Genomic DNA, 56,167 nt, shown 5'->3' on the forward strand with positions numbered 1-56,167 from the left:
CAGCGTTATACTTATTAAGCGACTTAAGTAGTGGCACTACTGGAGAAATTTTGCACGTTGATTCAGGATATAACGTTGTGGGAATGAAGGTAGTTGACTAACAAAGCACTAGTTCCTTCGGGTTCATACACAACTCTATCAGGAGTTTTGTGACTGTGATTGCAGAAAACATCGAACATAAAATTCCTATTGATAGAGTGACAGAAAAGCCTCTTATTGCTCCACTGCCAATAATGAACATTATTCCTGCAGCAATTAATGTAGTGATATTTGAATCCAGTATTGTCTTTATAGCGTTTTTAAACCCTTCTTCAATAGCACGTTCCACTCTCTTGCCAGATTTGATTTCCTCACGAATTCGCTCAAATATTAAAACATTTGCATCCACCGCCATACCAACAGTAAGTGCAATACCGGCAATTCCAGGTAAAGTTAGAGTTGCTTCAAGCAGAGTGAGAATTGATAATATAAGAACTACATTAGAAAAAAGTGCAACAGAGGCCAATACACCTAATTTGCCGTAAGTGATGATTATAAATAAAGCCACGGCTATAATAGAGATTGTTGCTGCCATTTCCCCTGCCTTTATTGATTCTTCTCCAAGACTTGGGCCAATGTTTTTTTCTTCAATTATTTTAAGTGGTGCTGGCAGTGCTCCAGATTTTAAAAGTATTGCAAGTTCGCTTGCTTGTTTTTCAGTGAAATTACCGCTAATTTCTCCCTCTCCATTTAAAATTGGCTCACGTATTGTAGGTACTGTTAAGACTGTGTTATCCAGAACAATTGCAAAAGGTTTTCCCACATTTTCTTTAGTGATTTTTGCGAATCTTTTACTCGCTATGCTGTCAAATTTAAAATGCACTGTTGGTTTACCTAAGTGACCAAATCTAACTGATGCGTTAACCAGCGAATCACCACCTATTTCAGTTTTGCGGAATATTGGATAAGAATTACCTAAAGAATCCTTGAGCATGACAGTGGTTTCATGGTCTATATCCTGCACCTTGGCTATGTTAGTGTTTGCCAAATGAAAAGCTAGCTTAGCAGTTTTGCCAAGCAGAAATTTTATCTGCTTGGTATCTTCTACTCCAGGCACCTGCACTAATATTTTATTCTGCCCTTGTTTTTGAACGCTGACTTCCTTTGTGCCAAGTTTGTCCAAACGGCGCTGGACATTGTTTATTGATTCTGCAGCTACTTCACTGATCAAAGAATTTTTATAATGGGGTTTATACGAAATGAGAATCGAAGAATCTTTTCTATTTAGCTCTAAATTTGGATTTATCGCATTAATCAACACAGATGCTTTTTTATAATCATCAATATTATTTAAAGTTATAACGCTATTTTGTACGTTAGATTCAATATTTTTTGTTAGCAATGTCTCTTTTATTTCGTTAGCTAGCATGCTTAGCTTTTCCTTAAAATAGAAGTCTAAGTCTATGTTTAAAAGCAAAGATGCCCCTCCTTTCAGGTCAAGGCCTAAGTTTATTCTTTTTTTCGAAATAAAAAGCTTATTATCAAAGAAATTTGGCAGTGTTATGTATAAAGCAAATAAACAGATGCATAATACTGAAAAAGATTTGACTATAAGTCTGTTGTACATAAATTGTAGGTTTAAAATTGTAATAATTGATTGTAAGTTAAAAATAGATTTTTGTAAAATTCTCTATTTGACCTTACCCAGAAAAAGCAGAGAGAAAGTTAAGACGTTTTTATCATGAGAATAAATTGTGCAGGAATGCAATAGTTATAGCATTTCTCATAATAGTCCGAACAGGTCATAGGAAGGCAGAATCAACAGCACGACGAAAGGATTCGAATAGAGGAATGTTTTTCCTGGCTCTGTTTTTTATAGCAAACCAATGATGCTCAATTTTGTTGAAATCTGGAGAATAAGGCGGCAGATACAAAATTTCTGCACCAACCCCTTTAGCAAGCTCGATAATCTTATCAGACTTATGAAAAGTAGCATTGTCAAGAATGACAGTCTGTCCAGGTTCCAAGATCGGTGTCAAAAATTGCTCAAACCATCCATTAAAAACATCCATATTACAGTGGCCTTCAAAGGTTAACGGAACAACTATCTTTCTTCCACTTAAGGCTGCAACCATACTGATTCGTTGAGTTTTCTTTCCAGATTTTAAGGCATAAAACCGCTGTCCTTTCTGGCAATATCCGTAGGGGTAGTCTTCGGTGTTATCAATGCCAGACTCATCTATATACACTAAGTTTTTAGGTTCTTTTGTCGCTATAATTTTCAAAAATTCAGCACGTTTTTCTTCGTTTCTTTCCTTGTATCCATATGTCTTTTTTTGCGCGTAAATCCAATTTTTTTAAGGGCTCGATAGATCGTTTGGATACTAACGTTGTTCCAAAGTTTAGCCATTTCCGATAGAGTCTTTCCTCCGTGTTCTCTGGCAAATTTGGCAAAGGTATCCCAGTCGGTAATTTTGTGATTGTAACCCCCATTTCCAAGTTTTTTTGATTGAAAGTCTCCTGTTTCTTTTCTTCTTTGCTGCCACTCCCATAAAGTAGTTCGTCCAATCTTAAATCTTGCTGCCACTGTTTCTCTGCTTTCTCCTTCGTCTAGCGCTTCCATTCCTTTTTTTCTTAAATCATAACTATATGCTGCTGGCATTCAACCTCCTTATCATCATCTATCCTTATCCTATCACATCCGGACTTTTATGGAAAGAGCTATACATAGCGATCAAGGGTCACAGTATACCTCTCAAAATTACCAATTTCTATTGAATACAAAAAACATCATTTCCAGCATAAGCCATAAGGGCTGTTGTTACGATAACTCTGTTGCAGAAAAGTTCACTTAAAAGGGAGCTGCTTATTGATACTTTTCGCTCAACAAACCAGAACTGCCATATTTGAATACATAGAAATCTTTTATAACAAATAACGTAGACATTCTACTATTAACTATTGCATTCCTGCACAATTTATTCTCATGATAAAAACGTCTTAACTTTCTCTCTACTTTTTCTGGGTAAGGTCAATTTGGGTCTGCACCATTTTTGAGTAATAGTTTTACTTCTTGTGCATTACCATCTTCTACAGCTAGGAATAATTGTTCTTCCTGTGTTTTTACGCGTGTTTCCACATTAGATATAAAAAATAACAATACTAAACATGCAATACCAATAATGCTAATATATTTTATAACTTTTCTCATAAGATATTTTACAATGCTTCTAATAATATTAGATATCATCTATAAAATTAAAAAATCCATGAAAGGGGATGAAAATATGTAAAAAAGTATTATTGATTAATTAAAAACAGATTTTGATTTGATAATACTAATAAAATCGATTTATCTTAAATTTACGTTGATTTTTACCTGTTATTTTTTGTAGTTTATCCAACGTAAATTCCAGGTAAAACAAAGTCGTTATCTCCAACCGTTACAACCAACTCTCCTTCTTTAATTTTTATTTGATTAGGTGTATGGTCCCATACCATCACACTCTGGGATCATACACCTAAAGTACTCCGACACTGGGATGACACCCCGGGGTTTCTGGGATGACAAAAAAGAGCCCCCTGAGCAAAAATCTTATAGCCACTTGAATGATAATTGACTTTTTGCCTAAAATAACTAAGAAAGAAACTTCTCATCAAGATAACTTAAATATATACTAATTCTCTTATTTTTAAACGATTTCTCATCATGAATTGCACGATCAAAAACCTGAATTTGACTTGTTATAATGCTACAATTATTACTTGCAACTTCTAATACGCCACTATCAATTACAACCTTCTTTTCTGTTTGGTTACTCATTTTAACAGTAATCATACCAGGCAATAAACAAATTAAGTAAGGAGCATGGTGAGCTAAAATCATAAGCTCCCCTTCGAGCCCAGTTACTGAAAGAGAAACCACTCCACTGAATGAAATTTGATCATCAGGAGAGAAAAATTGCACTTTAAAAGTATTCATAATCTTTAACTTTTATTTAGCTTCAGCTTGTATTAATTCAGCCTTTTTTATTGCTTCATCTATATTCCCCACCATATAAAAAGCAGCCTCTGGTAAGTGATCATATTTGCCTTCAACAATCCCTTTAAAACTGGAAACAGTATCAGAAAGTGAAACAAATTTACCAGGCATGCCAGTAAATATTTCTGCAACGTGAAAAGGTTGAGAAAGAAATTTCTGAATCTTACGAGCCCTATCAACAATAATTTTATCTTCATCAGATAGCTCATCCATACCAAGTATTGCGATAATATCTTGCAGTGATTTATAAGTTTGCAATATACGTTTCACCTCAGAAGCTACCTTATAATGTTCTTCACCAATGATTTCAGCAGATAAAGACTGAGAAGTTGAATCAAGTGGATCAACAGCAGGGTATATTCCCATTTCAGCTATTTGCCTTGACAACACTGTGGTGGCATCAAGGTGAGAGAACGTAGTTGCTGGGGCTGGATCAGTTAAATCGTCCGCAGGAACATATATAGCTTGCACAGAAGTAATAGAGCCAGAAGTTGTTGAAGCTATTCTTTCTTGCATTGCACCCATATCAGTTGCAAGGGTTGGCTGATAACCAACAGCTGACGGTATTCTTCCAAGTAAAGCAGAAATTTCAGAACCAGCTTGTGTAAATCTAAAGATATTATCCACAAAAAATAGAACATCTTGGTTTTCACGGTCACGAAAATACTCTGCCATAGTAAGTGCTGTTAAAGCAACTCTAGCCCTTGCTCCAGGAGGCTCATTCATCTGACCATAAACCAAAACAGCTTGAGATTTTTCATGCTCATTTATATTTATTACATTTGAAGTGATCATCTCGTGATAAAGATCGTTACCTTCACGCGTTCTCTCCCCTACCCCGGCAAACACAGAAAATCCTTTATGAGCTTTTGCTATATTATTAATTAATTCCATTATTAGGACTGTTTTACCAACACCGGCTCCACCAAATAAGCCAATTTTTCCTCCTTTAAGATAAGGTGCAAGAAGATCTATAACTTTTATTCCTGTAACTAAAACTTCTTCCTGTATTCTCTGTTCAGTAAAACTTGGAGGTGCTCTGTGTATAGGCTCTAAGTTATATTTTCCCTTCAGTGGACCACACTCATCTATAAGCTCTCCAACAACATTAAAAATCCTTCCTAAAGTTGAACGCCCAATTGGCACCGATATTGGTGCACCTGTATCAACAAATTCATCCCCCCTTGACATGCCATCTGTGCTATCCATAGCAATACAACGAACTATATTGTCACCTATATGCTGCGAAACTTCTAAAACCAGCTCCTTATCCTTATATTTTAGTTTGCTTTTTAAAGCATTAAATATTTTAGGCAATTCACCTTCAAATTTTATATCAACAACTGCTTGAGTTACCTTAATCGCTCTACCTATATTCATCTCTTTATTTTTATCACCTAACACTATAATTCCATAAAAGAACTTCTAAAGAAAATAAATTTTATATTATTAATAGAAATTTTGCAACATTAAAACGCTTACTAGTTACGCTTCATTACAAACAATGCAAATGCATTTAATAGCCAAGTAATAATAAACAATACTAAACTAAGCGCATAAGCAGCAAGAGTTTGTACACTATTGAAATCCTGATCTCCGGTAAGTAATGTAGCGATCTGCACGGTAATGGTAGTAACTGAATTAAGAGGGTTAAAAGTCAAATTTGCGTTGATTCCCACAGCCATTAGCACAATCATTGTTTCACCTATCACTCTTGAAATTGACAATAAAATTGCACTTAAAATTGTAGGCATTGCATAAGGTATTGTTATATGCCATATAGTTTCCGCTGGAGTTGCACCAAGTGCCATGAAGCCATAACGCAAGCTTTTTGGAACAGATCTTATGGCATCTTCGAGTAAAGAAATAATAAAAGGAAGAATCATTATCCCAATCGATAAACCGGCAACTAAGGCACTTTCTGAGTGTATACTTAAACCAAAAAAATTTGCTACCTGCTTTATAAAGAAAGACAAAAACACAACCGCGAAATATCCATATACAACCGTAGGAATAGCAGACAAAACTTGCAAAGTTGTATTAACAATATAACGCACTTTCTCACTCGCATATTCACTAATATATATTGCAGAAAATAAACCAAGCGGAACGACAACTAACATTGCTATAATAGTTATAAGTAATGTACCAACTAAAAGCGGCGCTATACCAAAACATCCTATCTTCTCTTCATTGATAGTGACTACATTGTGGCCCCATTTCAAGCAAAACAAGAATTCTGAAATAGCTACTTTATTAAAAAAACTAATGGATTGAATAAAAATAGACAGCATTATAAATAAAGTGATAAAAAATGATATGGCCAAAGCCACAAATAACGAAAGTTTTATTATCTTATTTCTTTTATTTTTAAAGATAAAAGCGAGCATGAAAAAAAGTAACGCTATAGAAATAAAAGTTACAAAACAATTATTATAGAATACTAACAACCAAGTTAGCATCCATACACAACTAAGATATAGATAAGATTTAACCTTATTTACTTCTTGAAACCTACTAAAACAAAATAAAAGGATTAGTAAGACAGGTATGACTATCACCGAATTCATTCTTCCATGCATCAAATTTTATTCTACGAAAATGTCATACAAGTTCACCATTATTTGACAATAAAGTAAAACAATTTAAAATAAATAATTATATTAATATAAAAACAATGAAGAGAACATTTCAACCAAAAAATTTGATAAGAAAGCGCAGACACGGATTTCGTTCACGTATGGCAACAAGAGCTGGAAGAAAAATCCTTAATAGGCGCCGTTCATTAGGGTGTAACAAATTATGCGCATAGTAAGTATAAAAAAAAAGATTTTTCTTCTGCTTTCAAAAATAAGTTAGCACTCAACAGTCTTTTTTATCGTGGGCTTTATATATCACTGTACGCTATAAAAGAAAGAGAACCTGAAAAGTACATTCATACTATTAGAGTAGGTCTGGCTATCAGTAAAAAAACCGGAAAAGCAGCAAAAAGAAATAAAATAAAAAGGCAACTACGAATGCTTGCTAAAATTAGCATTTTAAATATAAGTAATATAGGGCACTACTACATAATACTAACTCATAGAAACATTATGCAAGCAAGTTATAAAAACTTACAAAAAGATCTAACTATTTGCTTAAAAAAGATAAAATAAAAAAAAATCTCAATTAAGGTATTTACAACTATATTTTTTATGATAATATAGGTAAAATTTTTAAAAATAGTTAATGGGTGTGGTGAATGGTAGAGCATATAAAAGAGGTAAATAACACAGGCTTTGGTCAGATGTATCAATTCTTATTTCTTCCTAAAGGAACAGGAACAGATTGGAGGTCAGCATTTCGCCAACAAGAAGAATTATTTAAAAAAGTGGGAGGTAATGTAATATTACCAGAAATCAGTAATTCTCCTTCAAAAGGGAATCAATTAGGGGAAGTAGGAACAATGCTAAATAATGTAGAAAATGACCAAGAACATATAAGAAAAAAAAGATATCGTGGTTAAAGTAAAAACTTAAAGAATAGTAACAAAACAAGAAAGTTAAAATATAAGTATACCTACTGTCTAATTAACAAAGAAATTTTTATAAACTTGGCGGCGACCTACTCTCCCTTTTCAAGTACCATCAGCGCTAAAAAGTTTCACTTCCGAGTTCGAGATGAGATCGGGTGGTTCATTTTTGCTATAGCCACCAAGTCAATAAAAATTTCTAACTTAACAATTTTAACTTAATATTTAACACTGCATACACACATATAGAAAACAAATAAATCAATCAGGCTATTAGTACTAGTTAGCTTCACATGTTACCATGCTTCCACACCTAGCCTATCAACGTGGTAGTCTTCCACGGCCTTAATTGGGAAATCTTTTTGAAGAGGGTTTCTTGCTTATATGCTTTCAGCAATTATCCCATCTATACATAGCCACCCAGCGATGCTATTGGCATAACAGCTGGTACACCAGAGGTATATCCATCTCGGTCCTCTCGTACTAGAGTCAGACCTTCTCAAATTTCCTTCACCCACGGCAGATAGAAACCGAACTGTCTCACGACGTTCTAAACCCAACTCACGTATCACTTTAATCGGCGAACAGCCGAACCCTTGGGACCTTCTTCAGCCCCAGGATGTGATGAGTCGACATCGAGGTGCCAAACGGTGTCGTCGCTATGAACGCTCGAACACCATCAGCCTGTTATCCCCGGCGTACCTTTTATCCGTTGAGCGATGACCCTTCCATACAGAATCACCGGATCACTATGACCGACTTTCGTCTCTGCTTGGCTTGTCAGCCTCGCAGTCAGGCAAGCTTATGCCATTATACTATCAAGCTGATTTCCGACCAGCTCTAGCTTACCTTCGCACGCCTCCGTTACTTTTTAGGAGGCGACCGCCCCAGTCAAACTACCCACCATACAATGTCCTAGTTCCAGATAATGAAACATAGTTAGATATCAAAAGTGTAAAGGGTGGTATCTCAAGGTTGACTCCATTATAGCTAGCGCCATAACTTCAAAGTCTCCCACCTATCCTGCACATCACACTTTTAATAGCAATGTAAAGCTATAGTAAAGGTGCACGGGGTCTCTTCGTCTAACCGCGGGTACCCCGCATCTGCACGGGGAATTCAATTTCGCTGAAGTGATGTTGGAGACAGTGGAGAAATCGTTACGCCATTCGTGCGGGTCGGAACTTACCCGACAAGGAATTTCGCTACCTTAGGACCGTCAGTGTTACGGCCGCCGTTTACTGGGGCTTCAATTCGGAGCTTGCACCCTTCCTATTAACCTTCCAGCACCGGGCAGGCGTCAGACCCTATACTTCCACTTACGTGTTTGCAGAGTCCTGTGTTTTTAGTAAACAGTCGCTACTCCCTATTTTGTGCCACCTACTCATAGTTGCCTAAAAGCAGGTTACCCTTCTTCCGAAGTTACAGGTATAATTTGCCGAGTTCCTTCAACATCATTCTTTCAACACCTTAGTATACTCTACTCATCCACCAGTGTCGGTTTGCGGTACGGCCTCATAAATATAAGTGCTATTTCCTGGAGCTTCTTTTAAGCATAGATCAATCCAATAAGATCTATACAAATACGAAACCCGTCACACTTAAGAGGTTTAGGAATATTAACCTAATTGCCATCGACTACTCCTTTACGGACTCGCCTTAGGAACCGACTAACCCTACGCAGATTAACTTAACGTAGGAACCCTTAGATTTTTGGTGAGAGTGTTTTTCACACTCTTTTACGCTACTTATGTCAGCATTCTCACTTCCGATATCTCCAGCAGTTTTCACAAACCACCTTCACAGACTTACGGAACGCTCCGCTACCGCGCCTATTGATCGAAATCAATAAGCACTCACATCTTCGGTATACAGCTTTAGCCCCGGTACATTTTCGGCGCAGAAAAACTTATTTAGACAAGTGAGCTGTTACGCTTTCTTTAAAGGATGGCTGCTTCCAAGCCAACCTCCTAGCTGTAATGGTTTTTCTACTTCCTTCCCCACTTAGCTGTAATTTTGGGACCTTAGATAGTGATCTGGGTTGTTTCCCTCTTCACCACGGACTTAGCACCCGTAGTGTGCCTGCTGTATAATTAATTGTTGGTATTCGGAGTTTAGTTAGATTTGGTAAGACGGTGAATCCCCCTAGTCTATCCAGTGCTCTACCCCCAACAACATACATACAACGCTCTACCTAAATAGATTTCGCGGAGAACCAGCTATTTCCAAGTTTGATTGGCCTTTCACCCCTAATCACAACTCATCCAATAATGTTGCAACATTAACTGGTTCGATCCTCCAGTGTGTTTTACCACACCTTCAATCTGGTCATGACTAGATCACTTGGTTTCGGGTCTAATCCATAAAACTAAAACGCCCTATTCAGACTTGCTTTCGCTACGCCTACACCTAACGGCTTAAGCTTGCTTCATAGATTAACTCGCTGACCCATTATGCAAAAGGTACGCTGTCACTCTAAATATCAATAAATTGATATAGAGCTCCAACTGTTTGTAAGCACTTGATTTCAGATTCTATTTCACTCCCCTCCCGGGGTTCTTTTCACCTTTCCCTCACGGTACTTGTTCACTATCGGTCGTTAAGGAGTATTTAGGCTTGGAGGATGGTCCCCCCATATTCAAACAGGATTTCACGTGCCCCGCTCTACTCAAGGATTTAAAAACTTTCTACTTATACAGGACTATCACCTTCTATGGTTACTATTTCCAGAGTATTCTAATTCTTATTCTTAAATCACTAGCCTTTTCCGCTTTCGCTCGTCACTACTAACAGAATCTCGGTTGATTTCTTTTCCTTTGGCTACTTAGATATTTCAGTTCACCAAGTTTGCTTTACATACTTAGTACGTAATAACTAGCTAAACTAGTTGGGTTTCCCCATTCGGAAATCTGCGGATCAAAATTTGTTGACAATTCCCCACAGCTTATCGCAGCCTGCCACGTCCTTCATCGCCTCTTAACGCCAAGGCATCCATCAAGTGCTCTTAATAATTTATTTATCCGACTATATGCAGAATATGCAGAGTTAAATATTATTAAAATTGAATTGAGATTAAATTAATCTCTACCATAAAACTTGTCAAACATCTAAAAACTAAATTAATCTTTTATATATTATAACCTAATAAATAATATGTCAACGCTTTTTTGCACAAAACATTTACTTATATTATCAACAACAATATACTAGCAATCCTAAATAGTATAATCTGAGAAATATGTGGTAAACTTATATATACAGTAAAAATTAATAAAAAAGATATTTTGTAAGATAAAATGTGTTAAAATCAATTGCCTAAAAATGATAATAAACATTCGGAGTATTTCTAACGTATGAAAAGTAATCTCTCTTTTATAAAAAACGTTGCTTTAAATTGTATGTCTAAGCTCATTGGCGTATTAAATATTAAGAAAGTAAAACACTTCATTGTGAATAAATATAATACTCTTCATAAAGAAATGACAGTGCTTCTTAAAAAATCTAAGAACCTGTTAAACACCAACATTGAAATCTGTTTATATCACTTTTATAAAGGTAGCATATCAGATGCAAAGTTACGATTTTGGTTAATTAGCATATTTTACCCCCATTTACCTATAGTCTGGTATAACATCGGAAGGTGTCATTTTGCGGTAGGGAATACTAACAAAGCTTATAATTATTTAACAAGGGCACTAAAATTAGATAATGACCACGAGGAGGCGTCTTACTATATAAAAAAAATGACAAACTCAGCGCCTATTACAGAATTGCCAAAAAACCTCATAAGACAATATTTTGATTACACAGGTGAATATTTTGTTGAGCATTGGTTGATTGCCAAACAATATAGAGGGCATGAACTTGTACACATGATAATTACAAAAATCTTCAACAACTCCACTTCTGAGCTCAATATACTCGACCTTGGTTGTGGAACTGGAATATGTGGTCATTTCTTGAAAATAAATAGTATTGGAAACCATATAACAGGAATTGACATTTCAAGTAGAATGCTAAATATCGCAAGAGGATGCTTTATAAAAGGTAAGCCTGTTTACAATGAATTAATACATATGGAAATGAAAGAGTTTCTTAAACAAGAGAAAAACCAGCAGTATGATGTAATTATCTTTGCTGAAGTGCTACATTATCTACATGACTTTCAAGAAGAATTGGAATTAGCAAAAAGATCTACGAGCAAAAAAGGAGTTATTGTATGTTTAATAAGAAGAAAGGAAGGTGAAGGTATTGACTTTGTAAACAAAGGAGACTATTTTCGTCACTCAGAAAGTTATGTTCAACATGTTGCAAAAGAAATAAATATGCAAATAAGTTATATGAGTTACTGTAAAATATATGGCAGTCAGGTTGACGGTATCTTGTTTGCATTACAGCATCAACAAGAAAATCCGAAAAACCTAACTTAAAAATTACTCAAAGTGGCTTTTAAGTATCTATATATAATAAAAGAATAAAAGGATAAAAGGAATTTTATGAATAACATTACTATTGATTACGCAAAGGACAGCAAATTAACCGACTTTGGAAAAGCAGTTCTATCAGACAGGTATTTAATAGAAAATGAAAGTTATCAAGACCTCTTTGCACGTATTGCTAATTACTATTCTGATAATAAAGAACATGCGCAGCGTCTTTATGACTACATGAGCAACTTGTGGTTCATGCCTTCAACACCAATACTCAGCAATGGTGGCACTAAGAGAGGGTTACCTATCTCTTGCTTTCTTAATGAAACCGAAGACAGCTTGCAGGGAATAGTTGATCTATGGAACGAAAATGTTTGGCTTGCTGCACGTGGAGGAGGCATAGGTAGTTATTGGGGAAATTTACGCTCAATAGGCGAAAGCGTAAAGGGTAGCGGCAAAACATCAGGAATTGTTCCATTTATTGTAGTGCAAAATGCTCTAACGCTTGCAATTAGTCAGGGATCCCTAAGGCGAGGAAGTTCAGCAGTCTACCTTCCTGTATCTCATCCGGAGATAGAAGAGTTTCTAGATTTACGCAAGCCAACAGGCGGTGACCCAAATCGCAAAGCGTTAAATATACATCATGCTGTAATAGTAACAGATAAATTTATGCAGGCTGTTGAGAATGATCAAGAATGGAATTTAATAAGCCCTCACAACAATAAGGTTATTTCAACTGTAAAAGCGCGGGATATATGGATCAAAATATTAACAGCAAGAGTTGAAACTGGAGAACCTTACATTATTTTCCTTGATGCAACAAATAACAATAAGCCAGAATCTTACAAAAAGCTCAACTTAGACATCAAGATGTCAAATCTATGCAGTGAAATAACTTTAACCACAGGTTATGATCACCTGAATAAGTCACGCACTGCTGTGTGTTGTCTATCATCCGTAAACCTTGAGTACTACGAAGAATGGAAAGACAATAAACTCTTCATAGAAGATATAATGCGCTTTCTTGATAATGTATTGGAAGATTTCATAAATAAAGCACCGAATGAAATGCAGCGAGCAAAATATTCTGCAATAAGAGAACGCAGTATTGGTCTTGGTGTGATGGGCTTTCATTCATTTTTACAAAGCAAAATGGTTCCTTTTGAATCAGTAACAGCACAACAATGGAATAAAAAAATATTTAAGTATTTACGCGAGCAAGCAGATATAGTTTCTAAAAAATTAGCAGAAGAAAAGGGAGCATGTCCTGATGCCAAAGAAGTTGATCTAATGGAAAGGTTTACACACAAGCTCGCTATTGCTCCTACTGCTTCGATCTCCATTATTGCAGGTAATACCTCTCCTGGAATAGAACCATATGCAGCAAACGTATTCATACAAAAGACACTTACAGGTTCATTTGTAGTGCGAAATAAATTCTTGCAAAAACTATTAGCAGAAAAAAATCAAGACAATGATAAAATATGGTCTTCAATTTCAACAAACGAGGGTTCCGTTCAGCATTTAGATTTTCTTAGTGAGCATGAAAAATTGACATTTAAAACAGCGTACGAGCTTGACCAAAGATGGATTATAGAACATGCAAGTGATAGAACTTCGTATATTTGTCAATCTCAATCAGTAAATCTGTTCTTACCTGCCAACGTACATAAACGTTACTTGCACAAAATACACATGCTTGCTTGGAAAAAAGGATTGAAGAGCTTATATTACTGCAGATCACAATCAATGCAGAGAGCCGATAAGGTCTCGCATGACATATTCAAAAAAAGTGAAATATTGCAACAAAAAACAGATATTGACTACGATGAATGTCTGTCATGCCAATAGCGGCCTTACTCAGAAAAAGTAGAGAGAAAGTTAAGCAAATGGGTAAATAGACTTCTTGCATAACCATATAACGCACTTTTATTGGGAATAGAAACGAAAAAACTTCCTTGACAAGCTTCGCCAGCCACCTTATCATGATAATGAAGGTATTCATTTATCTTCAATCTGTGCAGATTAAACGACAACAGTATTACGTAGTTGGCGTCTTATTTTTAATTTTTTGCACTATGCACACCTTACGTCTTCACAACATTTTTAGGTTTTTACCTATATAAGCTGAAACGCGCTTATAAGTCGTTTAAGACAGTATAGTACGCCGATTTGCAGGATTAGAGAGTGACAACTAGCTAACACGGGGTTTTTTTGCCTTTTTTCCTGCTTAGTAAATTTCTTAAACATTTAAACTAAGGTGAGTTGCATTAAAAAGCAGCTAAATTGCAGCGTTTAAGACTTAAAAAACGCCAATACTAAAAATAGACAATGACTAGGGTTTCTTTTGCCTTTTTTTTATTTGGTAAATTTTTTAATATTTATACGGAAGGTGTCATTCCAGCGCGTGACGCTGGAATCCAGCCTTTCTGCAATCTCATCGAAAACGTTTTTCTATGCTAATTTGCTTGCTCACAAGCAAACTTTCCTGGATCCCAGTGTCAAGCACTGGGATGACAGCTAGCCTGACAACCGTCATCCCGCTACTTGTTAGCGGCTGAGATACTGCGGCGGTATGACGTAGATTGCTGTCATTCCGCTACTAGTTAGCGCCGCAGTGCTATGGTGTAGGAAAATTAGCTATATAGCTAACTTGCACCACACGTTAAAGCTTTTAAAGAGGTCTTGGTTTACTTGCTCCATTATTTTCTTTATTATCAGATATTGCTTAAAATAATATGGAGGAGCAAATTGTCAGCAATTGCCATTATTGATTTTGGTTCACAGTTTACACAGCTTATCGCAAGACAAGTAAGAGGAATGGGCGTTTATTGTGAGATATTTCCAAGCAACATCAGTTTTGAAACAATATCAAAATTCAATGGGTTTATTCTCTCTGGAGGACCACAATCTGTAAATGATGATTGTTCTGAAACAAGTAGAGTAGTACATGAAATTATAAAACTTAATGAGGCAATAAACGTTCCTATACTTGGAATATGCTATGGACAGCAACTCATTTGTCATTATTTTGGAGCAAAAGTAAAAGAGAGTTTCAAACAGGAGTTTGGCAGAACTAAAATCAAGATGCTAAAAGAATCCCCCATTATAAAGGATACCTGGGATGTTAATTCTGAGGTGGATGTATTAATGAACCATGCGGACAGTGTTGATACTATACCACAGGGATTTACTGTTATCGCATCAGGTGTGATAAATCAAACAATTGCAATGATTGTTAACGAACAGCGAAAGATTTACTGTACTCAATTCCATCCTGAAGTGAGGCCCACAACAAATGGCAGTAAATTGCTCTCTAACTTCTTGGATATTGCAAATTGCGAAAGAGACTGGACAATGAAGTCGTTTATTGAGGAGCAAAAGGAAAAAATCAAAAATGTAGTAGGAGAGAAAAAAGTAATCGCTGCAGTAAGTGGTGGGGTTGATTCAAGTGTTGCAGCGGCTCTCACACATAAAGCTATAGGAAAACAATTGAACTGTATTTTTATCGATACTGGGTTGTTACGCAAGAACCAGACCATTGCTATGTTGAAAGAGATTCCGATAAACTACGTTGATAAATCAAATTTATTTTTGAGTAGATTGAAGGGAATAACTGATCCAGAAGAAAAGCGAAAAATTATCGGTAACACTTTTATTGAAGTGTTTGAAGAAGAAGCGAAAAAAATAGGTGATGTGGATTTTTTGATGCAAGGTACCATCTACTCTGATGTAGTTGAGTCAGGGCATGCCTCAGACAACACTAGTACAATTAAGTCTCACCATAATGTTGGTGGGTTGCCAGAAAAGATGAATCTGAAGTTAGTGGAGCCTTTACGTTACCTCTTTAAAGATGAGGTAAGGCTACTTGGAAAAGAAATTGGGCTTTCAGATGAGATAATATTTCAACATCCATTTCCTGGACCCGGACTTGCAGTGAGGATTATAAGTGAAGTCGATGAAGAAAAGGTGCGAATATTGCAAGAAGTAGATGAAATATATATTAATACGATGAAAAATTACGATCTATATGATAAGATATGGCAAGCTTTTGCTGTATTATTACCAATAAAAACTGTAGGCGTTATGGGAGATGGTCGTACGTATGGATATGTTTGTGCTTTAAGGGCTGTAACATCATCTGATGGTATGACAGCCGATGCATTTCCATTTGAAGATAAGGATCAACACTTGCTAGTATTTTGGGATTTTTTACGCAATGTCGGCAGTATAATTGTTAATAATGTTCCCGGAGTAAATAGAGTTGTTTATGATATCACTTCTAAACCACCCGCAACTATTGAGTGGGAGTAAATCAAAAAGATCCCGCTGCTTGTTAGCTGGATCTAGAGATACCGCGAATGAATCGCGGTATGACGGTTAATTTTCTTTATTTTGCTTATAATTTCCACAAGCAGTGCAAACATAAATGAAGAATACAAATATCCTTTTGGTAACTCTATATGAAATCCATGAAGTATGAGGTACACACCGACAAGTAAAATAAATAAAATGGCGATTATTTTTAACCCTGGGTTAGATTTGATTAACTGGGCGGTATAACTTGATAAAAACAGCATTGCTAGCATGGAAAATGTAAATGCTGTAGCAATTATTACCATGTTATAAGTTAGTGCTATAGCAGTTAATATCGAATCAACCGAAAAAACTAAATCTATTAATATAATTTGTAGCACAACTAAAAAAAATTTTGATTTAACGTTTGCTTTCTTTTTATTTTTCTTACATACAAAGATGTCATCCCGTAACTCCATAGAGCTTTTAACAATAAGGAATAATCCCCCTGCGATCATAAGTAAATCCCTTGCTGATGCAGTGTGAAATATAGGTTTTTGCATTGACAATATAGATGATGTAAAAAATAGTATTACAAAACGCATTAATAGTGCTAATCCAAGGCCCATAAGGCGCACTCTTTCTCTCAGCGCATTTGGTACCTTATCTATTGCTAGAGAAATAAAGATTAAATTGTCTACACTAAGTATAGTTTCAAGTAGTGTAAGTGTCAGTAAAGTCCAAGCATCAGTTAGCATTTTTGTTTCAAATTCGGTTCTTCTTACTCTACAATAGATGTGTAAAAATTAAGTGACTTCACTCAGAAGTTTTATAGCAGTTCTCCAGAAAAACAGGATATATAAAGTTCAGCAGCTTCTTCTATTTTCGTTTTTGAGCAAAATCAATAATAAGAGAGTTTCTTATTTTCATGCACGCAAATAAGATAAAGCCTTATTTTCATTTTTGACTTTATTTGAAAATAATATATACTATAAAAATAGTGTGCTAGGTTGAATGAATGTATATTAAAGGATCACCATCAGGCAAAGTATTCGCTGGTTATCAGGCATTTATACCAAGCCCCTTGCCACCAAAATTTGAATGGGACAATGATTTAGTTAATAGTCTTTAAACCCTTACTTTACTATAAGGAAAGTGGTTGAAAACTTAGGTGTCGTATTTACAACAGCCCAAAGAGCAATCGTAAAGCTTGAAGATTTAGGCATCGTTTCACAAACTTCTCAAGGAAAGAGAGATCGGGTTTATTGTGCAACTGATATTTTGAATATTCTAGAAGAACCAACTAAGATTACAGAGAACTTCGATAGCACATTGTAGCTATTGTGATGAATAAATTCAGCAAACAGCAAGCTTAAAGAGTCTGATCCAATGGACATACTGAACAAAAAGTAAGGAGCTCCTTTTGGAGGATTATATTAACTTATTAATCAATTGCTTGACTTTTAGCAGGATTTATTATATTATTTATTAATGAGCAATGCAATCAAACCAAGGAGGATAGCATGACTGGTGACAATAACAGAAAAACTTTACAATCGATAATTACTAGCGAAAATAACAGTATAAATAGAGTTGGAAAGTTAAAAGATTTCCTTAAACAAAACAAAGAAATAACTATTAATAAAGACACATTTGCATGTGCTTTACGATGCCCAAAAACTACAAAGGAAGCGATAGTACACGAAATTCTGCTTCATTTTATACAAAATCCTGGCGAGCAATCACTAGAACAAGTAATACAATACTTAGATGGAGCAATACAATCTAGGATATATGCAAAAAACAACCCAATAAGAAATCTAGATGAAGAATTTCGTACTCATATAAACTTTAAAGATGAAGAGGGAAATACATTACTACATCATGCAGTTATAGGTAATAAAACTGAAGAAATAACCACCCTTCTTGTTACATATAGTGCAAATCCTTTGATACAAAACGCGGATAATAAAATTCCTTCAGATTTAGCTCAAGGAAAAACAAAAGAAGTACTTATTAAAAGTATGAAAAAACAAGCTAATACGAAAAAAGAAAGCGCTATGGTAGGCAGTTTGGTGCCTGGCATAATGATTGGTGGTTTTCTTGGTGTTGTACTTGGAGCTGGTGTGTATGTTGCAGTAAGTCTTTCTGGTGGTATGATACTAGGTGTAATGATAGCATCTGTTCTTGTTGCTAGTATAGCTGTTGGGCTGGCCATGTATTTTTTGAGTCAAGACTATGAACAGGCTAAAGCGATAGAAAAAACTATTAGCACTGTTAGCTCTGAAATATCTGTTGATGATACAACTGCCGCTAATAAAAATAATAAAGAAGGGCCATAACTTACATATAGCTGACCCAAGCAACACGTCATACCGCGATTCATTCGCGGTATAGATTCCGCTAACTAGTAGCGGAATGACGAATGTGTCGTTTTTCAAATTGTCGTAAGTCACTTTAGCTATAATACACACAAGGAGGGTGTCATCCCAGCGCCCCTATGATGTCATCCCAGTGCTTGACACTGGGATCCAGAAAAGTTTGCTTGTGAACAAGCAAACTAGCATGGAAAGTAGCTGATCTTACACTAAATGAATGTTTTTGATGAGGTTGCATAGAAGCTGGATTCCAGCGTCACGCGCTGGAATGACAACTGCGTTTTTTGTTTTTTTGTCATCAAATACTCCTACTCTTTATGTCATCCAAGTGTCCTGACTACTTGGATCCAAGAAATTTAATTGTTTTAAATTTTTCCCTCTATACACCTATTTAAAATTTATGTTATCCACATGTGCAATATAATCTATAATAACGTTTATCAATACAATATATTAAAAAATATTATGAGCTTCGTAAAAGAAAAAAACACCCCTGTGATGGAGCAGTATTTGAACCTGAAAGCTCAATACAAAGATCATCTGCTATTTTATAGGCTAGGAGATTTTTATGAATTGTTTTTCGATGACGCTATTAAAGCTGCGAAATTGCTGAATATAGTGCTCACTAAGAGAGGTAATTCGTGTGGGCAAGAAATACCAATGTGTGGAGTGCCAGCACACAGTAGTGAGTCTTACCTGCACAAGCTAATAGATTTAGGATTCAAAGTAGCAATCTGTGATCAATTAGAAACTGCTGATGAAGCAAAAAAGAGGGGCTATAAATCCATAGTAAAACGTGATGTAGTGCGAGTTGTAACTCCAGGTACAATTATAGAAGATTCACTACTGGAGGATAAAAGCAATAATTATCTCGCGTCCATAGTTGAACAAAATGACGAATATGCTATTAGTTGGCTTGAATTATCAACGGGAAAATTTTTTCACACTTTAACGAGTTTGAAAGCTCTAGATAGTGATTTATTGCGTATATCACCAAGAGAATTATTAATTTCTGAAAAATTCACTGAGGACGAAAAAATTAGATCGATTTTAAAAAATTATAAAATATCAATTACGCAACACGCACAGAGCTTTTTTGAGTATAGTAAATCTCACAGAACATTATGCGAGTTTTATAAAATCAGGGAACTTGGGAGTATAGGAAATTTCAGCAAAGTAGAAATCATGGCGTGTGGTACACTGCTTGAATATGTCAGAGTAACACAAAGGGGCTCCATTCCAAGGCTTGAATTCCCAAAAACCTATAAGCAACAAAATTTCATGCTTATTGATGCTTCAGCAAGGAGAAATCTTGAGTTGTTTTCAACTCAATTTGGTGAAAAGAAATGTTCACTAATTTCAGTTATTGATCATACAGTTACAGCTTCTGGTGGACGCCTGCTCAAACAAATGCTCGCTTCACCCCTTGCTTGCTCCAAGGCAATCAATTTGAGGCTCAGCACCGCTCAATTTTTTGTAAATAATCATGAGCCACGCAGAAAAATACGAGAGATATTATCTAACATTCCGGATATTGAAAGGTCTTTATCGCGCTTAATACTAGGGCGTGGTTCACCAAAGGATATGAACCTATTGAAAATAGGCCTAGGAAAGACTTTAGAATTGTCTGAGTTCTTATGTAAAATTGAATCAGGTGAAAATGGATCTCTCCCACAACAATATGTCATCCAAACTGAGATCCAGCCAGCGTCACGCGCTGGAATGACAGTAAAATCAGACGAGAGTGAACTAAGCACAATACATAAAAGCCTTGGCAATCATAAAGACCTATTTGAACTGTTAAATAGTGCTATACTCGATAATAACCTCAGTTCCGTGAAAGAAGGAGGATTTATTCACTCAAAATACAACTCAGAATTATCTGAGTTATCCTACATATTAAATAATAGTAATAAACTAATAACCAAACTCCGTGAATCTTATCGCGACCTAACTGGCATTGCCGCACTCAAAATATTACACAACAACATACTTGGTTATTACGTTGAAGTGTCGGCAAATCACAAAATAACTTCGGATATATTTATTCATAGGCAAAGCTTAGCAAATAGCATGCGCTACACTACTAATGAATTGAAAGAACTAGAAAATAAAATTCTTACGGCACGTGATGCTGCAATCGGCTTAGAAATGAAAATTTTTAGTGAACTGTGTAGTGAAGTCGCTAAAGAATCTGAAAAAATTGCTCTTGCTGCAAATGCTTTGGCAAAACTTGATATTAGAACCGCATTTGCAGAGCTTGCAGTGCAAAATAATTACGTAAAACCCATTATTGATGACAGCAAAGAGTTCAATATCTGTAGCGGAAGACATCCAGTGGTTGAAGTTAACGATAAATTCATTGCAAATAGCATCAATTTAGCTGGTATACATCTAATTACTGGTCCTAATATGGCTGGAAAAAGCACTTTCTTGAGGCAAAACGCTCTCATTGCAATTTTAGCTCACATGGGGTCATTTGTGCCAGCAGAGAGTGCACATATTGGAGTGATTGACAAGATATTCAGCAGGGTTGGCGCAACGGATAATATAACATCTGGTTATTCTACCTTCATGGTAGAGATGATCGAAACAGCAACGATAGTAAATCAGGCAACGGACCGTTCCTTGGTGATACTTGATGAAATTGGTAGGGGCACAGGGGTGTATGATGGATTATCTATTGCACAGGCGGTGATTGAACATATTCACAATGTAAATAAGTGCCGCGCCATTTTTGCAACTCATTATCATGAATTAACTAAAGTAAGCAAATACTTGAAGAACGTGAAATGTTTTTGTGTAAAAATAAGAGAGTGGAACGGAGAGGTTATTTTTCTACATGAAGTAATTGAAGGCATTGCAGATGAGTCATATGGAATACATGTAGCAAAACTTGCTGGTTTTCCTGATTCTGTTTTAAATAGAGCAAGTGAAGTGTTTGAGGAGCTGAAGGCTTGAATCATTATTATAAGTGAAGAATTACCTATACAATCGTGGTAGTAGCTATAGAAACGAAAAACTTACTTGACACCCTTCGCCAGCGCCCTTATCATGATAGTGAAGCTATTGTATTTGCTTTCGCCAATCTGCAGATTAAAAGGTAAGGATTACTTAATGTATCGGCGTCTTATGTTGAATTTTTTGCAGTATATAGATACTGTATGTCTTTACAAAACTTCATCTACATCTAGATTTTTATCTAAATAAGCTGAACGCGCTTATAAAGCGTTACAAGACATCAAAAAATGCCAATACTCGACAGAGATAGTAAAAGACTAGCTAACTCGGGGATTCTTTGTCTTTTTTTCTGCTTAGTAAATTTCTTAAACATTTGCAGCGTAAGTTAGTTGCAATTAAAAGCAGCTTAATCTTGCTTGTCAAGCGTTTAAAACATAAAAAACGCCAATATTTTAAAGCGGATAATAACCCCAGGGCTTCTTTTGCCTTTTTTTTATTTGGTAAATTTCTTAATATTTATAGCTAAACGACAATCGTCATCCCGCTACTTGTTAGCGGGATCTAGAGATACCGCGGCGGTATGACGTAGGACTGCTGTCATCCCAGTGCTCCTTTTTTTGTCATCCCAGTCTGGGATCTATTTTGCATGTAACTCCAATTGTGTTTTGGCATAAAACGCGACGCGTATTAGACTTATTTGCAAGCAAAGCTTGCTAGATCCAAGTAGTCAGGGCACTGGGATGACAGGAGAAGGAAGCACTGGGATTGGGATGGAAAAGGCTATTTGTGTGATGCCAATGAGTGATAGAAAGTCCTACAATAAGTCATTAATTGCAAAAATTTAATATAAATTATAAAATAAATCCACTGAATAAAAAATATATGCTAATTAGTACAACATCAGAACTGGAGAATACATGTGAAGAGTTAATAGCAAAAAAGCCGAAATTTATAGCAGTTGACACGGAGTTCATTAGAAATAATTTAATCTACTACCCAAAATTATCGTTAATTCAAATTTCTTACGGAGAGAAGAGTTTTATTGTAGACGCATTAGTGCCAGAAATTGATTTATCATTCATTAAGAAAATAATGCTAAATCAGGGGATAACCAAAGTGTTTCATAGCTGCCGGCAGGATATAGAATCCTTACTCACTGTGTTTAAATGTATTCCCACTCCCATTTTTGATACCCAAGTTGCTGCTATGTTTTGTCATTATTATCATGACTTTATTGGTTACTCAAAAGTAGTGGAGCAATATCAAGGAATAGCACTGGATAAAATTAAAGCTAAAAATTCAGATTGGTTAAGGCGTCCGTTGTCCGAAGATCAGTTAGATTATGCAGTAAACGACGTGGTACACCTATATGACCTATACCAAATATTGTGCAATAAACTTGAAGAAAATAATAGGATGGGTTGGTTTCAAGAAGAGATGGAATCAATAGTTGATATAAATAAGTATTTACATAGCCCAAAAGATGCATGGAAGAGGATTAAATTTAATTATGAAGTAAATCCAAGATTGATACTAACTGTTAAAGCAGTTAGTGAGTGGCAAGAAACCTTAGCACAGCGCTATAATATGAACCGTAATAAAATAATCAATAATGCTGTAATAGCTGATTTTATTGAAAAAAATGTAGAGCATGTTGATGAGATTTTAGATGATCTCAAGAGGAATACAAAAAATATAAAAGATGCGGATTTACTAGAGTTTGTGAATATTTTTAATGAAAATGAGAGAAATTGGATGCAGCAAAACAACACCTTATCGAGTAATTATGACAAATCTGTACTTGATATACTCTCAATTATTTTAGATAGTAAATGTAAAGAAAGTAACATATCAAGGAAATTAGTTTCTTCAAAAGATGAGTTAACCGGGTCAATATCTGGACAGACAGATAAATTATTCAAGGGATGGAGATATGATTTTTTTGGCAGGTCAGTTGAATCATTTTTGAACACAAGCTCAAAATTTGAGATTTCAGCAGTGAAATCCGCAAATAATATAACCAAAATTCAGAGTAATTTAGTGGAGAATAACTGTTGCTAAAGTAACTTAGATTTATCGACAATCGTCATCCCGCTACGTGTTAGTGGCTAAGAGATACCGCGGCGGTATGACGGTTAAGTAGGGTGTCATCCCAGTGCCCAGACACTGGGATCCAGGAAAATTGATTGTAAACGAGCAAACATTTTCGATAAAATTACCAAAAAGCTAGATCCCAGTGTCTGGGCACTGGGATGACACCATAGGGGGCTACTTGGATGACAGGAGAAGGAGGCTACTTAGAGGACTAAAAAAGGATGTCATTCCAGTGCTTGACACTGGAATCCAGTTTTCCATATAATCTCATCGAAAGCGTTGTAACCACTTTCCGTGCTAGTTTACAAGCAAACTTTCCTGGATCCCAGACTGGGATGACACCATTATAGAGTGAACCAGTGTCAACTTAGGATGACACCCTGACAACCGTCATCCCGCTGCTTGTTAGCGGGATCTAGAGATACCGCGGCGGTATGACGTAGAGCTACGTGTTTAGGTTTAATGAATCCACTATTTTTTTTACTTGAGAAAAAACATACTCTTTGCTTACACTGGTATCGATAATAAAGTCACTCATCTTCCTTTTCTCCTCAATAGATAACTGAACATTGAAGATTAAATTTAGCTTTTCTTTATCTATGTTGCGTTCGTTGAGTCTTTGAGCTTGCACAACGCTATCTGCATGGACGAAAACAATAAGGTTGCAATATAAATAGAATTTTGTTTCTAATAGAAGCGGCACATCTAAAACTAAAAGCTTTCTATCGATCTTTTTTTCCTTAGCAATAAAAAATTCTAATTCACGCAGCACAGCAGAGTGAACCAAAGATTGAAATTGTTTCCAATTTTCATCATAGGCTAAGAAATATTTAGACAGTACTGTTCTATCTATTTCACCATTTACTACCACTCCAGGAAAATTTTTTTCTACATAACTTATTATGCTTTTATCCACTCTATAAAGTTGGTGTACAACAGAATCAGCATCAAACACAGCAGCACCAAACTCTTGAAAGCAATTAGTTACAAAGCTCTTTCCTACCCCAATTCCGCCTGTTAGACCTATAATCATATAGCAAAATACATAGTTGATTAGACTTCTTTCGAAACTATAGCTAAGGTTTCTCTATATATATTAACTAGATTCTCTAGATCCCAGTGTCAAGCACATAACTATACGAACATTTATTTGCGAAGGCAGTGTGTTAAATGTTATAGCCGATTTTGCCTCAAACACAAAGATGTCATCAAAGTAGCCCAGACTACTTGGATCCAGGAAAATTGATTGTGCACTATAGCAGCATTTTTGATCAAAAACTGGATTCCAGTGTCAAGCACTGGAATGACATCCTTCCGGTGGGAACTGCTCTCAAACTACAACAGCGTGAGTAGCTATAGAAGCTTTAATGATACAAGAAAAAATAAACAGCTATCATTTTTTTAGTAATTAAGTAAAATAGAGTGAAAGATTGCGAGGAAGTTTTGAAAAATAAGATAAAAAAGATAGTAATTTCAGGAAAGGAAGTGTGGCCAATCATCGAGGGCGGCAAAGGCATTGCAGTTAGTGATGGAAGATCAAGCGGAGCATTTGCTGCAGCAGATGCTGTGGGTACATTTTCTGGTGCAAATGCTAAGCTTATTGATGATAATGGCGAGTTAGTGCCACTAATTTATAAAGGCAAAACAAGAAATGAAAAGCATAGTGAATTGATTGAGTATAGTATTGAAGCTGGAATTAGTCAGGCAAGAATAGCAAATGAAATATCAAAAGGTCATGGAAGAATACACATGAATGTACTTTGGGAGATGGGAGCAGCAGAACGCGTGCTTCATGGCATATTAGAAGGAGCGAAAGGTTTGATTCATGGTATTACCTGCGGTGCTGGTATGCCTTATAGGCTTGGAGAAATTGCAGCTAAATATCAGGTTTATTATTACCCTATTATCTCATCGGTGCGTGCTTTTAAAGCATTATGGAAGCGTGCTTACCAAAGAATATCTTCCTATTTGCTTGGTGGAGTAGTGTATGAAGATCCATGGCTTGCTGGAGGGCACAATGGACTGAGTAACAGTGAAGACCCAGAGCTACCACAGGCTCCATTTGAAAGAGTTGCAGAGCTTAGATCTTTCATGAACGAGATCGGTCTTTCAGAAACACCAATTGTTATGGCAGGAGGAGTGTGGCATTTGAAAGATTGGGAACATTGGTTTGACAATCTGCAAATTGGACCAATAGCTTTTCAGTTTGGCACTCGTCCACTTTTGACGAAAGAAAGCCCAATTTCTGCAGAGTGGAAAAAGAAGCTACTCACTTTAGAAGAAGGTGATGTATTTTTAAATAAATTCAGTCCAACAGGGTTTTACTCATCTGCAGTAAAAAATAACTTCATACGTGAGTTGCAGGAACGGAATTCACGTCAAATAAAGTTTTCAGAAAATGCTAGCGAAGAATTTAATAATGAATTTGCAATGGGTAGCAGAGGTAGAAAGATCTACCTTACTGCAAAAGACAAAGAACTGGCAAATACATGGACTAAAGCAGGGTATACAGAAGCAATGAAAACTCCAGATACAACTGTTATTTTTGTGACGCCAGGCAGGTTTGCAGAGATAAGACAAGATCAAATCAATTGTATGGGATGCTTAAGTCATTGTTTGTTTAGCAATTGGAAAGATCATGGTGACCATTCAACAGGACGAAAGCCAGATCCGCGTAGTTTTTGCATACAAAAAACACTGCAAAACGTTATACACGATGGTGATATTGAGAACGAACTCATGTTTTCCGGGCACAATGTGTACAAATTTAAGCAAGATCCATTTTATGAGAATGGCTACGTACCGGCAGTAAAAGAACTGGTGGAAAGGATATTGACTGGGTATTGAGTCAGCAGTGGCCTGAAAAGTCCATTTTTCACTTTATAAAATGTTTATATTTTACTACCTACTTTATTTAAATAAGTTCTTCTGCCACACTTGAACGAATATCAAAAAAGATTGAATATTTGTATAGAATAGTGTATAATTATTAATCTTTTCTCAGTATTTTTACTATGGCTTTATCTAAGTTTCTCGACCCTAAGCTGGATTTAACCTTCAAAAAAATATGTAGGGTCGAGAACTGGCGCGCCTACTTTAGGGTTTGGTGGCTGATCCATTGTTTTCACAATAGGCCTCAATCCAAATTCCCATGTTAACGTTTCCAGCTCCCGCCTCGTCAAACGCAGCATCCGCACTACGCTTTCCTAGCAGATTCTTTACCAAAGTTTATAACATATTGTGCTGGTGATGCTTTCGGTTTGTAATACCTTATTCTGTAGTCTGAATATAGACCCAGCGTTTTGTATATCCATTCGCTACTCCACTTCTTCCAACCAAACCCTTTCTGACCTTACCCAGAAAAAGTGGAGAGAAAGTTTGGAATGTTTTTCACAAAGAGAATGATGAATTAAAATGCTCAGGAATGCAATAGTTATAGCATTTCTCATAATAGTCCGAACAGGTCATAGGAAGGCAGAATCAACAGCACGACGAAAGGATTCGAATAGAGGAATGTTTTTCCTGGCTCTGTTTTTTATAGCAAACCAATGATGCTCAATTTTGTTGAAATCTGGAGAATAAGGCGGCAGATACAAAATTTCTGCACCAACCCCTTTAGCAAGCTCGATAATCTTATCAGACTTATGAAAAGTAGCATTGTCAAGAATGACAGTCTGTCCAGGTTCCAAGATCGGTGTCAAAAATTGCTCAAACCATCCATTAAAAACATCCATATTACAGTGGCCTTCAAAGGTTAACGGAACAACTATCTTTCTTCCACTTAAGGCTGCAACCATACTGATTCGTTGAGTTTTCTTTCCAGATTTTAAGGCATAAAACCGCTGTCCTTTCTGGCAATATCCGTAGGGGTAGTCTTCGGTGTTATCAATGCCAGACTCATCTATATACACTAAGTTTTTAGGTTCTTTTGTCGCTATAATTTTCAAAAATTCAGCACGTTTTTCTTCGTTTCTTTCCTTGTATCCATATGTCTTTTTTTGCGCGTAAATCCAATTTTTTTAAGGGCTCGATAGATCGTTTGGATACTAACGTTGTTCCAAAGTTTAGCCATTTCCGATAGAGTCTTTCCTCCGTGTTCTCTGGCAAATTTGGCAAAGGTATCCCAGTCGGTAATTTTGTGATTGTAACCCCCATTTCCAAGTTTTTTTGATTGAAAGTCTCCTGTTTCTTTTCTTCTTTGCTGCCACTCCCATAAAGTAGTTCGTCCAATCTTAAATCTTGCTGCCACTGTTTCTCTGCTTTCTCCTTCGTCTAGCGCTTCCATTCCTTTTTTTCTTAAATCATAACTATATGCTGCTGGCATTCAACCTCCTTATCATCATCTATCCTTATCCTATCACATCCGGACTTTTATGGAAAGAGCTATAATAGTGGAGTGTCTACGTTGTTTGTTATAAAAAATTTCTATATATTCAAATATAGCAGTTTTGATATGCTGTTTAGAGTGCCGAGAGGTGTCTATTGGTAACTCCCTTTTTAGAGAACTGAAGAAGCTTTCCACAACAGAATTGTCGTAACAACAACCTTTATGACTCATCTATGTTTTTTATGGATAAGAGATATTGATAACCTTGCGAAGTATATTGTGAACCTTGATCACTATGTAATAGTAGATTTTTGGCAGGTTTACGCTTGTTAACGGCCATTAATAAAGAGTCCATAACCAATTGTTTATTTATTGAACTGCTCATTGACCAGCCAACTACCATGCGTGAATATAGATCGATTATTGTTGCCAAATATAGCCATCCTTCTTTGGTTTTTATATAAGTAATATCAGTTACCCATACTTTATTTGGTTGATCGACAATAAAGTTTTGGTCTAATATATTGGGAGCTACGACTCTACTGTCCGTTTGTTGTTTCTTAATTTTAAATTTTCTTCTCAATATAGCCTGAATACCATTTTTCTGCATAATACTTTGCACTGTTTTTAAGTTGCAACTTTTACCCAAAGCCTTTAATTCAGCATGAATTTTAGGAGCTCCATATCTACATTTAGAAGCTTGATATATTTTTTGAATATCTGCTAATAACTCTTTATTTGCTGATTCTCTACTGCTTATTTTCCTTGTAGTCCACTTATAGTAGCCACTAGCAGAAAACCCTACATAATTCCTGCACTTTATAGTGTTTACTATGCTCTTTTATGAAAAAATATTTTACTCTTTTTGACTGGCAAAATATCCCAGGGCTTTTTTTAAAATGTCTCTTTCTCTTGTTACTTTTGCTAACTCTTTCTGTAAATCAAATCTCTCTTTGTCATAAGGTGTTACATCTGGAAATGCATTTGCCGCTGACTTTTTTTCGTTATTTTTCTTCATCCATTTTCCTAATACACTATCCCTTATTCCTAGATCTCTTGCTACTTTTGCAACTGGTTGACCTACCTTTCTTTGTTCATTTGCCAGCTTAACAGCTTCCAATTTGAATTCTGCCGTATATTCTCTTGCCATTTCTAATCCTCCAAAATTTTATTTTACCCGAAAAAACTCCTTTCTTTCTCTCCACTTTTTCTGGGTAAGGTCACCATAAATTTGGTGCTCTTTTTCAATCAAAGGTGTCTTGCTGTTTGAAATGTTTTCTTTGTAAAGATTTAGCTTATCTTTTACATCTAAACAGCATTAACACGATTTGCCTTTTTTTGGATGTAGAAATTTTCTAGGAATTGTTCTCTTAAACTCTATGGTATTTTGTTTAACATTCAAGCACGAGTCTTTTTGTCATTAACCTGCACAGATTGCAAAGATAAATAAATAGCTTCACTGTCATGATAAGGGGGCTGGCGGAGTTTGTCAAGGAAGTTTTTCGTTTCTACTGAATAACAATTGTGGCTTGGGAGGTGATGCAAGAAGCCTATTGTCTAATTATGTACCTAAATTTTATTACGGCACTTTCACTACTACTTTAACGAGTGAGCTACCTTTCTATAAAAGACCTATCGACTGTTGCAATTATAGGCGTAAACAAGAATGATAAAAGAGTACGAGATTGAGTAACTATGTACACTTCTGCTGGCATACCAGGGTATAGGTATACGTTTTTAAACTGAGCAAGCTCTGGTTTTGGTATCACTACACGTACTGAATAATAACGCCCTAGCCTTGGATCATCAAGGGCATCGGGAGAAATATTGCTTACTATACCATTAATTAAACTTAAACGACGTGCACTGTAAGCACTTAAACGAACTTTAACCTTTAGCCCTTCTAGCCCATCAATAGAGACTATGTTGCTATCTTTCTTTTGTGCTGACAGTATCTCTTCTATGTTTCTGGTCTGAATTTTAGCATCTATTATTAGGTCATCATCCGATGGCACTACGCTCATGATCGGAACTCCAGATTGTATAACACCACCTTCAGTATGGTATCTTATATCTGTGACTATCCCATCTTGAGGCGATTTAATTATTGTACGTGCTAATGAATCTTCAGCAACCATCAGTCTCTCTTTCAAGTCTGCAATAGACGTACTAACTTCCTTAAGTTCAGCATTTGCTCTTTCTTGAGAATCATTTCTCACGTTTATAATTTCTAATTCGTTCTCTCCAATTTTTTGCTGCACTTGAGATATTGCAGAACGGTAATGTCCAACTCTGCCTTCAATTTCAGCAAACTGCTTTTCTAAAGCTAAAATGTGTGGTTTGCTTATATGGCCACTATCAAGTAATTGTCTTTTTGTTTCCAACTCCTCAGTTATCAAGTCATATTGCTTATGAGCTGCATTTAGTTGAAAGTTTAGCCCCGCTAATTCATCATTTAACTGCTTTATACGTTGTTGCAGTATGTCTGTTTTTCCCAATATGCTCTTTCTCTGAGAGTTGAACAACTTTACTTGATTCTTTATCGCTTTATTTACAAGTTCATCGTGAGATAATTTTTTAACCTCATCAGGAAACTCGAGCGTGTCCAAATCTACTCTGATTGCAAGAAGCCTTGCTTCTGTTGCTAAAAATGATAAGAGCTTCTCTTTGATGATACTTAAATTCGCCTTCTCGTTAACATCACTCAACAAAACTAGAGGCTCATCTTTTTTAACTGCTTGACCCTCTTTTACTAAAATTTTGCTTATTATTCCTCCGCCCAAGTGTTGAACTATTTTTCTATTTGAAGATACAATAACTTCTCCACTTGCATGCACCGCACCGTCAATTGGAGCTATAGCCGACCAAATACCACCTATCCCAAAAAAGATGAGTATTACTACCAGACCAAAAAATAGTGGTCCCCATGTTACTTTCAGGACTTCATTTACGTTATTACTTTCGCGTTTTAAAATAAAATTTATCATCGCATCAATCAATGCGAACGTCTTATCCAAAAACTTTGGGTACTTCTTCTTTTTATTTTTTGCTCCTTGCATATTTATATTATCACTATGGCCAATCAGGCCTGTCAAAGAAAATCCAGTGCTAAGCTTTTTCAACTTACTTATCATAATACTACTGTGAATTTGTGTTAACTCAAGATAACACACAAAAACAAAGAATCTATAATTTAAGCATTCCATTTAGACTGTAGAGCACCAGAATAAACTATTTAGTAACAATTCCTGCATCAACTATGTTTTTAAAATTTTTTGACGTTTAACTTTATTATAACTTTTCCTTTATTTTGTGAATATCTGAGTTACTTATATTATGTAAGAAATCTATTGCCAACTAGTCAATATTCTGTTAGGAATTAAGATAATATAAAGTTATTATGTTTGGATTGGAAAGCAGAAAGTTCCTGATCACTGGCGCATCAGGCGGAATAGGGCAAGCAATTGTAAAAATTATGCACAAAGCCGAAGCAACTTTATGTATTTCTGGCACAAAAAAAGAAGTGCTCGAAGAAGTTGCTAAACAATATGAAAAAAACATGCATGTACTCCCTTGTGATTTATCAAATGCTGAGGAAGTAAATCAACTAATAAATAGAGCAAGTGAGCTGATGGAAGGCTTTGACGGGCTCGTATGCAATGCGGGTATTACGCGAGACAGTTTATTATTGAGAATGACAGATGAAGCATGGCAAAAAGTAATTGATATTAACTTGAGCTCTACATTTAAGCTGAGTAGAGAAGCATGCAGAAAACTAATTAAGAATAATTGGGGAAGAATTATAAATATTTCCTCAATAATAGGGCTGACAGGAAACGCCGGGCAAGCAAATTATGCGGCGTCTAAAGCTGGAATAATAGCTATGAGCAAATCTATAGCAAAAGAAGTTGCAAGTCGTAATATAACAGTAAATTGTATTGCTCCTGGATTTATAGATACTAAAATGACTGAAGTTTTAAATGAAGGACAAAAGGGAAAAATATTAGATAATATTCCAATGAAAAGAATGGGAACAGGGGAAGAAATAGCAGCAGGGGTCTTGTTTTTAGCAAGTGATGAAGCAAAATATATAACAGGGCATGTGCTCAATATTAATGGTGGGTTATTTATGTAGCAACACTTATGTATGGACAAATTATAATTTTTACTTTAAAATAAAAAATGTGTAGGTTTAGGTTTACGTTAATTTATTACTTAGAGGCAAAAAAATGAGCTCTATAATAGGATTTTTTGGTGTCTTGTGTGTAGTATTGCTTTTCTCTTTCTCAGGTTACGCAGCTATCACTGGTCCTGATATGGATGATACAACACAAGTAATATGTAATATTATTGGGTATATTTGGGGTCTAGGTGGACCACTTATGACAGTAATATTTATTGGTGCAGCTTTGATGGCGATATTTGGTAGAATGCCTTGGCCTGCTCTTTTTGCTCTAGGCGTGTTTTGTGCTGTATTTTTTGGCGCTAAGACGATTATAATAAAAGTTATGCCCAATGTAAGCGATGAAGCAAAAGCTATGTTGGAAAAGTGTGGAAAGAAATAACCCATAAAAGTACAGAAATGCTTTTTTGTTATCCATTAAATCGCTTCATATCTTCAACTTGCAACAAATAAGGGCTATCTTTTGGTAAAGTTTTAACAGCTAGCTCAGCATATTTTGTAAATTGCTTTAAATCACCTTCAATACAAGCCTTTTTTGTCAAGGCAAAATAATGCATTGCCGTATCAGCTTCACATTTATATGCAATGCTTAAATACTTCCAGACAAAAGCGTTATTTGGTTCTACATTCAAAATCTGCTCCAGGTAAAAAATCGCCTTTTTTGCATCACCGTGTAATAATAAAGTATGAGATAATGCAAGTTTCACTAAATAACTGTTTTTCTCAGATAAATACCTAAGCGATTCCTCATACATTTTTATTGCTTCACTTAAATTTCCGGCCTTGTATAGCATTTCTGCTTTTAATTCATATAGGTATGGGTCATTGCGTGACTCTTGAATCAATGAATTAACTTTAGCAATAGCCTCTTCTATCTTTCCTTGCCTATAGCAAACTATAGTATTTACATACTCAGAATTATTTTCATATTTATTAGATAACACATGAATAGGAGCAAAGAAAGAGTCTAGCTTTGCAACCACACGCTCAAACTTTAGTAACTTATCCGCAAAAATTGGTTTTACGTTGTTTTTAACCTTATAATTTTGTACAGCAAATATGCGTTTCTCACTAAGTGGGTGAGTGCGGAAATATTCCTCGGTGTTCTCATGCTCAATACTTTTAAAATAATAAAAAATCTCTTTCATACCTGAATTATCATAGCTAGATTCATCAAGGTACCTTAAAGCATAGCTATCTGCTACACTTTCTTGCCCTTGAGAATAGTTAAAAAATAGCCTTGAACTGAACGCTACACCACTAAGCAAAATTGCACCAGCAACCTGAGGGTTAATGATAATACTAGAAACTAATCCTACCATATAACTAATCATTGCTATCGATTGAAAATAACCCATAGCACTACTCATTTGCAATATATGACCAGCAGATATGTGAGCAATCTCATGTGCTAATATACCAAGCAGGACATAAGGTTTAGCCGAATATTGTAAAAGTCCTAAATGAATGAAAATACTGTTATTGTTAATTACAAAAGCATTAATCGAATTGTCATTAATTATAAAAACTTTTATTTGCTCATGATCAATATCCGCAGCAGAAAATAAAGGTTGCGCTAGCTCTTTCACTATTGCTTCCACTTCACTATCTCTAATAATGTTAATAGAGTAAGCATTATTATAATATGCAAAAAAGAACAATAAGGTCAAAAACTTAGCAACTCTAAACATGAAAATTCTGTGCTTGTATAATTTATAGAAATTCTATATTTTAACACTTAAATTATACAAATTTATAAACGCTAGTTTAAATTTTTAACGTAACTGATAAGTTTGTCGATGGTAGTTAACTTAATTTTATGTTGTTCAGCAAATTTAAGTAACTGAGGTAAGCGCATCATAGAGCCATCATCATTCACTAATTCACAAATAACTGCTGAATGATCAAACCCTACTAACTTCGCCATTTCAACACTCGCTTCAGTATGACCAGCACGTTGTGCCACCCCACCTTTATGTGCAATTACAGGAAAAACATGACCTGGAGTTATGATGTCATCCTGAGTACCATCCTTGTTGATAGCAGCATGTATAGTTTTCGTTCTATCCTCTGCTGAAACACCGGTTGTAATGCCATAACGTGCATCAATTGATGTAGTAAATGCGGTATGATTTTCACCAATATTTTTCTTTTCCATGAAATTAAGGCCCAACCTTTTCATGTGAAATTTAGTCATTGCTAAGCAAACAACCCCTGTACCGTACCTAACCATAAAAGCCATATGTTCCGGCTTTATTTTCTCAGCTAAGACAATCAAATCGCCTTCATTTTCTCTATTTTCATCATCAACTAAAATGAATAATTTACCGGAACGAGCATCCTCTAATACATCTTCCACAGAAGAAATACCTGGTAGACTCATTGAAGCATAAGTGGCCTGTACCATAATAATTTACTTAAATTCAATCTTAACTATTTTATACAATTTCTCTCCATTTGGCACTGTCACTTCCACATATTCACCGACTTTTTTGCCGATTAAGGCACTCCCAAGTGGTGAACTAGTAGATATTAACTGCTTTGAAACATCAGCTTCATATTCGCCTACAACCTTATAAACATATTCCACTTCACCGTTATTATCACTTAACATGCTTAATGTCACAGTTGCACCAAACATTACTGAATCACCAGACAAATTTTTTACTTCTATTACTTCCGCATGTGAGAGCTTACTTTCTATCTCCATTATACGGCCTTCAATAAAACCTAACCTTTCCCGTGCTGCATGATACTCTGCGTTTTCAGACAAATCACCTTGATCACGAGCATCAGAAATAGCCTGTATCACAGAAGGTTTTTCTTCCTTTAATTTTTCAAGTTCGGCTTGCATATTCTCAAAACCTTCCCTCGTCATAGGAAATTTATTAATAATGGATGAAGCCATAATCACCACCTAAACGCAATTAAATTGAGTAACGAAATTACTCACAATGTTAAAAATATCACCTTTTATATCATCACTCATGTCATTTGACAACTTTTTTAAAACCCCAGGGTGTACAGTATGAAAATAATTAATAAGATCATGTTCAAATTTATTAATGTAACTTATTTGTATTTTACTTAACTGATTATATAGGTTAGAAAAAATATACATCAGCACTACTTGCTCTTCTATTGACATAGGTAAATGTTGTTTTTGCTTTAATAACTCGACAAGATATTTACCCTTATTCAAGGATAATTGAACACTAGCATCAAGATCAGAACCAAATTTTGCAAAATCTTCTAATTCTCTATACTGAGCTAAGCTTAGCTTTATAGAACCAGCAACTTTCTTCACAGACTTTAGTTGTGCAGCAGAACCAACCCGTGAAACTGACAAACCTATATTTACTGCAGGTCGAAATCCTTTATAAAATAATTCAGACTCAAGAAAGATCTGCCCATCGGTGATTGAAATAACATTTGTTGGCACATATGCAGATACATCACCAGCTTGAGTTTCGACAATTGGCAAAGCAGTTAAAGAACCCTGCCCTTTTTTATCAGACATTTTAGCAGCTCTTTCAAGCAAGCGAGAATGTACATAGAATATATCTCCAGGGTAAGCTTCACGACCAGGAGGACGTCTGAGCAATAAAGACATCTGCCTATATGCCACAGCATGCTTAGATAAATCATCATATATAATCAAACAATGCATTCCATTGTCACGGAAAAATTCCCCAATAGTGCAACCAGCATAAGGTGCTAAAAATTGCATAGGCGCGCAGTCAGATGCACTAGCCACAACTACAGTTGTATACTCTAATGCTCCGCTTTCTTTCAGCTTATTTACCACTTTTGCTACTGTTGAAATTTTTTGCCCAATAGCAACATAAACACAGTAAACTTTTTGATTTTCGTTTACCTCATCGTTAATCTTCTTCTGATTGATAATAGTATCAAGCGCAATAGTAGTTTTACCAATTTGTCTATCACCAATAATTAATTCACGCTGCCCTCTACCTATTGGAATTAGCAAATCTATAATTTTAATTCCTGTTTGCAGTGGCTCATACACAGACTTACGATCAATAATGCCTGGCGCTTTAGATTCTATATCCATTCTGTTTTTGGCTCTAATTTCCCCACCGTCGTCCATAGGATGGCCCAACGCATTTACAACTCTCCCTAACAATTCATGCCCTACAGGCACCTGCACAACATCACCACTACATTTTACAACGTCCCCTTCTTTCACATCACGGTCATTACCAAGCACAACTATTCCAGCCGTATCATGATCTAAATCGAGAACTATTCCTTCTACACCACTTGCAAAAAATACCTTTTCACCGAATTTTGCTTTTTCCAGCCCATAAACCAATGCGATACCATCTGTTACTGAAATTACTTCACCTATATTTTCCCGCTTTATAGGATTATCAAACGTCTCAACCTTTTCTCTTATTATACTTGCTATCTCAGAAACATTCATACTGTTCTTCATACAAAATTCCTTACTTTTAATATTTCCATTTTACTTAAGTCAACTAACCTATCCAAGTAACTTTTTAGCGAAGCATCGATCAAATTAAAACCATACCTAACTACGAAGCTACCTAGTATAGAACGGTCAACCACATTGCTTACTTTTATTATTTTACCAAGAAAGCTCAAAGATTCAGTAATTATTTTTATATCAGATTCCTTTAAAGTTTCTGCTGACTTTATAGTAATTTCGAATTCATTTTCATTTTCTCTTGCAAGACTTAAGAATTTTTCTAATATAAGGATCAATAAACTAGAGCGTTTATTTGCAAATATAACCATAATAAATTTTACTAAATTCTCACTCAAGTGCTCATTTATAGAAAGCATCACTTCTTTTTTGTGTGCAAAAGAAATCATAGGATGAGATAGGTACACAAAAACATCACGTTGATCCTTAAAAAAAGCCAACAAAAATTCTACTTCTTTCCTTATAATACCTAACCTGCTTCCTGAGACATGAAATAGCACTCTAGCGTAAGATGAAACTAAATTATTGTATTGGGTCTTTTTCATATTAAATCCAGTAAATCTAAATTAATTCAGCTACAAATCTTTCATTCTTCAATCCAAGCATTTTTTATATAAACAGGTCTTCTCTTTAAGGAAAGAAAATATAAATCATATCTGACTGAATAATCTAAAAAACTAAGGTTTTTACTTAAGAAATACTTAGAAGAATTTATAATAGACTGACATTGAAGATGAGATATCGGTATTTCTTTTCCAAGTAAACTTGTTTTAACTTCTATAAAAATCAGCTCCTTTTTTTTAGATACAATTAAGTCAATTTCACCGAACTTACAACGGTAACGGCGTTTTATAACATTATACCATTTCAGTTTTAAATATACTAAAACTAATAACTCGCCAAAGTAACCTACAAAGTAGCGTAACCTACTTACCACAAGAAGAACAATTATGATAACAATTAACTTTGTGTAACTACTTTGCCTCCTTCTTTATTTTTACTATAAACCTTACCTCTTGCTGCAATATCCCTATCAACCAGTTCTATCACTGCCATTGAAGCGCAATCACCCTTTCGAGTGCTAAATTTTATTATTCTAGAATACCCACCTTTACGATCTTGATAACGGCTGGCTAAGACGTTTAATAACTTATCAACTGCTAACTTACTATTATGAAGGCGTGAAAGCAAAAGTCTTCTACCATGTAAAGTATTCTTATTCTTAGCAATTGTAATAAACTTTTCGACATATGGACGAAGTTCCTTAGCTTTTGGTAAAGTAGTTACAATCTGCTCATGGTTAATTAATGAGATAGATAGATTCTTTAACGTCGATAATCTATGTTCAGTGCAACGAGATAGTTTACGTTTTTTTATTCCATGTTTCATATATCACCTAATCTTCATCAGTATGTTGTTTAGCCAACTCATCTATATCCTTAGGTGGCCAGTTTAGCACATTCATACCCAAAGACAAGCCAAAATTAGTCAAAACTGCCTTAATCTCATTCAAAGACTTTCTGCCAAAATTAGCAGTTCTTAACATTTCACCTTCTGTCTTTTGCACAAGATCACCTATATAAGTGATGTTTTCGTTTTTCAGACAGTTATGAGACCTGACAGATAATTCCATTTCATCTACCTTACGCAATAAGACAGGGTCATAACCCAAATCTTTAGCACCACTAGACGAAGAAACCTGCGATTTTTTATAACTTACATCAGAACTAATAAAGGGCTGAAGTTGCTCCTGTAATATTCTTGCAGCAGAGTCAACAGCTTGACTCGGAGAAATTGTACCATCAGTTTCAATTGACAATATCAGCTTATCCTTATCAGTCACTTGGCCAACACGACTGTTCTCTACCCTGTACGAAACCCTGTTGACAGGGCTATACAAAGCATTAACTGGAATAAAACCAATTAAATCCTGTTCACTCATAAGCTTCAAAAGTTCATTTTCTTTATATTTAGTTACAGGAAGATAACCTTTTCCGCTAGCCACATATATGGTCATGTTAAGCTCCACATTTTGCCCCAGCGTACATATTAACAAATCTTTATTAACAATAGAGCATTGATCATCAGTTTCTATCATCCCAGCTAATACCTGGCAAGGCCCTTTAGCGTTTAAATTTAAGCATTTATTAGAAGCACCATTTAATTTACACCTCAACATACCCATATTTAATACTATATCAGTTACGTCTTCTCTCACCCCTTGAATTGAAGTGAACTCATGAGTTACACCTTCAATTTTTATTCCATAAACAGCACTACCTTTAAGAGAAGATAACATTACACGTCTTAATGCATTACCTAATGTTAAAGCAAAACCACTTTCCAACGGTTCTAGCACTATATCACTTTTTTCACTTGAATCATCTGATATTACCTTAACTGAACTAGGTTTAATCAATTTATCTAAATTGCTACAGAGAGAAACATCATTATTATAATACATAAAACAACCTTTTCAAATATCCTATACTCTTCTTTTTTTTCTTAACCTGCACCCATTATGAGGAATTGCGGTTTTATCTGCAATTGAAGTCACAGTCAACCCACAGCTCTGAAGTGCTTTAACCGCAGCTTCGGTACCAAAGCCAGGACCGCGAATTATTACAGAGACAACCTTCATACCAAATCTCTCCATTGCGTTCTTCGCAGCAGACTCCGCAGCCTTACCTGCAGCATAAGGTGTGGATTTTCTCGAACCTGAAAAACCACATGCACCCACAGAAGTTTGACATAGCGTATTACCATGAACATCAGTTACATTTACAAAAGTATTATTAAAAGTTGCACGAATATGGACAACACCAGTAATAAACTCCTTCTTACTCTTACCAACCGTTTTGACTTTTTTCATTAAAACTCACAATAATAATAAATTTTATTTTTTCCCAGCAATAGGCAACCGAGATCTACCTTTACGAGTCTTAGCATTAGTATGAGTCCTTTGCCCTCTCACAGGTAAACCTTTTCTATGTCTCACCCCTCTATAGCATCCCATTTCCACTAAAGATTTTATGTTCATAGCCACTTCTTTTCTGAGCTCACCTTCTATAACATAATTTTGTCTAATGAAACCGCTGATCTTTTCTATATCTTCATCTCGTAATTCTGAAACATGTTTGCGCTTATCAACTTCGCAAGCGTGACAAATTACATTCGCAGTAGCAATACCTACACCATATATATAAGTTAATGCAAAAGGAACACATTTCCTCACTGGAATATTTATGCCTGCAATACGTGCCACTGGTACCTCGATACTTTATTAATAACAACTCTTAATTTATACCATAAAACAACTCAGAGTCAAACCAAATTACAAGAAATTTTACTTTCAATCTCTTGCGTTACCTCATCAACACTCAAATTAGCGTCAATTGTTAATAATTTGCCTTTATAATACTCGCGTAAACCTTTCATTTGAAGGTGATATTCACTTATTCTCTTATTAATTGCAGACATATCAGCATCATCAATTCTTTTCTCTAACCTCGTACTTTTACATTTAGCACAAGTAGTACTCTTAAAAGAAGATACACTATATATGCTTTTACAGTCCAAACACGCGAGACGATTTTTTAACCTATCGATTGCAATATTATCGTCAAGCTGCAGCTCAACTACAATGTCAACATCCCTATTATATTTTTCTTGCAAAACTTGAGTCAAAAAATGAGCCTGGTTTAAATTTCTCGGAAAACCATCTAATAAGCAATTATCATCCACCAATGCAAGCTGGTCACGTAATAATCCACATATAATTTCATCTTGAATTAAATTACCAGATTCCACGGTACCCTTTATTTTTTTACCTAACTCAGTACTGCTAGATATAATATTCCTTAATAAATCCCCTACTGAAATTAATTTTAAATTATATTTTGCTATTAACAAGCTTGACTGAGTACCTTTACCAGAACCTGGAGGACCAAAAATCGTAATGATCATCTTACTTTCCTCGTTTTAGACTCATATTTCTTTATCCAGTTGTCGTACCTATTTGAAAAAATATAAGATTGTATTTGCATAATAGTATCAGTAATAACGTTCACTATAATCAGTAAGCTCGTCCCACCAAAAATAAATGGTATATCATAATAATATCTCATAACTTCAGGTACAGTACATATGACTACCAAATACGCAGAGCCAATGAATGTCAACTTAAAAACTATATCTTGAAGGTAATCAGAAGTATGTTTCCCAGGCCTTCTACCAGGTATAAAACCACCATTTTTTTTAAGAAAATCTGCGTTTTCCTCTGGATTAAATATAAAATTGGTATAGAAAAAATTAAAAAATACTATCAGCACCAAATAGGCTACAATATATACTACTTTATTTGCCATAAAGTAATTCAAAATAAAATCAGAAAAAGCGTGCCCCTTATAGAAATTTGCAATTGAAATAGGTGTCAATAAAATTGCATTAGCAAAAATGGTTGGTACTACACCAGATAAATTAATCTTCAATGGAATATAAGTAAAATCGTCATTATGTAATCTTTTAAATTGCTTTTTAGGATGTTGAACAATAACCTTTCTATAAGAAGACTCTACAAAAATGACTAAGAGTAGCAGCAAAAAAAACAATACCAAAACAAAAAGGATAATAAATAACGATACGCTACCGTTTTTATTTAACGTTAACAAAGATGACAAAGCGCTGTGTAACTCTGATATTATACCCGTGAAAATGATTAATGAGATACCATTGCCTATACCGCTAGCGCTGATTCGTTCACCAAGCCATATTAAAAGCATAGTTCCACCTAAAAGGCTGAAAACACCTATTGTACGAAACATAACACCAGGTTCGATTACAACCAATACCCCTTCCCTATTCATCCCTTCCAATCCAACCAAAATTGGAATTGATTGAAATACACAAATTACTATGGTCAGATAGCGTATATAAGAATTCATCTTTCTACGGCCTGACTCTCCATCATTCTTAACTTCCTTCATTCCTTTAATCGCAGAAGAAAGTAACTGAATAATGATAGAAGCCATTATATATGGCATAACGTTCAATGCTAGAATTGTCATTCTAGCCAATGCACCACCAGAAAATAAATTAAATACTCCAAAAACGCCTGAGCCATCTTTGGGAAATATATCATTAATTACATCAAGATTAATTCCAGGAATAGGCACATAAGTACCCAAGCGATAGCAAATTAAAGCTATTAGCGTAAAAAATATACGCTTTAATAAATCGCCTTTATATAACAACGTAGGATCCAAGCTATTAAATGCTGATTTATTGCCCATGACTTACGATAGTATTTCCACACTACCACCAACTGAAGCTACAGATTTTTTTGCAGCTTCTGACGCAAAATCAACATGAAACACAAATTTTTCGCTCAACTTACCTTTATTAAGAAGTTTAATTTTATCCTTAATAGACTTTATAAAACCTAATTTATACAGCCTCTCCTTATCTATAACAGAGTCTTTCACTATTTTTTTAGCTTCCATTAAGCGCTGTATATCGCCAACATTAATTATAGAGTATATGCTCCTACGTATAGGCTTAAAACCTCTTTTAGGCAAACGAGTATATATAGACTGTTGTCCACCCTCAAAACCATTTATAGAAACTCCACTTCTAGCCTTCTGCCCTTTATGCCCTCTACCGGATGTTTTACCTTTACCACAACCGATACCTCTACCCAGCAACTTAGGCTTCTTTTTCTTAGATAATTTAGTAAATATAGAGTTTAATTTTACAGCATTATTCATACTTTACCTGTTTCCAACTATCTCACTAATCTTTTTGCCTCTTTTGCTTGCTACCTGACGAGGAGATAACATACTATCAAAAGCCTTAAACACCGCACATATAACGTTATGAGGATTATTTGATCTAGTGGATTTAGCTACCACATCCTTTATACCTAACACCTCAAAAACTGATCTAATCGCTCCACCAGCAATAATACCTGTTCCGGCTCTTGCGGTTCTTAAAACTATCTCACCAGAACAAAATTTAGCTTTAATATCATGATGCAAAGTTCTACCTTCACGCAAGTACACTCTAATCATTGATTTCTTTGCAGCATTTACAGCTTTGACTCTTGCTTCAGCAACTTCTGCGTGTTTACCTATTCCACACCCTACCCTACCCTTCTCATCGCCAACAACAACCAAAATTGAAAATGAAAATCTTCTACCACCTTTGGTAACCGTTGTCACTCTTCGTACCGAAACTAAAAGCTCTGATAAATCATTATTATTTTGTAAATTCTTTATAGCCATATTCAAAACCTTCTAAAATTCAAATCCAGAACTTCTTAAAGCCTCAGCAAATTGAGAAACTAATCCTGTGTATTTATACGCTCCACGATCAAACGTAAGCTGCTGCTCTAATTTCATGCCAGACAGACGCTCAACCATTAAAGAAGAAACCTGTTTTATAGTTTCAGCGTTGACTTTCCCTTTACATACATCCTTAATTTTAGCATCCAAAGTAGAAGCTGAAGTGAGAGTTATTCCTTTTACATCATTAATTAACTGGACATAAAAATGCCTATTAGATTTAAATATGGATATACGTAAACGTTCAGCGCTCTTGTCAAGCTTCGCTCTATTACGTAACTTCCTTTTTTCAGAATTACTTAAAAAATTATACGATCTTTTCATTTTTATTACTTCTTTTTACTTACAACCTTACGCAGCATAAATTTGCCTTTTATTACAACACCCTTACCTTTATAAGGATCATATTTTCTAATTTTGCATATATCAGACGCCACCATATAGACCTTCTGCTTATCCATACCACTAACTACTAAGTGAGTTGGCTTTATGCACTTAATCTCAACATCTTTAGGCACTTTATATTTAACATTATGGCTATAACCAAGATACAAAGTCAAATACTTACCATCACACTCTGCCTTATATCCCACACCGTTAATCTCAAGATTAACAGAAAAACCATCAACCATGCCGTTAATGATATTATTAATATTACTCCTATAAGTGCCCCACATAGGCTTTATTTTATCATAATTATCTTTATCTTGATCAACAGAAAGCAATAGCTGATTATCAATAATCTGACACACAACATCCCTGATCAAGCTAACTTCCTTTTCAGCCTTAGCACTCTTTATTAACATACTACCATTATTATATTCAACTGAAACACCAGCAGGAATATTGATAGGAGCAGCACCTATACGAGACATGAATTTCTCCTATTATTTAAAACACACGACACAAAACTTCTCCACCAACCTTTAACTTATGTGCATTATAATCAGTCATCACTCCTTTGGGTGTCGATATAATAAAAATACCAAGACCATTATATGCTTTAGAAATGTCCTTATACTTAGAATAACGACGACAACCAGGCTTTGACACCCTAACTATGTCACTAATTACAGGTGACTTCTCATAATACTTCAATTTTACAATGAAAGAAGGTAAATTATCTACAACTTGCTTTTCATAATCAAGGATATACCCTTCCTCTTTTAAAATCTCCAATATAGAAGAATTCATCTTAGAAAATAGTACCCTTGTTGCCCTATGCATTGCCAATTGAGCATTACGTATCCTTGTTAAAAAATCACCAATACTATCAGATAACGCCACAATATACTCCTTATATTATATTTACCAACTAGACTTTGTAACTCCTGGAATTTGCCCAAAAGAACATAAATCACGCAAAATAATTCTACATAAACCAAATTTTCTATATACTCCTCTTGGTCTCCCAGTTAAAGCACACCTATTTCTAATTTTGGTTTTAGAAGAATTTCTAGGCAATTTTTTAATTAATTTATTTTGAGCTGTAAACCTTTCTACAATAGACAAATTCTTATTATTTATTATAGATTTCAATTTTTCTCTTTTTTCTTTATATTGATCGCACAACTTTATTCTGCGAAGATTTCTTTCTATCATAGATTTTTTTGCCATATATTTCTCCTCTCAATTAATCAAAAAAAGGAAATTTAAGAGCCAGTAATAATTCCTTTGCTTCCTTATCACTAACTGCACTTGTTATAATATTAATATCCATACCTCTAATTTTACTTATTTTATCATAGTCTATTTCTAAAAACGAGATATGTTCCTTTATACCAAAGGAAAAATTACCATTACCGTCAAATTGCTTCACACTAAATCCTCTAAAATCTTTTTCCCTTGGCAAAGCAATATATATCAATCTTTCTAAAAACTCATACATTTTATCTCTACGCAAAGTTACTTTGCAACCTACTGTAGCACCTTTTCTGATCTTGAAGCCAGAAATAGATTTTTTTGCAAAAGTTGATAAAGGCTTCTGCCCAGCAATCAAATATAGGCTATCAAGTGGTTCATTTATTGCTTTACTATCTGTAGCAGCATCTCCAACGCCCATATTGATACACACCTTGACAAGTTTAGGCACTTGCATTATATTGCCGTAATTAAACTTATCCTTTAAGGACTTTACTACGCTATCTTTATATAATTCTTTAAACATATCAACCTAATCTATCACTTCTCCAGAAACTTTTGCAAAACGCACTTTTCTACCGTCTATAACCTTAAACCCCACTTTAGTTGGAGTTTTATATTTAGGGTCCAATGTTGCAACGTTGGATATATCAATAGCTAACTCTTTATTTAATATACCACCACTACTACCAGCTTTTGGTTTAGTATGTCTCTTATGCACATTCACTCCAGAAACAATTACTTTCTTTTTAGCATCACGTGCTATAACTTTGATTACCTTACCAATTTTTCCCTTATCTCTACCAGTTAAAACTATAACGTCGTCACCACTTTTTATTTTAGCACTCATTATAAAACCTCAACAGCTAATGACATTATCTTCATAAAAGAACCAGATGATAACTTTTTTACCGGACCAAACACCCGAGTGCCAAGTGGTTCACCTTGATCATTAATCAAAACTACAGCATTGCTAGAAAAACGAATTACAGAACCATCAGATTTTCTAATAGGGCTTTTCACCCTCACCACAACTGCTCTATATACTTTTCCCTTCTCAACCTTCCCTCTTGGAGTAATAGATTTAGTAGATACAATAACTGTGTCACCTATAGATGCAGATTTTCTACCACCCAATAAACCAATACAAAGCACTGCACGCGCACCAGAATTATCAGCTACTTCCAATAATGTATTTTTTTGAATCATGTAAATATCCTATTCAATGTGAGCTATTAACAACAACCCATTTTTTAGTAGTAGAAATAGGCTTGTGTTCTTGTATTAAAACCTTGTCCCCTTCTTTAAAACTATTATTCTCATCATGTGCTGTATACTTCTTGTATTTTTTTATAACCTTTTTATACAGCTCATCCTTATACACTTGTAATACCGAAACCTTTACAGTCTTATCACACTCAGCCTTAGTTACAGTACCACAAAAAACCTTTTTAGGCATTCTTTTCCTCTCTTCTTCTTTTATTTAATGTAGTTAGAATACGAGCTATGCTCTTTTTTATTAAGCTAAAACGCGAAATATTGTTGCACTGGCCCAGCTTTTTTTGAAAAACCAAATTAACAAACTCTTTTCTCAAATTCACAAGAATTTCATGCAATTCTTGCGAGGACCTCGATTCAATGTCAGCTATATCCATTGCAACTCCATTTAATTATGATTAGATACAAATTTACACTTCATAGGAAGCTTAGCAGTTGCCTTTTCAAGCGCCAATCTTGCTAAATGCATGGGAACATCACTGCTAATTTCAAACAACATTCTACCGGGCTTAGCTTTAAATACCCAAAACTCAACACTACCTTTCCCTTTACCCATACGCACATCCGCCGGCTTTTTACTAACAGGGGTATCAGGAAAAACTCTTATCCACACTTTACCAGAGCGTTTTAATGTTCTAGATATTACACGCCTTGCAGTTTCAATATGCTTAGATTGAATCCTACCTGCTTCCATAGCCTTTAGACCATAATCTCCAAAAGATAATGTGCTACCACCTTTCGTGTTACCCTTAATTCGTCCTTTAAATACTTTTTTATATTTACTTTTTTTAGGAACAAACATTTCAATATACCTAATTAGTTACCAATATAAACCCAGACCTTAACTCCTATGATGCCATATATAGTTTTTGCTTCAGCAAAAGCATAATCTATATTAGCACGTAAAGTATGCAAAGGCAAACGGCCTTCTTTATACCACTCAGTACGAGCTATCTCAGCTCCGCCAAGGCGCCCAGAACAACTTACTTTAATACCTCTAGCACCCATCCTCAAACAACTTTGAATAGCTTTTTTCATCGCTCTTCTAAATGAAACCCTTTTTTCTAACTGCTGTGCAATGCTGTTTGATATTAAAACTGCATCTATTTCAGACCTTTTAACCCCTACTACATTCACTTCCACATTATTTTTTACTTTTTCAGCTATCTTTTGCTTTATCTTCTCAATATCCGAGCCTTTCTTACCTATTATCACTCCAGGTCTAGAAGAATGTATTATTACAGATACCAAATCGATCGTACGCTCTATAATTACTTTAGAAACACCAGCATGCTTAAAAGATTCATTTATATAACTGCGAATAGATAAATCTTGATGCAACCCTTGTTTATAACCCTTCTCAGCATACCAAATAGATGACCAAGTATTAATTATTTTTAACCTAAATCCTTTAGGATTAACGTTTCCCATATTTTTGCACTTTCCTTATTAATTTTCTATTTTTATGAATCATATAATTTCCCCCAATTTTACAGTTATATTACTATAACGTTTACTAACTCTATTAGCTCTACCCATAGCTTTTGGACATACCCTACGCAAAGTAAGAGACTTACCTATTAAAATTTCTTTTATATATAAATTATCGATATCCAATCCATAATTTTGAGCATTAGCAATCGCAGAATTTAATACCTTCCTTATAAGACCTGCAGCTTTCTTTTCACAAAATCTTAATTGCACAGTGGCAAAAGAAACTTTTTTATTACGTACTAAACCAGCAACCAAATTCAATTTACGAGGAGTTGATTTTAAAACCCTAGAACCAGCTTTAACTATTACATCTCTGTTTTTCATATCAATTACCTTCTTGTCGCCTTTTTATCACCACTATGCCCAGTAAATTTACGAGTGGGTGAAAACTCACCAAACTTATGACCTATCATATTCTGATCATTAACATTCACAGGAATGTAATCCTTACCATTATAAACAGCAAACTTTAAACCTAAACAATTAGGAAGAATTACAGAAGCCCTGGAATGAACTTTTATAGCCATGTTAACAAACCCCTTGTTTAAAGCATTATTCACCGACTTTAATATAGAAGGATGACAAAAAGGAGGCTTCCATGCAGATCTACTCATAAACTAACCTTTCAATTGTTTTATATACTTATCACTAGATTTATTTCTCTTTCGAGTTTTCTTTCCTTTTGTTGCAACACCCCAAGGAGTAACAGGATGACGACCACCAGAGGTTTTTCCTTCCCCGCCTCCATGAGGATGGTCAACCGGATTCATTGCAACTCCACGTACAGTAGGTCTAATCCCAAGCCACCTACTTCTCCCAGCTTTACCCAACTTTCTATTCTTATGGTCAGGGTTAGATACTACACCAATAGTAGCCTTGCAAGAAGATAAAATCAACCTAATTTGACCAGACCTGAGTCGTAATAAAACATATTGGCCATCACGACCAACGATTTGTGCATAACAACCAGCAGCTCTAGCAATCGCAGCACCATTACCTGGCTTCAGCTCAACATTATGAACGAAAGAACCAACAGGTATATGCTTGAGTAGTAAACAATTCCCTGGCAAAATATCAGCATCATTCCCAGCTGTAACAACATCACCTGGCTTCATACCTTGAGGAGCTAATATATAAGACTTAATATCATCTTCCTTATATGATATTAACGCCAAAAACCCACTTCTATTTGGGTCATACTCTATTTTTTCAACTATACCTTGACCACTTCTATTACGCTTAAAATCTATCACTCTATACTTCTTTTTGTGACCACCACCCCTATGACGAGTTGTAATTCTACCATGATTATTTCTTCCACCACTGGACTTTTTACCGGATGTAAGAGACTTTTCTGGCTCATCTTTTGATAAACCAACTTTACTTACTAACACAGTCCCACGAGAAGACGGAGTAACAGGATTAAAAAATTTCATACCCATACTAAACGCTCATTATATCTAATTTTTGACCATCCATCAAAGAAAAATAAACTTTCTTTTTCTGTTTTTCACAACCAATCACACCCCTAAAACGCCTATATTTAGGCTTAATTCTAACAACATTTATAGAAGAAATTTTAACATCAAATAGAGACTCTATTGCCAACTTTATTTGACGCTTATTTACATTTACAAAAACATACAAAGAATATTTATTAAACTTCTCCCTCAAAAAAGAGGCCTTTTCTGTAATTATAGGAGATTTTATTATATTATTATATTTGATCATAACAATCTACCTTCAAGATGCTTTAAAGTATCCTTTGTCAACATCACGCATTCGTGATTCAATATATCAAAAACATTTAACCCAATAGGTTTGATTAAGTCTACATAGTGCAAGTTTTTAGCCGCACGCAACAAATCATCTCCATAATCACCAACTATCAAAAAGGAAGAAAATTTAAAATTTTTAATACATTTACACATTTCAGACGTTTTCTTCACATCAATATTTAAATTATCCAGAATAATTACTTGATTATTTAAATACTTTAGAGATAAAGCAATTTTTAAACCAAATTTGCGTACCTTCTTATTAAGAGAATAAGTATGATTCCTCACAACAGGGCCGAAAATAATCCCACCACCTCTAAATTGAGGAGATCGCAAGCTCCCTTGTCTTGCCCTACCGGTACGTTTTTGACCATAAGGTTTAGCTGTTGTACCAGAGACATCACTGATACCTTTTGTTTTATGAGTACCAGCTCTTCTCTTCGCTAATTGCCATCTCACTATATCATGCAAAATACTCAATTTTTGCTTAGCAGAAAATATCAAAGGATTGAGCTGAGCAGTACCTACATTATCATTAGATAGATTAACTAAATTACATTCCATAACTAACTTACCAAATTACTAGCATCATCATTTACATCTAACAGTAAACCTACCGGAAAAGGAACATCTTTATGTAAAGATTTTTTAACTGCATCTCTTACAAAAACATAGGAATTTTTAAACCCAGGAACATTATTACCCTTCACAGCAATTATACTATTTTCATGATCAATGGATAATATCTTCATATTCTGTGCAGTTATCCTGCTGTTACCTAAATGACCAGCCATTTTCTTTCCTTTGAATACTCTACCAGGATCCTGACATTGGCCAGTGGAACCTTGTGATCTGTGAGCAATAGAAACACCATGAGATGCCCTAAGCCCACTGAAATTATGCCGCTTCATCACACCAGCAAATCCTTTACCTATAGAATAACCCGTAATATCAAGATATTGACCAACCACAAAATGATTGATTCCCACTTTTTTACCACATTCTATTCCCGACAGGTCATTTAATCTACTTTCGTATAACTTACATTTATTATTTATACCCTTTTTCTTTAAATATTCCAACTGAGGTTTTGCTATATTTTTAAAATCTCCTGTGCCTAAAATGACTGAATTATAGCCACATTTATCTTGTCCTTTTATATCAATAATATAAGTTTCGCTGAGATGCAATAAAGTTACAGCCATGCGACTATTGTCAGAATACATAGCAGTATGACCAATATTCATCATTAGTAAACCAATTCTCCTCAGCGAATTTATTCTCTTCATTTCCTTCTCCTAAACCTTAACTTCCTTGACTTTTAAATCCACTTCTACGCCAGCAGAAAAAGATAAACCTGTAAGCATCTGCATCATAGTAGGAGTAAGATCATGTAAAACAATCAAACGCCTAGAAGTTCTCATTTCAAACTGTTCACGAGATTTTTTATCAACGTGAGGAGATCTATTAACAATAAATTTAGAATCTTTCCTTGGCAACGCAATCGGACCAGATAATTTTGCACTGGACCGCTTTAATTCATCAACAAATTTTCGAACACACTCCTCCAATAAAGAACAATCGAAAGCCTTAATGTTAATATATATATCTTGCTTCATCTTAGTTACTACACTCACTCCAAAATTTCAGAAACAACACCAGAACCAACAGTTCTACCGCCTTCTCTTATCGCAAAACGCAATCCCTTATCCATTGCTATCGGTACTTGCAATTCTACTTCTACACTCACATTATCTCCTGGCATTACCATCTCCTTCCCATCTAGCAATTTTATGCTCCCAGTTACATCCGTTGTCCTTAAATAAAACTGTGGCTGGTAATTCGCAAAAAATGGTGTATGCCTTCCTCCTTCCTCTTTCTTTAATATATAAACCTCCGCCTTAAACTTTCTATGCGGTGTTATCGTCCCCGGTTTCGCTAATACTTGCCCTCTCTCCACTTCTTCTCTTTTTGTTCCTCTTAACAATATTCCTACATTGAGTCCTGCACTTCCCTTATCCAGCAACTTCTTAAACATCTCAACACCTGTGCATATCGTCTTTTGCGTCGCTTTCAGACCTATTATCTCTATCTCTTCTCCCGTCTTTATCTCTCCCTTCTCTATTCTTCCTGTTACCACTGTTCCTCGCCCCGATATCGAAAATACATCTTCGATTGGCAATAAAAATGGTAAATCCACAGGCCTTGGTGGAACCGCTACATATTCATCTAACTTTTCCATCAATTTGTCTATTGATTTCTTTCCATATTCGCTGCTGTCATCCTCCAGCGCCTTGAGTGCTGAACCAACCACCACAGGCACTTCATCCCCTGGAAACCCGTATTTACTCAGTAATTCCCTCACTTCCATTTCTACTAAATCTATCATATCAGCATCAGCAACATCAGCTTTATTTATATACACCACGATATATCCAACACCTACCTGCTTCGCCAGCAATATATGCTCTCTCGTTTGTGGCATTGGCCCATCAACCCCCGACACTACCAATATCGCCGCATCCATCTGTGCTGCACCTACTATCATGTTCTTTACATAGTCAGCGTGTCCAGGACAATCAACGTGTGCATAATGCCTTTTTTCCGTCTGATACTCAACATGCGCTGTTGCTATCGTTATCCCCCTCTTCCTTTCTTCTGGCGCTTTATCTATCTGATCGTACGCTACAAAATTTCCATAATGCTTCGTTATCGCCGCTGTTAACGTCGTCTTCCCATGATCCACATGTCCTATTGTTCCCACATTTACATGCGGCTTTCCAAATGCTTCCACTATTGCTGTCATAATTTAAACTTTTCTACCTAAAATACAAATACATCAATAAATAATATGTTGATTTTATAAAAATACAACAAAAAAAAGAGCGGATAGTGGGAATCGAACCCACGTCACTAGCTTGGAAGGCTAGAGCTCTACCATTGAGCTATACCCGCACAATGGAGGAGGTAGGATTCGAACCTACGTACGCTCACGCGGACAGATTTACAGTCTGTTACCTTTAACCACTCGGTCACTCCTCCGCAAAAATTTGTTAAGAGAATACTATTTTAGCATCTTAACTTAAGCTCTTATTGTATTTAATACTAAACGCCTAAAATTAAAAAATCAAGCAATAAAACCTACCCTGATTAAAATCACGCAGATTTCATTTTATACAACACAATATTGTCAATAAAACGTTTAAACAAATAATGCGAATCATGCGTACCTGGCGCTTCTTCTGGATGGTATTGCACAGAAAAGACTGGGTAATCCTTCATCATTATTCCCTCTACACTATTATCAAATAGAGAAATGTGAGTAATTTCAACATTACTTAGAAGAGAAGCTGAATCAACAACGAAACCATGATTTTGGCTAGTGATCTCAACTTTTCCACTAATTACATCATAAACTGGATGGTTACTCCCTCGGTGACCTATATCCATCTTGATGGTCTTTGCCCCCAAAGTAATCGCAAGTAATTGATGGCCCATGCATATGCCAAAAATTGGTATTTTAGATTTTATAATAATGTCTATTTCTGAAACTACACTTTCTCCTATTTCTTGCGGATCACCAGGACCATTTGAAAGCACTATCCCATCTGGATTCATACTCAACACTTTTTGAGCAAAACCTGTGCTTGGTCTGATTAATTCAACTGTACAACCAAGTTCTATTAAGCGTGAAACTATACTGATTTTTACGCCAAAATCAACGATTACAACCCTATATTTTGCATTAAGGTCACTTTTAAAATTACTATGCAAGCTGACTTTATTGGTTATTTCTATCCCATTTACAGATTTGTATTCCTTCAATTTGTCCAACGCATGCGCCTTACTTGATGAGCATATCATTCCATTTTGAGATCCATGTTCTCTCAAATGTCTCGTTAAAGCTCTAGTATCAACTCCTGATATCCCAATCACGTTATTTTTCTCTAACCAATCATTTAAACTGATATATGAAGAAGGGTGGGACATAGAAGAAAGTTCACGCATAACCACACCACTTGCAAAAATTTTCTTTCCTTCATTATCCTTATGGTTTATTCCAACGTTACCAATATGAGGAAAAGTGAACGTTATAATTTGATCGGCAAAAGAAGGATCAGTTATAGTATGCTGATAACCGGTCATACCAGTGGTAAAACAGACCTCACCTATGCATTTGCCTTTTTTACCTACTGATTTTCCCCAAAAGCACTTCCCATCTTGTAAAATTAAAACTGCGTCCTGCACTTCATTATCTATTTAACTGATTCAAAACAGTATACAAGAATTTCAAATAATACGTAACTCTTTCTAAAATTCCAAATTTAACCACGAAGCAGCAAAAAATAACATGAAAAACTTTTAATACAATCTTTCATATAAAATATATAGTTGACTACCTTCATATTTCGTATTAGATATAGGTAAATCATAAGTAAAGTGAAGGGTAATAATGAACACTGGTACAAATCAATCAAAAAAAATAAATGAGAAGTGGTTAGCTGGAGGAATTGGCGCGCTATTATTTGTAATGATGCTACCGTCGATTCTTCTTTTAGCAAAAATAGCTATAGGGCTAATTATGGTTTCAGTTGCAGCAATAGCGATAAAAGTTGCCTTAAAAACAATATCGAATGCTTTAGAGGATAAACAGGCAGATCAAAGCCAAGCGAAGCAACAAACAACACAAAGTAAAATTATAAACCTGGCTATTGGATTAACATCTATATTCGTAGGAGGATTATCACTATTCATTATAGCACAAACTGGCTTAATTGCAGCATGTGCAGCTATAACTGCTTTAGCTCTACACGAATATGTTAAAAATCAAGAAATAGGAAAAGAGATCAATGATAAATTCGATAAGGTAGCTGACAGTATAACTGACTTTATTGTTAGCAGCGTTGAAAAACTTATTCCAACAAAGCCGCCAGGCATAACAGCCTAAACTGTCTCCGTTCAGGGCATAAGTGTTACAAGTAGCATTATATAAAGCGATTAATGGCATCTACCGTCTTAAACATCAAGATAAAAATTATTGTTTTTTATCATAGCATTTAAACAAATGATGATTTTTCTCATTACAGCAACTAAAGCGACTTTAGCGGCTTTGCCAGAGTCAACTAAACGCTGCTTTCATTTTTTTATTATGACGCATTGCAACCACAGCAGACATGTATAATGCTTTTCGAGCATAAAATCTGCCACCTATGATCTGGGCTTTGCTCACTTTCCTTCCGCTTTCACTAGTTTTTGGTGCAACTCCAACTAGACAAGCTATTTCCTTATTATCTAACCTGCCAAGTTCAGGTACCTCTATGAGTAGGATACTTGCGGTTTTCCGTCCAACACCTTTATAGCTAGTTAGCAGTTTGCTTTTTTCCTTCAAATCAGGATCAGAGTTTATTATATCTTCTATGTCTTGCCTAATTTGCTCTAATTGTTTTTTTGCAAATTCTATCTGTTTTTCTATATATTCCCTGGCTTTTCCTGTAACCTTATGCAAACGACACTTATTTGCGTGAACTTCATCGTTTAGATTGCGCTCAACTGCTCTTAGCTCTCTTAGCTCTTTTAGTTCTTCTTGCTTTTGTGAAACTATGTATTCTACTACCTCGTCATTTTTTGTGATAAATTCAGCATATTTTTCTAGTAATTTTGCATCTAATTTATCTGTTTTTGCAAAGTGGTTGCAGGCTTTTGCAAATGCATATACCCGATTTGGGTGAGCTCTGTGAACAGCTATGTTATGTTCCCGTAACAACTTTATGACAAGTTTTTCATAACCACCTGTTTACACATAACTTAACAAATACGTTAGCCATTTTTGACTTTATAAACTCAGATATAGCTGTCTCTACATTTTCTATACGCTGATGTTTATTGTTGATTGAGATATCAAGTGTTTCTTTTGAAACATCAATACCAATGAAAACTGTTCTAGCCATTTTTGTACCTATAAATATAATCAAATAATAATGTAACAGGATTGTGATTCGATCTTTTAGATCCCCCTACCGTTCGTACTCCATTTTTTAAAGCTAGGAGTGTACTGAGATGCCTACGATTTCTATCAATCAATCCAATTGACAGCTAGCTCATTATAGTCTTGCGACTTTGACTTAATATACAATCCTCCTGATAATAGAATAATTGTATCTGTTCAGGGGCATCGCAAATATTGAAGCAAAAGTGGTCAGTGCTTACTATACGAATATTGTGATTTGAATCCACTAGGGAGGATGTCATCCCAGTGCCCAGACACTGGGATCCAGGAATTTTGATTAGAGATTAAATTGGTGAGTATAAAAGTAGCTAATCCTACGTTAAAATACAACGTTTTTAATGGGACTGCGTAAAAGGGCTGGATTCCAGTGTCAAGCACCGGAATGACACCTTTGTGTTTGAGGCAAAACCTGCTATAACATTTCTTCGCAAACAAACGTTCGTACAGTTATGTATCAGCTACTTTCATGGCACCATTTGTTGTAAACTCACATTTTCTCTATGATTATCTTTATTTGCCGCTTTCCCGGACGGATGCTCTACAGTTATTTCCTCATCAATAGCCGAGCGAGGTGCACCAGAACCAGGTACAACAATATTCTCGTGCGATTGCGTATCCTTCTTTTCCTCACATGGTGTTTGCTTAATGAAATGTGCTGCTAAAACTTCATGTAAAGCTTTACCTTTTATAAGCACAGCCTCGTTTTGCTTAGCTAACTCTAAAATTTTCTTTGGTTCAACATCTTTACCGTCAATAGTTGATTTTTTAATACTCACTTGACCTAAATTTATATTTAGAACAACAGTACAGTTAAGGTCTTTTCCAGATTCATCTTTTGCACCCCAACTAATTTCGATGTCACATATTGCAAATTCTGTAAAGGAGTAGTTCCTCTGTTGTTTCTCATTCTTCTCAATTGTTACTATTCTTTTATCATTACTATATATTTTTACTCT

At 35.3% G+C, this 56,167-nt stretch carries 71 protein-coding genes, 2 tRNA genes, 2 rRNA genes and 1 pseudogene (2 of these 76 running past the window's edge); 18 read left to right on the forward strand and 58 right to left on the reverse strand.

Annotated features, from left to right (window positions below; all coding sequences use genetic code 11):
* A protein-coding gene (locus tag AAGD93_RS04640; protein ID WP_006280349.1) for an enoyl-ACP reductase crosses the window boundary here: on the forward strand, positions 1-101 show its end. 685 nt of this gene lie to the left of the window's left edge; 101 of the gene's 786 nt are visible here — the last part of the coding sequence; the start codon falls outside the window, past its left edge; its stop codon occupies positions 99-101.
* Here AAGD93_RS04640 and secD read toward each other — a convergent pair.
* On the reverse strand, positions 98-1,606 hold the full coding sequence (secD, locus tag AAGD93_RS04645; RefSeq protein ID WP_341819181.1) for a protein translocase subunit SecD: 1,509 nt from the start codon (positions 1,604-1,606) through the stop codon (positions 98-100). The genes AAGD93_RS04640 and secD overlap by 4 nt on opposite strands.
* Before the next feature lie 175 nt (positions 1,607-1,781).
* Positions 1,782-2,641, reverse strand: a protein-coding gene (locus AAGD93_RS04650) for an IS630 family transposase (RefSeq protein WP_341819182.1) whose coding sequence is annotated in 2 segments (ribosomal slippage) — positions 1,782-2,317 and positions 2,317-2,641 — 861 coding nt in all. Because the reading frame shifts where the segments join, the coding sequence is not laid out codon by codon here.
* A gap of 49 nt (positions 2,642-2,690) precedes the next feature.
* On the opposite strand from AAGD93_RS04650, the gene AAGD93_RS04655 reads away from it, so the two are divergent.
* On the forward strand, positions 2,691-2,834 hold the full coding sequence (locus tag AAGD93_RS04655; RefSeq protein WP_341819183.1) for a hypothetical protein: 144 nt from the start codon (positions 2,691-2,693) through the stop codon (positions 2,832-2,834).
* A 176-nt stretch (positions 2,835-3,010) separates the two neighbouring features.
* Here the strand turns inward: AAGD93_RS04655 and AAGD93_RS04660 are convergent, their stop codons facing one another.
* From AAGD93_RS04660 to pstC, 5 genes are all read right to left on the reverse strand, one after another.
* Positions 3,011-3,190, reverse strand: a complete 180-nt coding sequence (locus AAGD93_RS04660; RefSeq protein ID WP_223823054.1) for an ankyrin repeat domain-containing protein — start codon at positions 3,188-3,190, stop codon at positions 3,011-3,013.
* A 302-nt stretch (positions 3,191-3,492) separates the two neighbouring features.
* Positions 3,493-3,636, reverse strand: a complete 144-nt coding sequence (locus AAGD93_RS04665; RefSeq protein WP_156518021.1) for a hypothetical protein — start codon at positions 3,634-3,636, stop codon at positions 3,493-3,495.
* Positions 3,617-3,961 (reverse strand): F0F1 ATP synthase subunit epsilon, encoded by a 345-nt coding sequence (locus AAGD93_RS04670; protein ID WP_341819184.1) that lies wholly within the window; start codon positions 3,959-3,961, stop codon positions 3,617-3,619. Before AAGD93_RS04670 ends, AAGD93_RS04665 begins: the two co-directional genes overlap by 20 nt.
* A 12-nt stretch (positions 3,962-3,973) precedes the next feature.
* Entirely contained in the window at positions 3,974-5,401 is a 1,428-nt protein-coding gene (atpD, locus tag AAGD93_RS04675; RefSeq protein WP_012673086.1) for a F0F1 ATP synthase subunit beta, read from the reverse strand.
* A 101-nt stretch (positions 5,402-5,502) separates the two neighbouring features.
* Positions 5,503-6,591, reverse strand: a complete 1,089-nt coding sequence (pstC, locus tag AAGD93_RS04680) for a phosphate ABC transporter permease subunit PstC (RefSeq protein ID WP_038199744.1) — start codon at positions 6,589-6,591, stop codon at positions 5,503-5,505.
* 107 nt (positions 6,592-6,698) lie between these two features.
* On the opposite strand from pstC, the gene rpmH reads away from it, so the two are divergent.
* The 3 genes and pseudogenes from rpmH to AAGD93_RS04695 all read left to right on the forward strand — a co-directional run bounded on the left by rpmH (position 6,699) and on the right by AAGD93_RS04695 (position 7,526).
* Complete coding sequence (rpmH, locus tag AAGD93_RS04685) at positions 6,699-6,833, forward strand: 50S ribosomal protein L34 (RefSeq protein WP_006279898.1); 135 nt, start codon at positions 6,699-6,701, stop codon at positions 6,831-6,833.
* Between the two features lie 67 nt (positions 6,834-6,900).
* Positions 6,901-7,176 (forward strand): annotated as a pseudogene (gene rnpA, locus AAGD93_RS04690) (ribonuclease P protein component); the annotation flags it as partial.
* An 86-nt stretch (positions 7,177-7,262) separates the two neighbouring features.
* Positions 7,263-7,526 (forward strand): hypothetical protein, encoded by a 264-nt coding sequence (locus tag AAGD93_RS04695; protein WP_065094928.1) that lies wholly within the window; start codon positions 7,263-7,265, stop codon positions 7,524-7,526.
* An 85-nt stretch (positions 7,527-7,611) separates the two neighbouring features.
* Here the strand turns inward: AAGD93_RS04695 and rrf are convergent.
* Positions 7,612-7,718 (reverse strand): 5S ribosomal RNA (rrf, locus tag AAGD93_RS04700).
* A 66-nt stretch (positions 7,719-7,784) separates the two neighbouring features.
* A 23S ribosomal RNA gene (locus AAGD93_RS04705) occupies positions 7,785-10,550 on the reverse strand.
* Between the two features lie 335 nt (positions 10,551-10,885).
* Between AAGD93_RS04705 and AAGD93_RS04710 the strand changes: the two genes are divergently transcribed.
* From AAGD93_RS04710 to guaA, 3 genes are all read left to right on the forward strand, one after another.
* Positions 10,886-11,962 (forward strand): class I SAM-dependent DNA methyltransferase, encoded by a 1,077-nt coding sequence (locus AAGD93_RS04710; RefSeq protein ID WP_341819185.1) that lies wholly within the window; start codon positions 10,886-10,888, stop codon positions 11,960-11,962.
* Positions 11,963-12,028: 66 nt separating this feature from the next.
* Positions 12,029-13,813: a ribonucleoside-diphosphate reductase subunit alpha gene (locus AAGD93_RS04715; RefSeq protein ID WP_341819186.1), complete on the forward strand. Its 1,785-nt coding sequence runs from the start codon at positions 12,029-12,031 to the stop codon at positions 13,811-13,813.
* Between the two features lie 900 nt (positions 13,814-14,713).
* A complete protein-coding gene (gene guaA / locus AAGD93_RS04720; RefSeq protein ID WP_341819187.1) occupies positions 14,714-16,276 on the forward strand; it encodes a glutamine-hydrolyzing GMP synthase in 1,563 nt (520 codons plus the stop codon).
* Positions 16,277-16,308: 32 nt separating this feature from the next.
* Here guaA and AAGD93_RS04725 read toward each other — a convergent pair whose 3' ends face one another.
* Positions 16,309-17,016 (reverse strand): TerC family protein, encoded by a 708-nt coding sequence (locus AAGD93_RS04725; protein WP_038199715.1) that lies wholly within the window; start codon positions 17,014-17,016, stop codon positions 16,309-16,311.
* A gap of 397 nt (positions 17,017-17,413) precedes the next feature.
* On the opposite strand from AAGD93_RS04725, the gene AAGD93_RS04730 reads away from it, so the two are divergent.
* From AAGD93_RS04730 to AAGD93_RS04755, 6 genes are all read left to right on the forward strand, one after another.
* Complete coding sequence (locus tag AAGD93_RS04730) at positions 17,414-17,596, forward strand: hypothetical protein (RefSeq protein WP_006279522.1); 183 nt, start codon at positions 17,414-17,416, stop codon at positions 17,594-17,596.
* Between the two features lie 185 nt (positions 17,597-17,781).
* Complete coding sequence (locus AAGD93_RS04735) at positions 17,782-18,600, forward strand: ankyrin repeat domain-containing protein (protein WP_341819188.1); 819 nt, start codon at positions 17,782-17,784, stop codon at positions 18,598-18,600.
* A gap of 501 nt (positions 18,601-19,101) precedes the next feature.
* A complete protein-coding gene (gene mutS / locus AAGD93_RS04740; protein ID WP_341819915.1) occupies positions 19,102-21,597 on the forward strand; it encodes a DNA mismatch repair protein MutS in 2,496 nt (831 codons plus the stop codon).
* Between the two features lie 710 nt (positions 21,598-22,307).
* Positions 22,308-22,442, forward strand: coding sequence for a hypothetical protein (locus tag AAGD93_RS04745; RefSeq protein ID WP_265026831.1), 135 nt, complete (start codon positions 22,308-22,310; stop codon positions 22,440-22,442).
* Between the two features lie 37 nt (positions 22,443-22,479).
* Positions 22,480-23,658, forward strand: coding sequence for a ribonuclease D (locus AAGD93_RS04750; protein WP_010962422.1), 1,179 nt, complete (start codon positions 22,480-22,482; stop codon positions 23,656-23,658).
* A 175-nt stretch (positions 23,659-23,833) separates the two neighbouring features.
* Positions 23,834-23,956 (forward strand): hypothetical protein, encoded by a 123-nt coding sequence (locus AAGD93_RS04755; RefSeq protein ID WP_341819189.1) that lies wholly within the window; start codon positions 23,834-23,836, stop codon positions 23,954-23,956.
* 180 nt (positions 23,957-24,136) lie between these two features.
* Here the strand turns inward: AAGD93_RS04755 and coaE are convergent, their stop codons facing one another.
* Both coaE and AAGD93_RS04765 read right to left on the reverse strand, forming a co-directional pair.
* Positions 24,137-24,724, reverse strand: a complete 588-nt coding sequence (gene coaE / locus AAGD93_RS04760; RefSeq protein WP_182319052.1) for a dephospho-CoA kinase — start codon at positions 24,722-24,724, stop codon at positions 24,137-24,139.
* 140 nt (positions 24,725-24,864) lie between these two features.
* Complete coding sequence (locus tag AAGD93_RS04765; protein WP_341819190.1) at positions 24,865-24,990, reverse strand: hypothetical protein; 126 nt, start codon at positions 24,988-24,990, stop codon at positions 24,865-24,867.
* 144 nt (positions 24,991-25,134) lie between these two features.
* On the opposite strand from AAGD93_RS04765, the gene AAGD93_RS04770 reads away from it, so the two are divergent.
* Positions 25,135-26,538, forward strand: coding sequence for an NAD(P)H-dependent flavin oxidoreductase (locus tag AAGD93_RS04770; protein WP_182365528.1), 1,404 nt, complete (start codon positions 25,135-25,137; stop codon positions 26,536-26,538).
* Between the two features lie 470 nt (positions 26,539-27,008).
* Here AAGD93_RS04770 and AAGD93_RS04775 read toward each other — a convergent pair whose 3' ends face one another.
* The 6 genes from AAGD93_RS04775 to AAGD93_RS04795 form a co-directional block, all read right to left on the reverse strand.
* Positions 27,009-27,140, reverse strand: a complete 132-nt coding sequence (locus AAGD93_RS04775) for a hypothetical protein (RefSeq protein WP_341819191.1) — start codon at positions 27,138-27,140, stop codon at positions 27,009-27,011.
* A gap of 15 nt (positions 27,141-27,155) precedes the next feature.
* Positions 27,156-28,015, reverse strand: a protein-coding gene (locus tag AAGD93_RS04780; RefSeq protein WP_341819182.1) for an IS630 family transposase whose coding sequence is annotated in 2 segments (ribosomal slippage) — positions 27,156-27,691 and positions 27,691-28,015 — 861 coding nt in all. Because the reading frame shifts where the segments join, the coding sequence is not laid out codon by codon here.
* 33 nt (positions 28,016-28,048) lie between these two features.
* Positions 28,049-28,249, reverse strand: coding sequence for an IS3 family transposase (locus AAGD93_RS07690; RefSeq protein ID WP_410529884.1), 201 nt, complete (start codon positions 28,247-28,249; stop codon positions 28,049-28,051).
* Entirely contained in the window at positions 28,239-28,853 is a 615-nt protein-coding gene (locus AAGD93_RS04785) for an IS3 family transposase (RefSeq protein WP_341819903.1), read from the reverse strand. Before AAGD93_RS04785 ends, AAGD93_RS07690 begins: the two co-directional genes overlap by 11 nt.
* Before the next feature lie 21 nt (positions 28,854-28,874).
* Positions 28,875-29,168, reverse strand: a complete 294-nt coding sequence (locus AAGD93_RS04790; RefSeq protein ID WP_341819192.1) for a transposase — start codon at positions 29,166-29,168, stop codon at positions 28,875-28,877.
* Positions 29,169-29,631: 463 nt separating this feature from the next.
* Positions 29,632-31,152: an HlyD family type I secretion periplasmic adaptor subunit gene (locus tag AAGD93_RS04795; protein WP_174525401.1), complete on the reverse strand. Its 1,521-nt coding sequence runs from the start codon at positions 31,150-31,152 to the stop codon at positions 29,632-29,634.
* A gap of 266 nt (positions 31,153-31,418) precedes the next feature.
* Here AAGD93_RS04795 and fabG point away from each other — a divergent pair, with 266 nt between their 5' ends.
* Together fabG and AAGD93_RS04805 are read left to right on the forward strand one after the other, a co-directional pair.
* Positions 31,419-32,153 (forward strand): 3-oxoacyl-[acyl-carrier-protein] reductase, encoded by a 735-nt coding sequence (gene fabG / locus AAGD93_RS04800; protein ID WP_341819193.1) that lies wholly within the window; start codon positions 31,419-31,421, stop codon positions 32,151-32,153.
* Between the two features lie 94 nt (positions 32,154-32,247).
* On the forward strand, positions 32,248-32,583 hold the full coding sequence (locus tag AAGD93_RS04805; protein WP_182366904.1) for a TrbC/VirB2 family protein: 336 nt from the start codon (positions 32,248-32,250) through the stop codon (positions 32,581-32,583).
* A gap of 28 nt (positions 32,584-32,611) precedes the next feature.
* Here AAGD93_RS04805 and AAGD93_RS04810 read toward each other — a convergent pair whose 3' ends face one another.
* From AAGD93_RS04810 to carA, 36 genes are all read right to left on the reverse strand, one after another.
* Positions 32,612-33,892: a M48 family metalloprotease gene (locus AAGD93_RS04810; protein ID WP_341819194.1), complete on the reverse strand. Its 1,281-nt coding sequence runs from the start codon at positions 33,890-33,892 to the stop codon at positions 32,612-32,614.
* A gap of 71 nt (positions 33,893-33,963) precedes the next feature.
* Entirely contained in the window at positions 33,964-34,608 is a 645-nt protein-coding gene (ribB, locus tag AAGD93_RS04815; protein WP_007549343.1) for a 3,4-dihydroxy-2-butanone-4-phosphate synthase, read from the reverse strand.
* A gap of 6 nt (positions 34,609-34,614) precedes the next feature.
* Positions 34,615-35,109 carry a transcription elongation factor GreA gene (gene greA / locus AAGD93_RS04820; RefSeq protein ID WP_007549342.1) on the reverse strand — a complete coding sequence of 165 codons (495 nt, stop codon included), beginning with the start codon at positions 35,107-35,109 and terminating at the stop codon, positions 34,615-34,617.
* Between the two features lie 9 nt (positions 35,110-35,118).
* Positions 35,119-36,660 carry a F0F1 ATP synthase subunit alpha gene (atpA, locus tag AAGD93_RS04825; protein WP_341819195.1) on the reverse strand — a complete coding sequence of 514 codons (1,542 nt, stop codon included), beginning with the start codon at positions 36,658-36,660 and terminating at the stop codon, positions 35,119-35,121.
* Positions 36,657-37,217, reverse strand: a complete 561-nt coding sequence (gene atpH, locus AAGD93_RS04830; protein WP_341819196.1) for an ATP synthase F1 subunit delta — start codon at positions 37,215-37,217, stop codon at positions 36,657-36,659. Before atpH ends, atpA begins: the two co-directional genes overlap by 4 nt.
* A gap of 41 nt (positions 37,218-37,258) precedes the next feature.
* Positions 37,259-37,609 (reverse strand): YraN family protein, encoded by a 351-nt coding sequence (locus AAGD93_RS04835; protein ID WP_012673177.1) that lies wholly within the window; start codon positions 37,607-37,609, stop codon positions 37,259-37,261.
* 23 nt (positions 37,610-37,632) lie between these two features.
* On the reverse strand, positions 37,633-38,061 hold the full coding sequence (rplQ, locus tag AAGD93_RS04840; RefSeq protein WP_007550873.1) for a 50S ribosomal protein L17: 429 nt from the start codon (positions 38,059-38,061) through the stop codon (positions 37,633-37,635).
* 7 nt (positions 38,062-38,068) lie between these two features.
* Entirely contained in the window at positions 38,069-39,136 is a 1,068-nt protein-coding gene (locus AAGD93_RS04845) for a DNA-directed RNA polymerase subunit alpha (protein WP_012673178.1), read from the reverse strand.
* 21 nt (positions 39,137-39,157) lie between these two features.
* Positions 39,158-39,544 carry a 30S ribosomal protein S11 gene (gene rpsK / locus AAGD93_RS04850; protein WP_065094543.1) on the reverse strand — a complete coding sequence of 129 codons (387 nt, stop codon included), beginning with the start codon at positions 39,542-39,544 and terminating at the stop codon, positions 39,158-39,160.
* A gap of 24 nt (positions 39,545-39,568) precedes the next feature.
* Positions 39,569-39,937, reverse strand: coding sequence for a 30S ribosomal protein S13 (gene rpsM, locus AAGD93_RS04855; RefSeq protein ID WP_341819197.1), 369 nt, complete (start codon positions 39,935-39,937; stop codon positions 39,569-39,571).
* A 59-nt stretch (positions 39,938-39,996) separates the two neighbouring features.
* On the reverse strand, positions 39,997-40,638 hold the full coding sequence (locus AAGD93_RS04860) for a nucleoside monophosphate kinase (RefSeq protein ID WP_341819198.1): 642 nt from the start codon (positions 40,636-40,638) through the stop codon (positions 39,997-39,999).
* Positions 40,635-41,963: a preprotein translocase subunit SecY gene (gene secY, locus AAGD93_RS04865; RefSeq protein WP_010962747.1), complete on the reverse strand. Its 1,329-nt coding sequence runs from the start codon at positions 41,961-41,963 to the stop codon at positions 40,635-40,637. The genes AAGD93_RS04860 and secY overlap by 4 nt, the downstream gene beginning before the upstream one ends.
* 3 nt (positions 41,964-41,966) lie before the next feature.
* Positions 41,967-42,437, reverse strand: coding sequence for a 50S ribosomal protein L15 (rplO, locus tag AAGD93_RS04870; protein WP_006279863.1), 471 nt, complete (start codon positions 42,435-42,437; stop codon positions 41,967-41,969).
* Positions 42,438-42,440: 3 nt separating this feature from the next.
* Positions 42,441-42,953 (reverse strand): 30S ribosomal protein S5, encoded by a 513-nt coding sequence (gene rpsE, locus AAGD93_RS04875; protein WP_010962748.1) that lies wholly within the window; start codon positions 42,951-42,953, stop codon positions 42,441-42,443.
* Positions 42,954-42,965: 12 nt separating this feature from the next.
* Positions 42,966-43,337 (reverse strand): 50S ribosomal protein L18, encoded by a 372-nt coding sequence (gene rplR / locus AAGD93_RS04880; RefSeq protein WP_006279867.1) that lies wholly within the window; start codon positions 43,335-43,337, stop codon positions 42,966-42,968.
* Between the two features lie 5 nt (positions 43,338-43,342).
* The gene (gene rplF / locus AAGD93_RS04885) at positions 43,343-43,888 is read right to left on the reverse strand and encodes a 50S ribosomal protein L6 (protein WP_007551152.1); all 546 of its coding nucleotides are present in this window, start codon (positions 43,886-43,888) and stop codon (positions 43,343-43,345) included.
* A gap of 16 nt (positions 43,889-43,904) precedes the next feature.
* On the reverse strand, positions 43,905-44,300 hold the full coding sequence (gene rpsH, locus AAGD93_RS04890; protein ID WP_007551150.1) for a 30S ribosomal protein S8: 396 nt from the start codon (positions 44,298-44,300) through the stop codon (positions 43,905-43,907).
* Positions 44,301-44,321: 21 nt separating this feature from the next.
* On the reverse strand, positions 44,322-44,630 hold the full coding sequence (rpsN, locus tag AAGD93_RS04895) for a 30S ribosomal protein S14 (protein WP_264338247.1): 309 nt from the start codon (positions 44,628-44,630) through the stop codon (positions 44,322-44,324).
* A gap of 16 nt (positions 44,631-44,646) precedes the next feature.
* A complete protein-coding gene (rplE, locus tag AAGD93_RS04900; RefSeq protein ID WP_064124652.1) occupies positions 44,647-45,180 on the reverse strand; it encodes a 50S ribosomal protein L5 in 534 nt (177 codons plus the stop codon).
* Between the two features lie 6 nt (positions 45,181-45,186).
* Positions 45,187-45,504 (reverse strand): 50S ribosomal protein L24, encoded by a 318-nt coding sequence (gene rplX / locus AAGD93_RS04905; protein WP_065095310.1) that lies wholly within the window; start codon positions 45,502-45,504, stop codon positions 45,187-45,189.
* Positions 45,504-45,863: a 50S ribosomal protein L14 gene (gene rplN, locus AAGD93_RS04910; RefSeq protein WP_006279348.1), complete on the reverse strand. Its 360-nt coding sequence runs from the start codon at positions 45,861-45,863 to the stop codon at positions 45,504-45,506. The genes rplX and rplN overlap by 1 nt, the downstream gene beginning before the upstream one ends.
* A 13-nt stretch (positions 45,864-45,876) precedes the next feature.
* Complete coding sequence (rpsQ, locus tag AAGD93_RS04915; protein WP_341819199.1) at positions 45,877-46,113, reverse strand: 30S ribosomal protein S17; 237 nt, start codon at positions 46,111-46,113, stop codon at positions 45,877-45,879.
* Positions 46,106-46,309, reverse strand: coding sequence for a 50S ribosomal protein L29 (gene rpmC / locus AAGD93_RS04920; RefSeq protein WP_064124648.1), 204 nt, complete (start codon positions 46,307-46,309; stop codon positions 46,106-46,108). The genes rpsQ and rpmC overlap by 8 nt, the downstream gene beginning before the upstream one ends.
* Positions 46,310-46,320: 11 nt before the next feature.
* Positions 46,321-46,734: a 50S ribosomal protein L16 gene (gene rplP / locus AAGD93_RS04925; RefSeq protein ID WP_341819200.1), complete on the reverse strand. Its 414-nt coding sequence runs from the start codon at positions 46,732-46,734 to the stop codon at positions 46,321-46,323.
* A gap of 14 nt (positions 46,735-46,748) precedes the next feature.
* Positions 46,749-47,363 (reverse strand): 30S ribosomal protein S3, encoded by a 615-nt coding sequence (rpsC, locus tag AAGD93_RS04930; protein WP_010962753.1) that lies wholly within the window; start codon positions 47,361-47,363, stop codon positions 46,749-46,751.
* Between the two features lie 39 nt (positions 47,364-47,402).
* On the reverse strand, positions 47,403-47,750 hold the full coding sequence (gene rplV / locus AAGD93_RS04935; RefSeq protein ID WP_007549821.1) for a 50S ribosomal protein L22: 348 nt from the start codon (positions 47,748-47,750) through the stop codon (positions 47,403-47,405).
* A gap of 5 nt (positions 47,751-47,755) precedes the next feature.
* Positions 47,756-48,040, reverse strand: coding sequence for a 30S ribosomal protein S19 (gene rpsS / locus AAGD93_RS04940; protein ID WP_006279181.1), 285 nt, complete (start codon positions 48,038-48,040; stop codon positions 47,756-47,758).
* Positions 48,041-48,043: 3 nt separating this feature from the next.
* The gene (gene rplB, locus AAGD93_RS04945; RefSeq protein ID WP_012673181.1) at positions 48,044-48,868 is read right to left on the reverse strand and encodes a 50S ribosomal protein L2; all 825 of its coding nucleotides are present in this window, start codon (positions 48,866-48,868) and stop codon (positions 48,044-48,046) included.
* A 1-nt stretch (position 48,869) separates the two neighbouring features.
* Positions 48,870-49,157 carry a 50S ribosomal protein L23 gene (locus AAGD93_RS04950; protein ID WP_015589144.1) on the reverse strand — a complete coding sequence of 96 codons (288 nt, stop codon included), beginning with the start codon at positions 49,155-49,157 and terminating at the stop codon, positions 48,870-48,872.
* Complete coding sequence (gene rplD / locus AAGD93_RS04955; protein WP_341819201.1) at positions 49,154-49,768, reverse strand: 50S ribosomal protein L4; 615 nt, start codon at positions 49,766-49,768, stop codon at positions 49,154-49,156. Before rplD ends, AAGD93_RS04950 begins: the two co-directional genes overlap by 4 nt.
* Before the next feature lie 2 nt (positions 49,769-49,770).
* Entirely contained in the window at positions 49,771-50,493 is a 723-nt protein-coding gene (gene rplC, locus AAGD93_RS04960; protein WP_006279218.1) for a 50S ribosomal protein L3, read from the reverse strand.
* Between the two features lie 9 nt (positions 50,494-50,502).
* Positions 50,503-50,823, reverse strand: a complete 321-nt coding sequence (gene rpsJ / locus AAGD93_RS04965) for a 30S ribosomal protein S10 (RefSeq protein WP_012673184.1) — start codon at positions 50,821-50,823, stop codon at positions 50,503-50,505.
* Between the two features lie 14 nt (positions 50,824-50,837).
* Positions 50,838-52,010: an elongation factor Tu gene (tuf, locus tag AAGD93_RS04970; protein WP_010962759.1), complete on the reverse strand. Its 1,173-nt coding sequence runs from the start codon at positions 52,008-52,010 to the stop codon at positions 50,838-50,840.
* A 78-nt stretch (positions 52,011-52,088) separates the two neighbouring features.
* Positions 52,089-52,159, reverse strand: a tRNA-Gly gene (locus AAGD93_RS04975).
* 4 nt (positions 52,160-52,163) lie between these two features.
* A tRNA-Tyr gene (locus AAGD93_RS04980) sits at positions 52,164-52,246 on the reverse strand.
* 114 nt (positions 52,247-52,360) lie between these two features.
* Positions 52,361-53,452 carry a glutamine-hydrolyzing carbamoyl-phosphate synthase small subunit gene (gene carA, locus AAGD93_RS04985; protein ID WP_015589146.1) on the reverse strand — a complete coding sequence of 364 codons (1,092 nt, stop codon included), beginning with the start codon at positions 53,450-53,452 and terminating at the stop codon, positions 52,361-52,363.
* 205 nt (positions 53,453-53,657) lie between these two features.
* On the opposite strand from carA, the gene AAGD93_RS04990 reads away from it, so the two are divergent.
* Positions 53,658-54,152 (forward strand): hypothetical protein, encoded by a 495-nt coding sequence (locus tag AAGD93_RS04990; protein WP_341819203.1) that lies wholly within the window; start codon positions 53,658-53,660, stop codon positions 54,150-54,152.
* A gap of 171 nt (positions 54,153-54,323) precedes the next feature.
* On the opposite strand, the gene AAGD93_RS04995 is transcribed toward AAGD93_RS04990, so the two are convergent.
* The 4 genes from AAGD93_RS04995 to AAGD93_RS05010 form a co-directional block, all read right to left on the reverse strand.
* Entirely contained in the window at positions 54,324-54,968 is a 645-nt protein-coding gene (locus tag AAGD93_RS04995) for a transposase (protein ID WP_341819055.1), read from the reverse strand.
* 16 nt (positions 54,969-54,984) lie between these two features.
* Positions 54,985-55,152: a hypothetical protein gene (locus AAGD93_RS05000; RefSeq protein ID WP_156518135.1), complete on the reverse strand. Its 168-nt coding sequence runs from the start codon at positions 55,150-55,152 to the stop codon at positions 54,985-54,987.
* 248 nt (positions 55,153-55,400) lie between these two features.
* Entirely contained in the window at positions 55,401-55,589 is a 189-nt protein-coding gene (locus AAGD93_RS05005; RefSeq protein WP_341819204.1) for a hypothetical protein, read from the reverse strand.
* 86 nt (positions 55,590-55,675) lie between these two features.
* Positions 55,676-56,167 carry the 3' portion of a hypothetical protein gene (locus tag AAGD93_RS05010; protein ID WP_341819205.1) on the reverse strand. It continues 336 nt past the right edge of the window, so the window shows 492 of its 828 coding nt (coding positions 337-828); the start codon falls outside the window, past its right edge; it ends in the stop codon at positions 55,676-55,678.

The sequence above is a fragment of the Wolbachia endosymbiont (group A) of Brachyopa scutellaris genome (assembly GCF_964026995.1).
GTDB lineage: Bacteria > Pseudomonadota > Alphaproteobacteria > Rickettsiales > Anaplasmataceae > Wolbachia > Wolbachia pipientis.

What these genes read in the sequence shown, in the direction of transcription:
- secD (WP_341819181.1), bottom strand. Translation starts at nt 1,606, where the DNA reads ATGTACAACAGACTTATAGTCAAATCTTTTTCAGTATTATGCATCTGT.
- AAGD93_RS04655 (WP_341819183.1), top strand. Translation starts at nt 2,691, where the DNA reads ATGGAAAGAGCTATACATAGCGATCAAGGGTCACAGTATACCTCTCAA.
- AAGD93_RS04660 (WP_223823054.1), bottom strand. Translation starts at nt 3,190, where the DNA reads ATGAGAAAAGTTATAAAATATATTAGCATTATTGGTATTGCATGTTTA.
- AAGD93_RS04665 (WP_156518021.1), bottom strand. Translation starts at nt 3,636, where the DNA reads ATGAGAAGTTTCTTTCTTAGTTATTTTAGGCAAAAAGTCAATTATCAT.
- AAGD93_RS04670 (WP_341819184.1), bottom strand. Translation starts at nt 3,961, where the DNA reads ATGAATACTTTTAAAGTGCAATTTTTCTCTCCTGATGATCAAATTTCA.
- atpD (WP_012673086.1), bottom strand. Translation starts at nt 5,401, where the DNA reads ATGAATATAGGTAGAGCGATTAAGGTAACTCAAGCAGTTGTTGATATA.
- pstC (WP_038199744.1), bottom strand. Translation starts at nt 6,591, where the DNA reads ATGAATTCGGTGATAGTCATACCTGTCTTACTAATCCTTTTATTTTGT.
- rpmH (WP_006279898.1), top strand. Translation starts at nt 6,699, where the DNA reads ATGAAGAGAACATTTCAACCAAAAAATTTGATAAGAAAGCGCAGACAC.
- AAGD93_RS04695 (WP_065094928.1), top strand. Translation starts at nt 7,263, where the DNA reads ATGGTAGAGCATATAAAAGAGGTAAATAACACAGGCTTTGGTCAGATG.
- AAGD93_RS04710 (WP_341819185.1), top strand. Translation starts at nt 10,886, where the DNA reads ATGAAAAGTAATCTCTCTTTTATAAAAAACGTTGCTTTAAATTGTATG.
- AAGD93_RS04715 (WP_341819186.1), top strand. Translation starts at nt 12,029, where the DNA reads ATGAATAACATTACTATTGATTACGCAAAGGACAGCAAATTAACCGAC.
- AAGD93_RS04725 (WP_038199715.1), bottom strand. Translation starts at nt 17,016, where the DNA reads ATGCTAACTGATGCTTGGACTTTACTGACACTTACACTACTTGAAACT.
- AAGD93_RS04735 (WP_341819188.1), top strand. Translation starts at nt 17,782, where the DNA reads ATGACTGGTGACAATAACAGAAAAACTTTACAATCGATAATTACTAGC.
- mutS (WP_341819915.1), top strand. Translation starts at nt 19,102, where the DNA reads ATGAGCTTCGTAAAAGAAAAAAACACCCCTGTGATGGAGCAGTATTTG.
- AAGD93_RS04750 (WP_010962422.1), top strand. Translation starts at nt 22,480, where the DNA reads ATGCTAATTAGTACAACATCAGAACTGGAGAATACATGTGAAGAGTTA.
- coaE (WP_182319052.1), bottom strand. Translation starts at nt 24,724, where the DNA reads ATGATTATAGGTCTAACAGGCGGAATTGGGGTAGGAAAGAGCTTTGTA.
- AAGD93_RS04775 (WP_341819191.1), bottom strand. Translation starts at nt 27,140, where the DNA reads ATGAGAAATGCTATAACTATTGCATTCCTGAGCATTTTAATTCATCAT.
- AAGD93_RS07690 (WP_410529884.1), bottom strand. Translation starts at nt 28,249, where the DNA reads ATGAGTCATAAAGGTTGTTGTTACGACAATTCTGTTGTGGAAAGCTTC.
- AAGD93_RS04790 (WP_341819192.1), bottom strand. Translation starts at nt 29,168, where the DNA reads ATGGCAAGAGAATATACGGCAGAATTCAAATTGGAAGCTGTTAAGCTG.
- AAGD93_RS04795 (WP_174525401.1), bottom strand. Translation starts at nt 31,152, where the DNA reads ATGATAAGTAAGTTGAAAAAGCTTAGCACTGGATTTTCTTTGACAGGC.
- fabG (WP_341819193.1), top strand. Translation starts at nt 31,419, where the DNA reads ATGTTTGGATTGGAAAGCAGAAAGTTCCTGATCACTGGCGCATCAGGC.
- AAGD93_RS04805 (WP_182366904.1), top strand. Translation starts at nt 32,248, where the DNA reads ATGAGCTCTATAATAGGATTTTTTGGTGTCTTGTGTGTAGTATTGCTT.
- AAGD93_RS04810 (WP_341819194.1), bottom strand. Translation starts at nt 33,892, where the DNA reads ATGTTTAGAGTTGCTAAGTTTTTGACCTTATTGTTCTTTTTTGCATAT.
- ribB (WP_007549343.1), bottom strand. Translation starts at nt 34,608, where the DNA reads ATGGTACAGGCCACTTATGCTTCAATGAGTCTACCAGGTATTTCTTCT.
- greA (WP_007549342.1), bottom strand. Translation starts at nt 35,109, where the DNA reads ATGGCTTCATCCATTATTAATAAATTTCCTATGACGAGGGAAGGTTTT.
- atpA (WP_341819195.1), bottom strand. Translation starts at nt 36,660, where the DNA reads ATGAAGAACAGTATGAATGTTTCTGAGATAGCAAGTATAATAAGAGAA.
- atpH (WP_341819196.1), bottom strand. Translation starts at nt 37,217, where the DNA reads ATGAAAAAGACCCAATACAATAATTTAGTTTCATCTTACGCTAGAGTG.
- rplQ (WP_007550873.1), bottom strand. Translation starts at nt 38,061, where the DNA reads ATGAAACATGGAATAAAAAAACGTAAACTATCTCGTTGCACTGAACAT.
- AAGD93_RS04845 (WP_012673178.1), bottom strand. Translation starts at nt 39,136, where the DNA reads ATGTATTATAATAATGATGTTTCTCTCTGTAGCAATTTAGATAAATTG.
- rpsK (WP_065094543.1), bottom strand. Translation starts at nt 39,544, where the DNA reads ATGAAAAAAGTCAAAACGGTTGGTAAGAGTAAGAAGGAGTTTATTACT.
- AAGD93_RS04860 (WP_341819198.1), bottom strand. Translation starts at nt 40,638, where the DNA reads ATGATCATTACGATTTTTGGTCCTCCAGGTTCTGGTAAAGGTACTCAG.
- secY (WP_010962747.1), bottom strand. Translation starts at nt 41,963, where the DNA reads ATGGGCAATAAATCAGCATTTAATAGCTTGGATCCTACGTTGTTATAT.
- rplO (WP_006279863.1), bottom strand. Translation starts at nt 42,437, where the DNA reads ATGAATAATGCTGTAAAATTAAACTCTATATTTACTAAATTATCTAAG.
- rpsE (WP_010962748.1), bottom strand. Translation starts at nt 42,953, where the DNA reads ATGGCTATAAAGAATTTACAAAATAATAATGATTTATCAGAGCTTTTA.
- rplR (WP_006279867.1), bottom strand. Translation starts at nt 43,337, where the DNA reads ATGAAAAGATCGTATAATTTTTTAAGTAATTCTGAAAAAAGGAAGTTA.
- rplF (WP_007551152.1), bottom strand. Translation starts at nt 43,888, where the DNA reads ATGTCTCGTATAGGTGCTGCTCCTATCAATATTCCTGCTGGTGTTTCA.
- rpsN (WP_264338247.1), bottom strand. Translation starts at nt 44,630, where the DNA reads ATGGCAAAAAAATCTATGATAGAAAGAAATCTTCGCAGAATAAAGTTG.
- rplE (WP_064124652.1), bottom strand. Translation starts at nt 45,180, where the DNA reads ATGTTTAAAGAATTATATAAAGATAGCGTAGTAAAGTCCTTAAAGGAT.
- rplX (WP_065095310.1), bottom strand. Translation starts at nt 45,504, where the DNA reads ATGAGTGCTAAAATAAAAAGTGGTGACGACGTTATAGTTTTAACTGGT.
- rplN (WP_006279348.1), bottom strand. Translation starts at nt 45,863, where the DNA reads ATGATTCAAAAAAATACATTATTGGAAGTAGCTGATAATTCTGGTGCG.
- rpsQ (WP_341819199.1), bottom strand. Translation starts at nt 46,113, where the DNA reads ATGCCTAAAAAGGTTTTTTGTGGTACTGTAACTAAGGCTGAGTGTGAT.
- rpmC (WP_064124648.1), bottom strand. Translation starts at nt 46,309, where the DNA reads ATGGATATAGCTGACATTGAATCGAGGTCCTCGCAAGAATTGCATGAA.
- rplP (WP_341819200.1), bottom strand. Translation starts at nt 46,734, where the DNA reads ATGTTTGTTCCTAAAAAAAGTAAATATAAAAAAGTATTTAAAGGACGA.
- rpsC (WP_010962753.1), bottom strand. Translation starts at nt 47,363, where the DNA reads ATGGGAAACGTTAATCCTAAAGGATTTAGGTTAAAAATAATTAATACT.
- rplV (WP_007549821.1), bottom strand. Translation starts at nt 47,750, where the DNA reads ATGAAAAACAGAGATGTAATAGTTAAAGCTGGTTCTAGGGTTTTAAAA.
- rpsS (WP_006279181.1), bottom strand. Translation starts at nt 48,040, where the DNA reads ATGAGTAGATCTGCATGGAAGCCTCCTTTTTGTCATCCTTCTATATTA.
- rplB (WP_012673181.1), bottom strand. Translation starts at nt 48,868, where the DNA reads ATGGGTATGAAATTTTTTAATCCTGTTACTCCGTCTTCTCGTGGGACT.
- AAGD93_RS04950 (WP_015589144.1), bottom strand. Translation starts at nt 49,157, where the DNA reads ATGATCAAATATAATAATATAATAAAATCTCCTATAATTACAGAAAAG.
- rplD (WP_341819201.1), bottom strand. Translation starts at nt 49,768, where the DNA reads ATGGAATGTAATTTAGTTAATCTATCTAATGATAATGTAGGTACTGCT.
- rplC (WP_006279218.1), bottom strand. Translation starts at nt 50,493, where the DNA reads ATGAAGAGAATAAATTCGCTGAGGAGAATTGGTTTACTAATGATGAAT.
- rpsJ (WP_012673184.1), bottom strand. Translation starts at nt 50,823, where the DNA reads ATGAAGCAAGATATATATATTAACATTAAGGCTTTCGATTGTTCTTTA.
- tuf (WP_010962759.1), bottom strand. Translation starts at nt 52,010, where the DNA reads ATGACAGCAATAGTGGAAGCATTTGGAAAGCCGCATGTAAATGTGGGA.
- AAGD93_RS04990 (WP_341819203.1), top strand. Translation starts at nt 53,658, where the DNA reads ATGAACACTGGTACAAATCAATCAAAAAAAATAAATGAGAAGTGGTTA.
- AAGD93_RS05000 (WP_156518135.1), bottom strand. Translation starts at nt 55,152, where the DNA reads ATGGCTAGAACAGTTTTCATTGGTATTGATGTTTCAAAAGAAACACTT.